Below are 55,997 nucleotides of genomic sequence, written 5' to 3'. Positions count from 1 at the left end.
GATACAGGTTGCCCCCCGAAATGGCCGCCAGCAGGTGGCTGAACAGCCCACCGGCCAGCTCGGCAGCGAACAGCACCGGTACTTCGCAGGTCGGCACCGGGCGCGCACCCAGACGGCTGACCGCACGCTCGGCGGCGCGCTGGCCGATACCCTTGGCATCGGCCAGCAGTTCACCCTGGCGATTGACGTCGTACCAGTAGTCGCGCTGCATCTGCCCCTCACCCTCGGCGATCATCACGCAGCTCAGGCTGTGGCGGGTGCTGGCATAGCCGCCGACGAACCCGTGGCTGTTGCCATACACGCGACAACCCTGATGGGTATTGAGGCTGGTGCCATCGGCGTTCCTGATCCGCGCGTCAGCCGCAAAAGCCGCAGCTTCACAGGCCAGCGCCTGCTCCACCGCCTGCTCCGGGGTGATCGACCAGGGGTGATAGAGGTCCAGCTCAGGCAGCTCACGGGCCATCAGCGCGGCATCGGCCAGACCGGCACACTCGTCTTCGCTGGTATGTTTGGCAATCGCCAGGGCCGCCGCCACGGTCTCACGAATGGCCTCGATACCGGTGGCCGAGGTGCTGGCCGAGCCCTTGCGCTGGCCAACGTACAGCGTGATGCCAAAACCCTGGTCGCGATTGAACTCGACGGTTTCCACCTCGCCCTGGCGCACCGTGGTGGACAGCCCCTGACCAGCCGAGACCGCGACCTCGCAGGCGCTGGCACCCTGGCGCCTGGCCTCGGCGAGAATTGCCTCCACCTGCTCTTGCAACGCTGGCAAGGCCTGCGGCCCGATGCGTTCTACTTCACTCATAACCACTCCCGATTATCTTGGCGCAGGCACTTTCCGTACGAAATCCAAGGCCTGCTCTCGACTGCCCGCTGCGGGCCGGCAGTCACGGTTACTGCTATCATGGCGGCGTTTCCCTCTGGACCCACCCCATGTCTGATTCCTACGACGACTTCTCCCTGGAGAAGAGCAAATCCCAGGTCAAACGCGAACTGCATGCCCTGCAGGATCTTGGCGAGCGACTGACCACGCTCAAGGCGGATCTGCTGGCCAAGATGCCACTGACCGATGCCTTACGCCGCGCGCTCGCCGAAGCGCCGAAACATACCGCCAATGCCGCGCGCAAACGCCACATCCAGTTCATCGGCAAGCTGATGCGCGAACAGGATGTCGACGCGATCGTCGCCATGCTCGACCAGGTGGACAGCTCCACCCGCGAGTACAACGAACGCTTCCACGCTCTCGAGCGCTGGCGCGACCGCCTGATCGCCGAAGGCGACAGCGCGCTGGAGAGCTTCGTCGAGCTCTACCCCGACGCTGACGTCCAGCACCTGCGCGGCCTGGTCCGTCATGCCCAGCACGAAGCCGCGCGCAACAAGCCGCCGGCTGCGGCGCGCAAGGTGTTCAAGTACATCCGCGAGCTCGACGAAATCCACCGCGGATTGCGCTGACCTTAGGGTGCGCCATGCGCACCGACTCTTCGCCAGCCGCTGGTGCGCACGGCGCCCCCGGCTATTGTCGGCTCTACGCACCAGTGCCGCCAACGGTGATCGCGTCGATCTTCAGCGTCGGCTGACCGACACCGACCGGCACCGACTGGCCATCCTTGCCGCACGTGCCGACACCACTGTCCAGCGCCAGATCGTTGCCGACCATGGACACGCGACTCATGGCCTCCGGGCCATTGCCGATCAGGGTGGCGCCTTTGACCGGCGCCGTGATCTTGCCGTCCTCGATCAGGTAGGCCTCACTGGTGGAGAACACGAACTTGCCGCTGGTGATGTCCACCTGGCCGCCGCCAAGGTTGGCGCAGTAGATGCCCTTCTTTACCGAACGGATGATTTCCTCAGGATCGCTCTCGCCAGCCAGCATGTAGGTGTTGGTCATGCGCGGCATCGGCAGGTGCGCGTAGGACTCGCGACGCCCGTTGCCGGTGGCGGCCACGCCCATCAGGCGGGCATTGAGCTTGTCCTGCATGTAGCCCTTGAGCACACCGTTCTCGATCAGCGTGGTGCACTGGGTCGGCGTGCCTTCGTCGTCGACACTCAGCGAGCCGCGACGGCCAGCCAGGGTGCCGTCGTCGACGATGGTGCACAGGCTGGAAGCGACCTTCTGGCCGACCTGGCCGCTGTAGGCCGAACTGCCCTTGCGGTTGAAGTCGCCTTCCAGGCCATGGCCGACCGCTTCGTGCAGCAGCACGCCGGACCAGCCAGCGCCCATCACCACCGGCATGCTGCCTGCGGGGGCGGCGATGGCCTCCAGATTGACCAGCGCCTGGCGCAGTGCCTCGCGGGCGTAGCCCATGGCACGGTCTTCATCGAGAAAGTAGCGGTAGTCGGTACGCCCGCCGCCGCCATGACCACCACGCTCGCGGCGGCCGTTCTGCTCGACGATGACGCTGACGTTGAAGCGCACCAGCGGACGGATATCGGCGCTGAGGCTGCCGTCATGGGCAGCGACCAGAATGCGATCCCAGACGCCGGCCAGGCTCACGGTGACCTGCTTGATGCGCGGGTCGAGCGCGCGCGTGGCGCGGTCGATGCGTTGCAGCAGTTCGACCTTCTCGGCGCGGCTCATGACATCCAGCGGGTTGCCCTCGGCATACAGCTGAGTCACTTGCGGGCTGACGAAAGCCTGCACGCAGCCCTGCTGGCCGGCACGCGAGATCGAACGCGCGGCCTGGGCAGCTTGCGTCAGCGCATCGAGGCTGATGGCGTTGCTGTAGGCGAAACCGGTTTTCTCACCGGACTGGGCGCGTACACCAACGCCCTGATCGAGGTTGAAACTGCCTTCCTTGACGATGCCATCTTCCAGCACCCAGGTTTCCGAAACCTGGCTTTGAAAGTACAGGTCGGCGGCATCGATACCTGGGCCTGCGACTTCACCCAGCACACTGCCGAGGCTGTCGAACGTCAGGTTACCGGGCGCAAGCAGATGCTCGCTGACGGATTGCAACATCGTATTCATGGTCACTCCACAACGATCGGACGGGGTACGTCCGATGAAAAGATTCGGCGGTGCTGCTGCACCGGCATGCGTTGGCGAATGTTCGCCTGCTCGGCGGCATCGCGGGGAGCCAGCAAGGCCCCTTCCCCCTGATCCTGTTCGGCCAGCACCTGCCCCCATGGGTCGATGATCGCCGAGTGGCCGAACGTCAGACGCTGACCGGGATGCTCGCCGCCCTGGCCGGCCGCCAGCACATAGCACTGGGTTTCGATGGCGCGGGCACGGGTCAGGACCTGCCAGTGCGCCGCACCGGTCACGGCAGTGAACGCTGCCGGCACGCTGATCAGCTCGGCGCCGGCTTCGCGCAGCGCACCGAACAGCTCGGGGAAGCGCAGGTCGTAGCACACCGTCATGCCCAGGCGCCCCACCGGTGTATCGACCACCACGACGCGCTGGCCATGGGCGAAATCGTCGGACTCGCGATAACGGCCGCGGTTGTCGGCCACCTCGACATCGAACAGGTGCAGCTTGTCATAACGGGCCACACGCTCCCCCTGATCATCGATCAGCAGTGAGCAGGCGTGCGGTTTGCCGTCGGCATCATCGTCCGCAGGCAGCGGCAAGGTGCCGGCCACTATCCATAAGCTGAGGTCACGCGCAGCGCGTTTCAACCAGGGCAGGATCGGCCCCTCGCCCAACGCCTCGGCGCGGCCGATGGCAGCCAGGTCGCGACGGCCCATGGCAGCGAAGTTCTCGGGCAGCACGGCGAGGCGCGCACCGCCCTGCGCGGCACGCTCCAGCATACGGCGAGCCAGACGCAGGTTGGTTTGCACGTCGTCCTGACTGACCATCTGGATTACAGCGAGATTCATGGCGACACTCTTTGCGGCTTGGTGTAACAGCGTACGCCAAGAGAGCAGGTCATTGCGGTTTTTCGAAGGGCTTGTCGAAGCTGATCTGCGGGTCCTGCATCGGCCCCTTGACGTCGTACTGCACGCTGGCGAAGCGGGCGACCTTGTCGCCGAGCAACTTGTCCACCACGAACAGCGCCCCACCAATCGCCGGGGCGCCGACGATCAGCGCCGCCAGCGGCAGGTTGTTGGTCACCGGCAGGGTCACCAGCAGCTTGGCGTCGATGCGCTCGTTGTTCATGTCGAGATTGCCATTGAGTTCCAGATTGCTCGAAGGTCCGCTCAGGGTGATCGGTTCATGCGTCACGAACAGGCCATTGGTCGCCTGCAGGTTGCCCTTGACCCGGTCGTAACTCAGCCCCTTGCCCAGCAGGTCGGAGAAGTCCAGACGCAGGCGGCGACCAATGGAGTTGAAGTTGAGCAGGCCGAACACGCGCAGCGCCTGGGCCGAGCCCTGCACTTCGACGAACTGACCTTTGCGCAGCGAGGCGTCGAGATTGCCGGAGAAGCGCTTGAGCGAGAACCAGGCCGGCGAACCGAGCCAGCTGCCGTCGGCGTCCACACGGAAACTCTCGCTGGTGACGCTCGGGGCGAAGTTCCAGGCCAGCAATACCTTGCTCAGGTCTTCGCCCTGCAGGCGCCCCTTGTACCAACTGCTGGTGTTGCCCGGCGTACCACGCCAACCGGCGCTGCCCCCGATCTTCAACCCCTGCAGGTCGAGGTCGAGCTCCTCGAAGCGAACGCCCTGTGCTTCGGGCCTGACCTTGAGCGACCAGGCGCCCAGCACCTTGTCACCGCGCTGCACGCGCTCAATGGCGATATCCAGCGGCGGAATCTGCCTGGGGTCGATATCGGCCAGAGGATCGGGCGCATCGCTGACTTTCGTCGCCTCAGGATCTGGCGCCGGCAACCGCACGTGCTGCAGATCGATACGAATAGGCACCCCCTCGGCATCGGCCAGCAGCACACGCCCGGCTGCCAACTCGCTGTCGAGTTGCAAGACCCAGCCCCGGCCCTCTCGTGCCAGGCCAAGCGTCAGCTGCTCGACCTCTTGACCAAAACCACGAAACCGCCCGACATCCAGTCGCGCGCTGCGAAACAGGCGCTGGCTGTCGGCATCCACCTTCACCGGATGTTGGCTGCCGAGCTGCTTCCAGGCATCCAGGTCCAGTTCATCCAGGCGCCCACGCACTCGCAGCCCCTGATCGGGAGGCAGACCGGCCGCGCCACCACCGAGCACCACTTCTCCGCGGCCGTCAGCCAGCGCCCCCGGGGGAGCGGCCAGGCTCAGGCTGGCCAGCTCGCCATAGTTCGCCCAGTAACGACGCTCGCGCCCGGAAAGGGTCATGCGCCAGTCGGCATCACGCTCCTGCTGCGCCGTCTTGCCGAAGGGCGCAGGCAGATCGATCGCCACACCGCGCAGATTGGAATCGACGCGCAGCTTGCTGTCATCGCCATCCAGGGTCAGGCGCAGGCGATAAGGCAGCAGTCCGCTGGCCGGCAACTTCTGCGGCCCGCCCAGCCACTGACTGAGGGCATCGACCTGGACCTGTCCACGCAGATCGAACAACGTACGCGCCTGCCCACGCGCGCCCTCGGCGCGGATAGTGCCGCGCACCTGACGCCCGAGGACCTCGGCGCGCACGTCCGGCGCGCTCAATCCGGCTGCGCTATTGAAGCGAAACGCACCCTGCACCTTGCTCAGTTGCAGGGCGGGATTGGCCAGTTTGAGGCTCGCGCCCTCGGTGGCGAAGTCCACCACCACACCGGGCGGCTGCCCCTTCTGCAACGGAATATCCAGCTTCAGACGCCCAGCCAGAGGCCCTTCACCTTGCCAACCGGCAAAGATTCCCGCTGTGCCCAGAGGCGCTTCCTGCAACAGTTTGATGGCGTCACCCAGGCTGCTCTGCACCTCGCCATCGAGCGCCAGGCGCGGTGGCTTGCCATCATGGCGCAAGGGGATATTGGCTGTGACGTCATTGACCTGACTGTCCAGCAAACGCCCGCTCTGCAGGCGCACGCGCACTGCATCATCCTCGATCAACACCTCGCCCACGCCCTCACGCAGCGACGGCCAGCCGGGCTGGAACGCCAGTTCGGCATCCTTGACCTTGAAGAACAGGCTGAGGCTGCGCGCGCCCAATGCTGCGCCCTTGTTCAGCGAGCCCTGATACTGGAAGTAGCCCTCTTCGACATGGCCCGCGCGGATCGCCGTCTTCAACCAATGATCGAGCTCGGCGCTCATGCCGGGCGCGCGGCTCGGCAGGTACTTCTCGGTGTAGGCCGCATCACCGTCACGCATGCCGACGCGCAGGTCCATGTAGTCTTCGGCCTCGGGATCGCGCAGCAGGCGGATCAGCATGTCACCGGCGACCTGTCCTTCCTCGCCATCCACGCGCATGTAAGGGCTGTACAGGGTCAGGCCGGTTTCACTCCAGTCCCAGCTCAACCGCGCCTGGGCATGGCGATAGCGCCAGGGTTCGGGAAACAGTTGATCAAGATGCAGAGCGAAATTCTCGCTGTTCAGACGCAGTTCGCCCTTGAACAGGTTGCCCGAGGCACTGCCGCTGACATTCTCGGCAGCCGGCGCACCGCGATAGGCCTGAATGCCCACCTTGTCCAGATTGGTGGCGAACTGCAGGCGCTCGGCACCTTCACGCTGCGGGTAATAGTCGAGCAACAGGTTGTTGAGCGCACCCACCGGAGCCAGCGCGACCAAACCATCGCGCGCGGCATCGGGCATCGGCACCAGCGCCTGCACCAATGGCGCCCAGGCCGCCAGATCGAGGCGGTCGGCCGTCAGCGCCCAGCGCTCGTCACTTTCGCCCACATCCCTCTGCTTCAGGTTCAGGTGCAACTCGCCGATGCGCTGCTCGCCATGGGTCAGCGCCAGGGAGTCGATCTGCGCCCGCACGCCCTGCTTGTCTTGCGTGAAGAAGGCGTTGAAGGCCAGGTCCTTGAGCGTCACGGCCTTGTGCTTGGCCTGACCGCCGACCAACTCGGGGGCATGCAGGCGCATGGCGCCCTTGTCCAGGGTCAGGCCACGGCCCTCCAGCCACAGCTCGCCGCCGGCTTGCAGGTGCTGCACCTGCCAGTCGCCGAACAGCGACTTGGGCAGCCAGGTCGCCCAGTCGCTCTGCGGCAGGCTCAGATAAAGCTCGGACTGCGCCTCGCGCCAGGTCTTGGGCTGCATGCGCGTGCGCAAACGCAGCGCCACCGGCTGACCATCGGGCAGCAGCAAGCGGCCGTCGAGGCGTTGACTGTTGCTGCCATAGCGCAGGCTAAGGTTGACGTAGCTGAGCAGCAGCGGCTCCTGATCGAGCGGCTGCAGCACCACACGACTGTCGAGCAGACTGATGCGGTGCACGACCTGCAACTGTTCCAGTAGCTGTTCGACATTCAGCTCGGGCCCGCTGCGCTGTGGCAAACCTTGCAACTGCCAGCCACCTTCGGCGTTCTGCTGCACGTTCAGTTGCAGGCCATCGAATTGCAGGTGGGCGATACGCGGCTGGCGTGCCAGCAGGCTAGCGCCCACATCCGGCACCAGCTGCACGCGTTCCAGGCTCAGGCCCTGCTCTTCGTCCCCCAGATGCACGTCATGCGCCACCAGCACCGGGGCAAAACCCTGCCAATGACCTTCGAGGCGACCGATACGCACCGGTACACCCAACTGCGCCGTGGCACGATCCTCCAGTTCGAGCCGGTATTCGGCCACCAGCGGCACCAGCTCACGGCCCAGGCTGACGTACAGCGCAGCCAGCACCAGCAAGGCGGCGCAAAGACCCAGGCCCCAGCGCAGCAGCGCCGAAAACAGGCGCGCCAGGGCGTTCACCTCGACAGCCGCCGTGCTCAGAGCAGCACCACGTCGTACTGTTCCTGGGAATACATGGTTTCCACCTGGAACTTGATGGTACGTCCGATGAAGGCTTCCAGATCGGCGACGTTGCCCGACTCTTCATCGAGCAGGCGATCGACCACCTTCTGATTGGCCAGCACGCGGTAGCTTTCCGCCTGGTAGGCACGAGCCTCGCGCAGAATCTCGCGGAAGATCTCGTAGCAGATGGTCTCCGGCGTCTTCAACTTGCCGCGTCCCTGACAGGCCGTGCAGGGCTCGCAGAGAATCTGCTCGAGGCTTTCGCGGGTACGCTTGCGGGTCATCTGCACCAGGCCGAGCTCGGTGATGCCGATGATGTTGGTCTTGGCGTGATCACGCTCGAGCTGCTTCTCCAGGGTACGCAGCACCTGGCGCTGATGCTCCTCGTCCTCCATGTCGATGAAGTCGATGATGATGATGCCGCCCAGGTTGCGCAGACGCAGCTGGCGGGCAATGGCCGTGGCCGCCTCGAGGTTGGTCTTGAAGATGGTTTCTTCGAGGGTGCGATGGCCGACGAAGGCGCCGGTGTTGACGTCGATGGTGCTCATCGCCTCGGCGGGGTCGACCACCAGATAGCCGCCGGACTTCAGCGGCACCTTGCGCTCCAGTGCACGCTGGATTTCGTCCTCGACACCGTACAGGTCGAAGATCGGCCGTTCGCCAGGGTAATGCTCGAGACGATCGGCAATTTCCGGCATCAGCTCGGCGACGAACTGGGTGATTTTCTGGAAGGTTTCCCGCGAGTCCACGCGAATCTTCTCGGTGCGCGGGCTGACCAGGTCACGCAGGGTACGCAGCGCCAGGGACAGGTCCTCGTAGATCACCGTGGGCGCCTTGCAGTTCTGGATCTGCGCACCGATCTGGTCCCAGAGGCGCCGCAGATAACGGATGTCGATCAGAATTTCGTCAGCGCCGGCCCCTTCGGCCGCCGTGCGCAGGATGAAGCCACCGGCTTCCTCGATGCCTTCGGCGGCAACGCAATCGGCGACCACCTGCTTGAGGCGCTCGCGCTCGGCTTCGTCTTCGATCTTCAGGGAAATACCGACATGACTGGTGCGTGGCATGTACACCAGATAACGCGAAGGAATCGACAGTTGCGTGGTCAGACGCGCGCCCTTGCTGCCGATGGGGTCCTTGGTGACCTGCACCACCAGGCTCTGCCCTTCGTGAACCAGCGCGCTGATCGGCTCCACCGCAGTCCCCTCGCGGGTGGAAATCTCGGAAGCATGGATGAAGGCCGCACGCTCCAGGCCGATATCGACGAAGGCCGCCTGCATGCCAGGCAGCACGCGCACCACCTTGCCCTTGTAGATGTTGCCGACGATGCCGCGCTTCTGCGTGCGCTCGACGTGCACTTCCTGCAGCACGCCGTTTTCCACCACCGCCACGCGCGACTCCATCGGCGTGATATTGATCAGAATCTCTTCGCTCATGCATCCATCCTGGTGATCATGCCGGCCGGGCTACTGCACCGCCCCGCGGACTCAAGCTTTCGGGCACGCCAAAAAACTACCTGTGCAGCCACCGCCGGGGCTCTCAGCGCCGCCCTTGCGCCGGCAACTGCCAGCAGGCGATACCGAATTCGCCAAGCAGCTCGGCAGTTTCGCACAGCGGCAGACCGACCACTGCCGAATAGCTGCCCTGCAATTGGCTGACGAACACGGCTGCCAACCCCTGGATACCATAACTGCCCGCTTTGTCACATGGTTCGCCGCTGGCCCAGTACGCCTCGATTTCCGCCTCGCTGATGGGACGAAAGCTCACCTCGCTGCTGACCACTCGCGCCGCTTCGCGGCCGTCACCGACCAGCGCCACAGCCGTCAGCACCTGATGGCTGCGCCCCGACAAGGCCTGAAGCATGACACGCGACTCATTGAGGTCCGCCGGTTTGCCAAGAATGCGTCCATCGAGCACCACAGCGGTATCGGCGCCCAACACCACGGCATCGTCACGCCCGCCCAGGGCGAGCAGACCGGCGCGCGCTTTCTCACGCGCCAGGCGCTCTACATAGGCTGCCGCGGGTTCGGCTGGCAAAGGATTTTCATCTATCGAGGCGATTTGCGTGACGCAAGGCACAGCGATCTGAGCCAGCAATTCACGGCGGCGGGGCGAGGCGGAGGCCAGAAACAGCTCGGCCATGCGGGTATCTCCCTTGGCGAACCGCAGCCAGCCGCACGGCAGGCTGCGTTCAGTTGACGTTGAGGCGCAGATGCAGACCGCGCAGGATGGCGCAGATCCAGGGCCACAGCAGGGCACTGACCAGTGCCGGCAAGACGAAGGCCAGGGTTGGCGGGCGGCTACCCGTCAGCGCATTGAGCCACAGCTGAACCAGCTGGGCGAGGCCGAACACCACCATCAACACCATGCTCTGTTGCCACATGGGGAACATGCGCAGGCGCTGATGCAGGCTCAGCACCAGAAAGGTGATCAGCGTCAGGATCAAGGCGTTCTGCCCGAGCAGGGTGCCGAACAGCACATCCTGCGCCAGGCCAAGAATCCAGGCGGAGGTCATGCCGACGCGATGCGGCAGGGCCAGGACCCAGTAGGTGAGGATCAGGGCGACCCACAGCGGACGGCCGACCTGCATGAAATCGGGCAGCGGCGAAACGCTGAGCAACAAACCGAGCGCCAGACTCAGCCAGATCACCCAGCCATTGCGAGGCAGTACACCAGCCATCAGTTCGTCTCCTGTGCAGGGGCGTCTTCGGCCGGTGCGTCATTCTGCGCTGGCACCTGCTCGCCATTGCGTGCCTGCTCGGCTTCGCGGTCGGCGGCTTCCTGGGCCTCGGCGGAATCGTTGGCACGCTGCTCGGGCGTGCGCCGGTCGGAGAACACCAGCAACAGGTAGCGGCTGCGATTGAGCGCGGCAGTGGGTACGGCGCGGACGATGGCGAAGGGCTGGCCGGAGTCGTGAATCACTTCCTTGACCGTGGCCACCGGGTAACCGGCCGGGAAGCGCTGACCCATGCCGGAGCTGACCAGCAGATCGCCCTCCTTGATATCGGCGGTGTCGGCGACGTGGCGCAGCTCCAGGCGCTCCGGATTGCCGGTGCCGACGGCGATGGCACGCAGCCCGTTGCGGTTGACCTGCACCGGGATGCTGTGGGTGTTGTCGGTGAGCAACAGCACGCGCGAGGTGTAGGGCATGATCTCGACCACCTGGCCCATCAGGCCACGCGCATCGAGCACCGGCTGACCGAGGAACACGCCATCCTTCTCGCCCTTGTCGATGAGGATGCGGTGGGTATAGGGGTTGGGATCGACGCCGATCAGTTCGCCGACCAACACTTCCTCGTCCACCAGCGCGGCGGAGTTGAGCAGTTCGCGCAAACGCACGTTCTGCTCGGTCAGCGCTGCCAGCTTCTGCAGGCGACGCTGCAGCAGCAGAGCCTCGGCCTTGAGCTTCTCGTTCTCGGCCATCAGCTCGCTGCGCGAGGAAATCTGCTGAGTCGCCCCATCCCAGACGCGAACGGGCACATCGGCCAGCCAGTAGAAGGGCGTGAGCACCAGCCCCATCTGGCTGCGCATCGGCTTGAGGGTCTCGAAGCGGGCATCGACCACCATCAGCACCGCCGACAGCACGGCAAATACCAACAGACGAATGCCCAGCGAGGGACCTTTGGCGAAGAGCGGCTTAATGACCTGCTCCTCGTGCGCCACAGGGGCGGAAAGCGCGCGAATTCATGCGAAAGGCAAACCGGTCAGGCGAAGGTTGGGCCGAGTGTACTGCAATGCTCGAATATGCGCGTGCCGCCCGGAGGCGGCACGACAGCGAGCCACTAGCGAACCCCTTACTCGGTGGAGAGCAGGTCCATGGCGTGGCGGTCCATCATTTCCAGGGCCTTGCCGCCGCCACGGGCGACGCAGGTCAGCGGGTCTTCGGCAACGATCACCGGCAGACCGGTTTCCTGGCTCAGCAGCTTGTCCAGATCACGCAGCAGTGCGCCACCACCAGTCAGCACCAGGCCGCGCTCGGCGATGTCCGAGGCCAGCTCGGGCGGCGACTGCTCCAGCGCGCTCTTGACCGCCTGGACGATGGTCGCCAGGGATTCCTGCAGCGCTTCGAGCACTTCGTTGGAGTTCAGGGTGAAGCTGCGCGGTACGCCCTCGGCCAGGTTGCGGCCGCGTACGTCGACTTCACGAATCTCGCCGCCCGGATAGGCGGTGCCGATTTCCTGCTTGATGCGTTCAGCGGTGCCTTCACCGATCAGCGAACCGTAGTTGCGGCGCACGTAGGTGATGATGGCTTCATCGAAACGGTCGCCGCCGACACGGACGGATTCGGCATAGACCACGCCATTCAGGGAAATCAGGGCGATCTCGGTGGTACCGCCGCCGATATCGACGACCATCGAACCGCGCGCCTCCTCGACCGGCAGGCCGGCACCGATGGCAGCGGCCATCGGCTCTTCGATCAGGAACACTTCGCGGGCACCGGCGCCGAGGGCCGATTCACGAATGGCGCGGCGCTCGACCTGGGTCGATTTGCACGGCACGCAGATCAGCACGCGCGGCGACGGCTGCAGGAAGCTGTTCTCGTGAACCTTGTTGATGAAGTACTGCAGCATCTTCTCGCAGACGCTGAAGTCGGCGATCACGCCGTCTTTCATCGGGCGAATCGCGGAGATGTTGCCAGGCGTACGGCCGAGCATGCGCTTGGCCTCGGTGCCGACGGCCACGACGCTCTTCTGGTTGCCGTGGGTACGGATGGCGACCACGGACGGTTCATTCAGGACGATACCGCGCTCGCGCACATAAATAAGGGTATTGGCAGTGCCCAGGTCGATCGACAGATCGCTGGAAAACATGCCACGCAGTTTCTTGAACATTAGGAAGGGACCCTAGGCAACGCGTGGGTGAAGGCCAGGCGCGGAAAACGCGCAGGTAAAAAGTGCGGCAAACTCTAACAACGGCAGGGATTTTGAGCAAGGCGGCAATATGGTAGATTGCCTGTTTTTCCGGGCCTTGTAGCTGCACATCGCGGCCTTTGACCGCTGGCTCGCGACATACGTTCCCTGCAGCCGCCCAGCGATGCCCCCTCTGTCACACTTCCACTGGAGAACCCCCGATGGCGCTTGAACGCTCCGAGGTGGAAAAAATCGCCCACCTGGCCCGCCTGGGTCTGAATGAAGGCGATATTCCGCAAACCACCGAGACCCTGAACAGCATTCTCGGCCTGATCGACCAGATGCAGGCCGTCGACACCCAGGGTATCGAACCCCTGGCCCACCCGCTGGAAGCCACCCAGCGCCTGCGTGCCGACGTGGTCAACGAGAGCAACCAGCGCGACGCCTACCAGGCCATCGCTCCGGCTGTGGAAAGCGGCTTGTACCTCGTGCCGAAAGTCATCGAATAAAGGAAAGGGCTCGACATGCATCAACTGACCCTGGCCGAGATCGCCCGTGGCCTCGCCGCCAAGCAATTCTCCGCCGAAGAGCTGAGCCGCAGCCTGCTGGCGCGCATCGCGCAGCTCGACACGCAGCTCAACAGCTTCATCACCGTCACCGAAGACCTGGCCATCGACCAGGCCAAGGCCGCCGACGCTCGTCGCGCTGCCGGCGAAAACAGCCCGCTGCTCGGCGCGCCGATCGCTCACAAGGACCTGTTCTGCACCAACGGCGTGCTGACCTCCTGCGGCTCGAAGATCCTCACCGGCTTCAAGGCGCCCTATGACGCCACCGTGGTGGAGAAACTCAAGGCCGCCGGCACCGTCACCCTGGGCAAGCTGAACATGGACGAATTCGCCATGGGCTCGGCCAACGAATCCAGCCACTACGGCCCGGTGAAGAACCCTTGGGACACCAGCCGCGTACCGGGCGGTTCTTCGGGCGGCTCGGCTGCCGCCGTTGCTGCACGCCTGCTGCCGGCTGCCACCGGCACCGATACCGGCGGCTCGATCCGCCAGCCGGCGGCGCTGACCAACCTCACCGGCATCAAGCCCACCTACGGCCGCGTCTCGCGCTGGGGCATGATCGCCTACGCCTCCAGCCTCGACCAAGGCGGCCCGCTGGCCCGCACTGCCGAAGACTGCGCCCTGCTGCTCGGCGCCATGGCCGGTTTCGATGCCAAGGATTCCACCAGCGTCGATCAGCCGGTCGATGACTACCTCGCGGCGCTGACCCAACCGCTGACCGGCCTGCGTATCGGCCTGCCGAAGGAATACTTCGGCACCGGCCTCGACGCGCGCATCGGCGAGAAGGTGATGGCCGTGGTCGAGACGCTGAAAAAGCTCGGCGCCACGGTCAAGGACATCAGCCTGCCGAACATGCAGCACGCGATCCCCGCCTATTACGTGATCGCACCGGCCGAGGCCAGCTCCAACCTGTCGCGTTTCGACGGCGTGCGCTTCGGCTACCGCTGCGAGAACCCGGTCAACCTCGAAGACCTGTACAAGCGCTCGCGCGGCGAAGGCTTCGGCGCCGAGGTCAAGCGGCGCATCATGGTCGGCACCTACGCGCTGTCCGCCGGCTACTACGACGCCTACTACATCAAGGCCCAGCAGATTCGTCGACTGATCAAGAACGACTTCGTCGCCGCCTTCAAGGACGTCGACGTGATCCTCGGCCCGACCACGCCGAACCTGGCCTGGAAACTCGGCGAGAAGAACGCCGATCCGGTGTCCGCCTACCTGGAAGACATCTACACCATCACCGCCAACCTGGCCGGCATCCCCGGCCTGTCGATGCCGGCTGGTTTCGTCGATGGTCTGCCGGTGGGCGTGCAGTTGCTCGGCAACTACTTCCAGGAAGGTCGTCTGCTGAATGTCGCGCACCAGTACCAGCAGGTCAGCGACTGGCATAAAGCGACGCCCGCAGGATTCTGAGACAGCCCTCCCCTCTTCCCTTCTCGTTCATGACGAGTGGGAGAGGGGCCGGGGGAAAGGGCATGGCCCGCCACCCTCTCCCCAACCCTCTCCCGCAAGCGGGAGAGGGGGCAGACCGCAAAACATTTGAGGGATATTGAACATGCAATGGGAAACCGTGATCGGGCTCGAGATCCACGCTCAGCTCAGCACCCAGTCGAAGATTTTCTCGGCCAGCGCCACCACCTTTGGCGCCGAGCCCAACACCCAGGCCAGCCTGGTCGACCTCGGCATGCCCGGCACCCTGCCGGTCCTGAACGCCGAAGCCGTGCGCATGGCCTGCCAGTTCGGCCTGGCCATCGACGCCGAGATCGCCGAACGTAACGTCTTCGCGCGCAAGAACTACTTCTACCCGGACCTGCCGAAGGGTTACCAGACCAGCCAGATGGACCAGCCCATCGTCGGCAAGGGCTTCCTCGACATCACCCTGGAAGACGGCAGCGTCAAGCGCATCGGCATCACCCGCGCGCACCTGGAAGAAGACGCCGGCAAGAGCCTGCACGAAGACTTCCACGGCATGAGCGGCATCGACCTGAACCGCGCCGGCACACCGCTGCTGGAGATCGTCTCCGAACCGGACATTCGTTCGGCCAAGGAAGCCGTGGCCTACGTGAAGGCGATCCATGCGCTGGTGCGTTACCTCGGCATCTGCGACGGCAACATGGCCGAAGGGTCGCTGCGCTGCGACTGCAACGTCTCCGTGCGCCCAGTCGGCCAAGCGGAATTCGGCACCCGCGCCGAGATCAAGAACGTCAACTCCTTCCGCTTCATCGAAAAAGCCATCAACCATGAAGTGCAGCGCCAGATCGAGCTGATCGAGGACGGTGGCAAGGTGGTGCAGGAAACCCGCCTGTACGATCCCAACAAGGATCAGACCCGCTCCATGCGCAGCAAGGAAGAAGCCAACGACTACCGTTACTTTCCCTGCCCGGACCTGCTGCCGGTGGTGATCGAACGCAGCTTCCTCGACGAACTGCGCGCCGGCCTGCCCGAACTGCCGCCGCAGAAACGCGAGCGTTTCGAAAGCCAGTTCGGCCTGTCCACCTACGACGCCAGCGTGCTGAGTGCCAGCCGCGAGCTGGCCGACTACTTCGAAGTGGTCGAGAAGACCTGCGGCGATGCCAAGCTGTCGGCCAACTGGGTGATGGGCGAGCTGTCCAGCCTGCTCAACAAGGAAGGCCTGGAGATCGAGCAGTCGCCGGTATCCGCCGAGCAACTGGGCGGCCTGATCCTGCGCATCAAGGACAACACCATCAGCGGCAAGATCGCCAAGATGGTCTTCGAGGCCCTGGCCGCCGGCGAAGGCGCCAGCGCTGACGAGATCATCGAGAAGAAGGGCCTCAAACAGGTCACCGACTCCGGCGCCATCGAAGCCATGCTCGACGAAGTGCTGGCTGCCAACGCCGAGCAGGTCGAACAGTACCGCGCCAGCGATGAAGCCAAGCGCGGCAAGATGTTCGGCTTCTTCGTCGGTCAGGCCATGAAAGCCTCCAAGGGCAAGGCCAACCCCGGGCAAGTGAACGAACTGCTGAAGAAGAAGCTCGAAGGCTGAGCCAGGCCGGCTCGCTTGCACTCACTGCAATGACGCCGGGCTCGCCCGGCGTTTTTCATGGAGACCACGAACATGACGATGCGCAGCCCGGATGCAATCCGGGAATCTTCACTGCCCCGGATTGCATCCGGGCTACAGACATGGGCACTGCTCGGTGCACTCGCCCTGCTCGGCGGCTGCTCCACCTTCGGCGGCGGCTCAGGCAGCAGCGAAACCGGCAAGGCCTCCTATTACGGTGACCGTCACCACGGCCAGCGCACCGCCAGCGGCGAGCGCTTCGATCAGAATGCGCTGACCGCCGCTCATCGCACCCTGCCCTTCGGCACCCGGGTACGGGTCACCAACCTGGACAACGAGCGCAGCGTGGTGCTGCGCATCAACGACCGCGGCCCCTTCGTGCGCGGTCGCGTCATCGACGTTTCCCGCGCCGCCGCCGTGCGCCTCGACATGCTGCGCGCAGGCGTGGTGCCGGTCAGGGTCGAGACGCTGGACTGAGGAACAATTGGCAACAAAATCTTTCTGCCACCCCTGGCGGCCAAAAACGCCATCGCTACACTAGCCGCACTTTTTTCGGAGCTACTCTGCAATGACCCTGATGACCTATGTCTACCTGATCGCTGGCCTGGTGCTGCTGGTTGCTGGCGCCGAGGTGCTGGTACGCGGCGCCGCCAAGCTGGCCGCACAGTTCGGCATTCCACCACTGGTAATCGGCCTGACCGTGGTGGCCTTCGGCACCAGTGCGCCGGAAACCGCAGTCAGCGTGCAATCGGCGCTCAATGGCAGCGGCGACCTGGCCATCGGTAACGTGGTCGGCAGCAATATCGCCAACGTCCTGCTGATTCTGGGCGTGACCGCTCTGGTCGCACCGCTGGTCGTCTCGCGCCAGCTCATTCGCCTCGACGTGCCCATCATGATCGGCGCCAGCCTGGTGGTCTACGCCCTGGCCTGGGACGGCGCGCTGAGTCGCATCGACGGCGCCCTGCTGTTCAGCGCCGTGCTGGCCTATACCGGTTTCCTGATCTACAGCGCGCGCAAGGACAAGGGCGGCGACGATGACGAATTCGCCAAGGAGTTCGGCCTCGACGAGGCCCCCAAGCCCTACGCCTGGGCAATCAACCTGGGCCTGATCATCGCCGGCCTGGTGCTGCTGGTGGTGGGTTCCAACTTCCTGGTCGAAGGCGCCGTGCAACTGGCGCGCGCACTGGGTCTGTCCGAGTTGGTGATCGGCCTGACCGTGATCGCCATCGGCACTTCACTGCCAGAGCTGGCCACCTCGATCATCGCGGCCTTCAAGGGCGAGCGCGACATCGCCGTGGGCAATATCGTCGGCAGTAACATCTTCAACCTGCTCTGCGTACTGGGCCTGGCCTCGCTGGTTTCGCCGGCAGCCATCGCAGTATCGCCCAACGCCCTGGCCTTCGATTTCCCGGTGATGATCGCCGTGGCCGTCGCCTGCCTGCCGATCTTCTTCAGCGGCTATCGCATCAATCGCTGGGAAGGCCTGCTGTTCCTGGGCTACTACGTGGCCTACACCCTGTATCTGGTGATGTTCAGCACGGGCCGCCCGCTGGCTCAGACCTTCGGTGACGCGATGATCGGCTACGCACTGCCGCTTACCGCCATCACCCTGGTGATCATCGCCGGACGTGCCTGGCACAGACAGCGCGGCGAGCAGGTGTGAGCATGAGCGACAACCATGACCGTGGCGTGCAGGTGCGCCGTGAGGTGATGGGCGACGCGTTCGTCGACCGCGCCCTGGGCAACGCCAGCGAGTTCACCCAGCCGCTGCAGGATTTCGTCAACGAGCATGCCTGGGGCGGTGTGTGGACGCGCAGCGGCCTACCGCGCGCGACCCGCAGCCTGATCACCCTGGCTGCGTTGACCGCGCTGAAATGCCCGCAGGAACTCAAGGGCCATGTGCGCGGCGCACTGAACAACGGCTGCACCGTCGAGGAAATTCGCGAAACCCTGCTGCACTGCGCGGTGTATGCCGGCGTGCCGGCCAGCATCGATGCCTTCCGAGCTGCACAGGAAGTGATCGACGAGTGGCAGAACAACACCCGTTCGTAGGCTGTGCCGTGCGCACCAACCCTCACCGCCATCGGTGCGCACGCATCCTACACAGGCCGCCCGCCCCTAGATCCACCCCCCCCATTGCAGCAGCAATAAACCGATATTGGTGGTGACCACCGCCGCCAGGGTGGTGATGACAATGATGGCGGCCGCCAGCTCATGGTTGGCGCCCACCGCGCGGGCCATGACGAAACTGGCCGCCGCCGTCGGGCTGGCGAAGTAGAGAAACAGGATCGCCAGATCCGCCCCGCGAAAGCCGAGCAGCCAGGCGCCTGAGGTGCTCAGCAGCGGCAGCCAGACCATCTTCATCATGCCCGAGCCGATGGCCGTGCCGCTGCTGCGGCGCAACGACGCCAGACTCAGGGTGCCGCCAATGCAGATCAGCGCCAGCGGCAGGGTCATCTGCGCGAAGTACTCGGCCGAGGTCAGAAACCACTGCGGCAGCGGGAGTTGCCAGTAGGCAATCGGCACCGCCAACAGCACGCCGATGATCATCGGGTTGGTCACGATGCTGCGCGCGATGGCCTTGGCACCGGGTTTCACGCCTGGGCTGTAGATGGCCAGAACCACCGCCGAGAGCGCGTTGTAGCAAAGGATCACCAGTGCGGCGAGCAGCGAACCGACCGACAGGCCATAGTCGCCGTACATGCTGGTGGCCAGCGCCAGACCGACGATACCGTTGTTGCCACGGAAGGCGCCCTGGGTGTAGATGCCACGATCCTCGAACGGCACCCGCCAGATCGCCCAGGCCCAGGCGATGAAGAACGACGCACTAGTGGCCAGAAAGAAATAGCTCAGCAACTGCGGCTGCATGGCCGTATCCAGGTCGGCCTTGACTACACCAAGAAACAGCAGGGTCGGCATGGTGCCGCGAAACACCAGGCTCGAAGCGGTGTCGATGAAGGGCGTATCGATCCAGCGCAGGCGTTTGAGTGCCACGCCGAGAAACAGCATGGCGAACACGGGCGCGGTGATGGCGAGGGTTTGTGCAGCAACGGCGAGCATGACGACACCAGCAGGTTGTCTGACGACCTATGTTAGCTGGCTAAGCATCTTCCTGCCATGGGCAAAAGCCGCGCAGTTGTAGGGCGGGCCGGGCGGCGATCCGCTTTGGCCCACGCGAACCTGCGTCGATGAGCTCAGGCCCATCTTGCGGCCTGCCCCCCTGGTGGGCTGAAGCCCACCCTACGATACTGGTGGGCTAAAGCCCACCCTACGCCCTACGGGTCTGGGTGTGCGAAGGCTTAGCGGCGAACCGGACGTTTCTGCAACTTGCGCTGCAGGGTGCGGCGATGCATGCCCAGGGCACGGGCGGTGGCGGAGATGTTGCCTTCATGCTCGGCCAGCACGCGCTGGATATGTTCCCACTGCAGACGGTCCACCGACATCGGGTTTTCCGGCACCAGGCTGTCGAGGTCGGCATGCTCGGAAAGCAGAGCAGTGAGGACGTCGTCGGCATCGGCCGGCTTGCACAGGTAGTTGGCCGCGCCGCGCTTGATCGCCTCGACGGCGGTGGCGATGCTCGAATAACCGGTGAGGATCACCACGCGCATCTCGGCGTCCAGCTCCAGCAGCTTGGGCAGCAGCACCAGGCCGGAGTCGCCTTCCATCTTCAGGTCGACCACGGCGTAATCCGGCAGGTCATCCTTGGCCAGGGCCAGGCCTTCTTCGGCACTGGAGGCGGTGGACACGCGCAGGCCGCGGCGGCTCATGGCGCGCGCCATCACGCGGGTAAAGGTGGGGTCGTCGTCGACCAGCAGCAGATGGGGCTGCTCCTCGCCTTCGAACAGGGATTCGTCGCTCATGCTGGGTTTTCCTTGTCAGGCCACGCCATAGGCTCGCGGCAACTTCAATTCGGTGAGGGTGCCGCCTTCTTCATGGTTATACAGCTTAACCGTGCCACCAGCACGGGTCACGCTGGCCTGGCTGAGGAACAGCCCCAGACCGAAACCCTTGCCCTTGGTGGTGAAGAAGGGGCGCCCAAGCTGCTCGGCGATGGCCAGCGGCACACCGGCGCCGTGATCGCGGATGCTCAGGCGCAGCCACTGGTGGTCCCAGTCCAGGCGAATGTCGAGTTTGTCCGGGCAGGCGTCGGCAGCGTTGTTGAGCAGATTGAGCAGGGCCTGGGTGAGATCGGCCGGCGGCATGATGCGCGGCGGCGTGCCGCGGCCCAGGCATTGATAGCGGTAGCTGGCCTCAGGACGCATCAGGTGCCAGCGATTGAGGGTCGTTTCCAACCATTCGACACAGGACTGCTCCACCACCGCCTGCCGCCGATCATTCTCGGCGGCGCGCACCAACTGCTGCAGGGTGTACTTGCACAGTTTGACCTGCTCCTGCAGCAGGGCCAGGTCGTCCTGCAGCGCCGGCTTGTCGCGATACTCCTGGCGCAGCTCCTTGAGCAGCACGCTCATGGTGCCCAGCGGCGTCCCCAGTTCATGGGCGGCGCCCGCGGCCTGGGTGGCCACGGCCAGCAGTTGCTGGTCACGCAGGCTTTCCTCACGACGTTCGGCGCGCAGCTCGTCCTGGCGGCGCAGCTCCTCGGCCATCTTGGCAACGAAGAAGGTGATCAGCGCAGCAGACAGGGCAAAACTCAGCCACATGCCGTAGACCAACAGGCTCTCGCGCGCCGCGGGCAGCTCGAGCGGATGGGTCCACACCAGCAGCAGGGTGTAACCGGCCAACGCCAGGCCGGCCAGGACGATGGTGAACATCCACGGCAGCGTTGCCGCAGCGATGGTCAGCGGCACCAGATAATAGGACACGAAGGGGTTGGTCGAACCACCCGAGTAATACAGCAGCACGCTGTGGATGATCAGGTCGCAGCCCAGTTGCACGGCGTACTCGACCTCGGTCACCGGCCAGGGGCCACGCAGGCGCACGGCCGTACCCAGGCACAACAGCAGAGAAACGCCAAGGGTGACCGATAATTGCAACCAGGGTAGCGGTAGCATGCCCGACTTGTAGGCGAGACCGACCGAGCCAGCCTGAGCGGCCAGCACCAGAATACGGATCAGGGTCAGGCGCCAGAGATTCTGGCGACTGGCGGAGAGTAATTGCACGGGTTCGAGCATGGCGACTCCATTGGTTGCGCCGAGTATAACCAAGCCTGACGCGGCCTTCCGCCGCTGCGGCAACCGGACGCACACTTCGCCGCAGCCGATCTGCGGGCAAGATGAGGAAAGTTGCAGCGGCATTAACCCGGATCGCGACTCGCCTTCGTCTAACCTCGGGAAACGGCCACAAGGCCATCGAAAAAGGAACCGCACCATGCGCACCATGACCCGTATCGCCACTGCCCTCGCCCTCACCGCCACCAGCCTGGCCAGCACCGGCCTGCTGGCCGCCGAGGCGCGTTACAACCAGATCGCCCTGCGCGCCGAGGTCAATCAGGAAGTGGCGCACGATCTGATGCACGTCACCCTCTACACCGAAACGCAGCACAGCGACCCGGCCAAACTGGCCGCCGAGATCACCAACACCCTCAACAAGACACTGGAACAGGTACGCCAGGTCAAGGGCGTGGCAGTCAAACTCGGCAGCCGCAACAGCTACCCGGTGTATGACGACAAGGGCCAGAAGATCACCGCCTGGCGCGAGCGCGCCGAGGTGCGCCTGGAAAGTGCCGACTTCGCCCGCTTGTCCACCCTCACCGGTGAATTGCTGCAATCGATGAAGATGGCCGGCATGGACTTCAGCATCGCCACCGACACCCGCAAGACCCGTGAAGATGCCATGCTCAAGGACGCCGTGAATGCCTTCAAGGCGCGCGCGCAACTGGCCACCGAAGCGCTTGGCGGCAAGGGCTACAAGCTGGTCAGCCTGAACCTCAACACCGGTGGCTTCCAGCCGCCAATGGCCATGCGCAACTTCGAAGCCAAGGGCATGGCGATGATGGACTCAGCCCCCACACCGCAGATCGAAGCTGGCACCAGCCAGGTCACGGTCAGTGCTGACGGCGTCATCGAAGTGCAGATGCCCTGAACCTCGCTCCGCAACAAAGCAGCGCCGTTATCGTCAGATAACGGCGTTTCGCCATCTTTTCCCTGCAACATTTTCATAAATGCGACAGCAAATTACAGCGCTGTAGCGCTAACCATCTTCCGCGCGGCAACCCCCTTGCCTCGGGCACAAGGCCTGCATAGTTTCGGCGGTGGTCTCCACAAGAGGCTCCTCAAGGACCACAACCACAACAACGATGAGGTCAAGATGCGCACGAACGCCATTCTCCAGGCTTTACTCACCGCTGGGCTGATCGCCAGCGCCCCCCTCGCCAGCGCCGCCAACCTGGTGTTCTGCTCCGAAGGCAGCCCCGCCGGTTTCGACCCAGGCCTGTACACCACCGGCACCGACTTCGACGCCGCCGCAGAAACCATCTTCAACCGCCTGACCCAGTTCGAGCGCGGCGGTACCAAGGTCGAGCCCGGCCTGGCAGAAAGCTGGGAGGTGTCCGACGACGGTCTGACCTACACCTTCAAGCTGCGCCCCGGGGTGAAGTTCCACACCACCGAATACTTCAAGCCCAGCCGCGAGTTCACCGCCGACGACGTGCTGTTCACCTTCGGCCGCATGCTCGACAAGGAGCACCCGTTCCGCAAGGCGTACCCCACCGAGTTCCCCTACTTCACCGACATGGGCATGGACAGCAACATCGCCAAGCTGGAGAAACTCGATGACATGACCGTGCGCTTCACCCTCAACGACGTGGACGCCGCCTTCGTGCAGAACCTGGCGATGAGCTTCGCTTCGATCCAGTCCGCCGAGTACGCCGACCAGTTGCTCAAGGCCGGCAAGGCCGCCGACATCAATCAGAAACCCGTCGGCACCGGCCCATTCGTGTTCAGCCGCTACCAGAAGGACGCGGTGATCCGCTACAAGGGCAACCAGGACTACTGGAAGCCCGATGACGTGAAGATCGACAACCTGATTTTCGCCATCAACACCGACTCGTCCGTGCGCATGCAGAAGCTCAAGGCCGGCGAATGCCACGTCACCCTGTTCCCGCGTCCGGCCGACATCGAGGCACTGCAGAAGGACCCCAAACTGCAGATGCCCGAACAGGCCGGCTTCAACGTCGGCTACATCGCCTACAACGTCACCCATCCGCCGTTCGACAAGCTGGAGGTGCGTCAGGCGCTGGACATGGCGGTGAACAAGCAGGCCATCCTCAACGCGGTCTACCAGAACGCCGGGCAACTGGCGGTCAACGGCATGCCGCCGACCCAATGGTCGTATAACGAGGACATCAAGGACCCGGCCTTCGACCCGGAAAAGGCCAAGGAGCTACTCAAGGCCGCTGGCGTCAAGGAAGGTAGCGAGATCACCTTGTGGGCCATGCCGGTGCAGCGCCCGTATAACCCCAATGCCAAGCAGATCGCCGAAATGCTGCAGGCCGACTGGGCCAAGATCGGCATCAAGGCACGCATCGTCAGCTACGAATGGGGCGAGTACCTCAAGCGCGCCAAGGCCGGCGAACACGACGCCATGCTGATCGGCTGGAGTGGCGACAACGGTGACCCGGACAACTGGCTCGGCACCCTCTACGGCTGCGACGCGGTCGACGGCAACAACTTCTCCAAGTGGTGCTTCGAGGACTACGACAAGCTGGTCAAGGCCGCCAAGCGCACCACCGACGTGGCCGAACGCACCGAGTTGTACAAGCAGGCGCAGGTGATCCTCAAACAAGAGGTGCCGATCACCCCGCTGGCCCACTCCACCGTGTACCAGCCGATGCGCAAGGAAGTGCAGGACTTCCGCATCAGCCCGTTCGGCATCAACTCGTTCTATGGTGTGAGTATCGGCAAGTAAGGGCGCTGCCTCGGGCGGCTAGCTTGCGTAGGGTGCGCTGTGCGCACCGCGTACTCGGGGAGTCTGAACCTGGTGCGCACGGCGCACCCTACACATGACCGCCGCACACGAGTGCCCGACGGCCTTCCAGGCCAAGGAGTTGCCATGTCAGCCCCGTTCTTTCTGCGCGGCAGCCTGCTGCTGGCCACGCTGCTTGCTGCTCAGGTCCAGGCGGCCAGCCTGGTGGTGTGCAGCGAAGCCAGCCCGGAAGGGTTCGACCTCGTTCAATACACCGCAGCCACCACCGCCGACGCCACGGCGGAAACCCTGTTCGAACGCCTGGTGGCCTTCGCCCCCGGCAGCACCGAGATCGTGCCGGCATTGGCAGCAAGCTGGGAAATAGCCGATGACGGCCTGAGCTACACCTTCACCCTGCGCCAGGGCGTGACATTTCACGCCAACCAGGATTTCAGCCCCAGCCGCGAATTCAATGCCGACGACGTGCTGTGGAGCTTCCAGCGCCAGCTCGACCCGGCGCATCCCTGGCACGAGCTGTCGCTGCGCGGCTTCCCCTACGCAGAGGCCATGGGCCTGGCGCAGTTGATCGAGCGCATCGACAAGCTCGACGAGCACCGCGTGCGCTTCGTCCTCAAACACCCGGAGGCGCCTTTCCTGGCCAACCTGGCCATGGGCTTCGCCTCGATCTACTCGGCCGAGTATGCCGACCATCTGCTCGCAACGAACCAACCCGAGCGCCTGAACAATGCGCCCATCGGCACCGGGCCTTTCGTTTTCGAGCGCTACGCCAAGGACGCCCAGATACGCTTTCGCGGCAACCCCGATTACTGGAATGGCGCACCCAAGGTCGAGCGCCTGGTGCTGGCCATCACCCCCGAGCCCAACGTGCGCCAGCAAAGGCTCAAGGCCGGCGACTGCCAGATCGCCCTCTACCCGCGCCCGGTGGACATCCCGGCGCTGAAGGCCGACCCGAAACTGCAGGTGCTGGAGCTGGATTCGCTGCTGACCGCCTATATCGGCATCAACACCCGTCACCCGCCACTGGACGACGTGCGCGTGCGCCAGGCGTTGAATCTGGCGTTCGACAAGGCCACCTACATTCGCGCGCAGTATGGCGAAGGCAACGCCACACCGGCCGTGGCGCCTTACCCGGCTACCCTGTGGGGCCACGACGAAACGCTGCAGGACTGGCCACACGACCCCGAGCGGGCCCGCCAACTGTTGGCCGAGGCTGGTCACGCCGATGGCTTCGCCCTGTCGATCTGGACCCGCCCGGGCGGGGGACCGACCAATCCCAACCCCGGGATCGGCGCGCAGATGCTGCAGGCCGATCTCGCCGCCGTCGGCATTCGCAGCGACATTCGCGTGTTCGAGTGGGGCGAGCTGATCAAGCGCGCCAAGAATGGCGAGCACGACCTGGTATTCATGGGCTGGGCCGGGGACAACGGCGATCCGGACAACTTCCTCACCCCCAACCTCTCCTGCGCGGCGGCCGAAAGCGGCGAGAACCAGGCGGGCTGGTGCGACAAGGCCTTCGACGCCCTGATCAGCCAGGCACGCCGCGAGCCCGATCCGAGCAGACGCGCCGCGCTGTATCGCCAGGCGCTGGCGATCTTCCATGAGCAGGCGCCGTGGATCGCCCTGGCTCATCCGAAACAGTTCGCAGCGCTGCACAAGGGCGTCGAAGGCTATGTGCTCAGCCCGATGGGCTCGAACAACTTTTCCAGGGTGAGCGTGCCCTGAGCGGCCATGGCTCGGTCCTGATGGCAAGAGCTTCCGAGTCAGGCGTGGGCGTGGTTAGACGCCCAGACCGAAGGGGTCGTCCACCGAATGGCTGGGCTGGGTAAACCAGCGCGGGCCGTCGGCGGTCATGTAGAAGTGGTCTTCGAGACGGATACCAAACTCGCCCGGCACGCAGATCATCGGCTCGTTGCTGAAGCACATGCCCTCGCCCAGCGGGGTGTCATCGCCGCCGACCAGATACGGCCCCTCGTGAATGTCCAGGCCAATGCCGTGCCCCGTACGGTGCGGCAGGCCAGGCAAGCTGTAACCAGGCCCCAGCCCTGCCGCCTCCAGGCTACGCCGGGCCGCCGCGTCCACCGACGAACAGGGTGCTCCCAGGGTGGCCGCCTCGAACGCCGCCTGCTGAGCGGCTTTCTCCTTGTTCCACAATTCGCGCTGACGCGCGCTGGGCGTGCCGAAAACGTAGCTGCGGGTGATGTCCGACAGGTAACTGTGAACCTTGCAGCCGGTGTCGATCAGCACCATGTCGCCGTCCTTGAGCCGCTGCGCATGCTTGACCCCATGCGGAAAGGCACTGGCAGCACCGAACAGCACGATGCAGAAGATCGAGCCAGGCGCCCCGACACGGCGGTGCGCCTGGTGGATGAACTCGGCAACTTCGGTGGTGCTGATACCTTCATGGAGAATGCTCGCAGCTGCCTTGTGCACTTCCAGGGTCATGTCCTTGGCGCGCTGCATCAGGGCGATTTCGGCTGGCGATTTGGCTTGGCGACAGGCCGTGGTGATGCCGCCGGCATCGACGAAGCGATAACCGCTGGTCAGTTGGCGAATGCCTTCGAACATGAAAAAAGGCAAGGAGGAACAAAGACCTACCTTCGGCTGCGCACCATCATTGGGCAATATCCCCAGACGCTTCAGGCAATCCAGAAGCAACACGTAGGGGCTTTGGTGCTCCTGCCAGGTATTGATCGCGCCGGGCACCACCTGAAAGTCGCGCACCGTGCCTTCCTCGAACGCCGGCGCCAGGTACTCCAGTGCGCCGCTGGCCGGCAGAATCGCACCGACCATGCGTTCGCTGGCATGCCACTGCACGCCGGTGAAGTACTGCAGGTTGCTGCCGGCAGCCAGGAACAGCGCGGCGACGTCCTGCTCGCGCATCAATGCCTGAGCGCGGGCGATGCGTGTCTGGTATTCCGCTTCGCTGATCGGCTGCGCGCCGGCCATCATGTTCTGCAGGCGCGCCAAGGCCTGCTCCGGCGTGCTGCCGCCCACTCCCAGTGTCATCTGCGCATCCTCGTCTGGCGCCCACGACGAACATCGTCACCGGGCAATTGGTTGCGGCAAAATTTAAGTGGAACTTAAATTCTGGTCAAAGCTTTTTTCAGCCTGACTTAAAAAGCCCCCGGTATCCGGCTGAAGTCCCTGCGGCTCATGGCTATACTGCGCTGACCCGAACAGCGAGCCTCCTTCATGACCGCAGATCGCATTGGCGAACGCTTGCGCCGCTACCGGCGGGCCGCCGGCAAGACTCTCAATCAGGTAGCGGCAGACGCCGGTCTGACCGCCAGCTTCCTGTCCCAGGCAGAACGCAACCTGACCGGCGTATCGCTGTCGTCGCTGGCAAGCATCGCCAAGTCACTCGATGTACCGCTCAACGTGCTGTTCGACCAGCCCACCCAGGTCCAGCCGGATTCTCACGTCAACGAACGGGTACGCTACACCGTCGGCGGTCAGTTGCTGGCCTACGAGCGCCTGTCCAGCTCATTTCCCGGTAACTCGCTCAATGCGGTGAAGGTGAACATTCCGGTGGGCTACCAGTCGGAACTGATCGCGCATGAAGGCGTGGAATTCTCCTACGTGCTCAGCGGGCAGATCGTCTACACCATCGAGGGTCGCGACTACCCCCTGGGGCCCGGCGACTCGGTGCATTTCGATGCCGGCAAGCTGCATCGCCTGGCCAATATCGCCGATGCCCCGGCCGAGGTGCTGACCCTGACCACCATGGCGCTTTTCGGCGATCACCCCGCCAACGACTGACCTTTTGCACCAATTCGGGGCCAATATGCGCAATGTTAGTGCTGCTTAATTTTTGTTGACCACAATTTCAGCATGACTTAATTTCGAACCTGATCCGGTGGGCTACCCGCCTTCACCGCATTCCGAGCTCGCGCCACACCCAGGCGCGAACAACAAGAAGAAGAGGTTCGCATGCGTATGTCTCCCCTGTGCAGGGCCCTGCTCACCGCAGGACTGCTCACCAGTGCTTCGTTCGCCCACGCCAGCAACCTGGTGTATTGCTCCGAAGGCAGCCCGGGTGGTTTCGACCCTGGCCAGTACACCACCGGCACCGACTTCGATGCAGCCTCGGAAACCATCTTCAACCGCCTCGCCGAATTCGAGCGCGGCGGCACCAAGGCCCAGCCGGCCCTCGCCAGCTCCTGGGACATCAGCGAAGACGGTCTGACCTACACCTTCCATCTACGCGAAGGGGTCAAGTTCCACAGCACCGCCTACTTCAAGCCGACACGCGACTTCAACGCCGACGATGTGCTGTTCACTTACCAGCGCATGCTCGATCGCAACCACCCGTTCCGCCAGGCATACCCCAGCGAGTTCCCCTACTTCACCGATATGGGCCTGGACAAGAACATCGCCAGCATCGAGAAGACCGACGACATGACCGTGGTCTTCACCCTCAATGCCGTGGATGCGGCCTTCGTGCAGAACCTGGCGATGAACTTCGCCGCCGTGCATTCGGCCGAGTACGCCGACCAGTTGCTCAAGGCCGGCAAGGCCGCCGAGATCAACCAGAAACCCATCGGTACTGGCCCGTTCGTGTTCAGCCGCTACCAGAAGGACGCGGTGATCCGCTTCAAGGGCAACCCGCAGTACTGGGCACCCGAACAGGTGAAGATCGACAACCTGATCTTCTCCATCAACACCGACGCCTCGGTGCGCGCCCAGAAGCTGCGCGCCGGTGAATGCCACGTCACCCTCAACCCGCGCCCCGCCGACCTGCAGGGTCTGCAGGCCGACAAGAACCTCGCGGTACCGACCGAGCCTGGCTACAACCTCGGCTACATCGCCTACAACGTCACCCGTGCGCCGTTCGACAGGCTCGAAGTGCGTCAGGCGCTGGACATGGCGGTGAACAAGGCAGCGATCATCGACGCCGTGTACCAGGGCGCCGGCCAGTTGGCCGTGAACGGCATGCCACCCACCCAGTGGTCCTACGACGAGTCGATCAAGGATGCCGCCTACGACCCGGAGAAAGCCAAGGAGCTGCTCAAGGCCGCCGGCGTGAAAGAAGGTACCGAGATCACCCTGTGGGCCATGCCTGTGCAGCGTCCCTACAACCCCAACGCGCGGCTGATGGCCGAGATGCTGCAAAACGACTGGGCCAAGATCGGCATCAAGGCGCGCATCGTCAGCTACGAGTGGGGCGAGTACATCAAGCGTGCCCATGCCGGAGAACACGACGCCATGCTGATCGGCTGGACCGGCGACAACGGTGACCCGGACAACTGGCTCGGCACCCTGTACGGCTGCGCCTCGGTGGACGGCAACAACTTCTCCAAGTGGTGCGACAGCGAATACGACAAGCTGGTGGTCGCCGCCAAGCGCATCACCGATCAGGAACAACGCAGCGAGCTGTATCGTCAGGCCCAGGTGGTTCTCAAGCGCGAAGTGCCAATCACGCCGATCGCTCACTCCACGGTCTACCAACCGATGCGCACCAGCGTCAAAGGCTTCCAGATCAGCCCCTTCGGGCGCAACAGCTTCGTCGGTGTCAGCAACGACTGACAGCCGGCTGTGCCAGCACCCTCGAACGACGCCCCGGGCAAACGCCCGGGTCACGTCATGGTCGAACAGCTAACCTGCAACGTGCACGAAGGAATCGTCAGAATTCCAGGCGGCTCGATACCGTTCTGATTAGGAGTTACCCACCGCCATGCTGAGCTTCATTGCACGCCGCCTGGGCTTGCTGATCCCCACCTTCTTCGGCGTCACCCTGCTGACCTTCGCGTTGATTCGCCTGATCCCCGGTGACCCGGTGGAAGTGATGATGGGCGAACGCCGCGTCGATCCGGAAATGCACGCTCAGGCCATGGAGCGCCTGGGGCTGAACAAGCCACTATATGCGCAATATTTCGACTACATCGGCCAGCTCGCCAGCGGCAACCTCGGCGAATCGCTGCGCTCGCGCGAAAGCGTATGGAAAGAGTTCCTCACTCTGTTTCCCGCCACCGTCGAACTGGCATTGGCCGCCCTGCTGTTCGCCGGCACGTTGGGCCTGATCGCCGGGGTCATCGCAGCACTCAAGCGCGGTTCGCTGTTCGACCATGGCGTGATGGGCATCTCGCTGACCGGCTATTCGATGCCGATCTTCTGGTGGGGCTTGCTGCTGATCATGTTCTTCTCGGTGGGGCTGGGCTGGACGCCGGTGTCCGGGCGCATCGACCTGCTCTACGACATCCCGCCGGTCACCGGCTTCATGCTGATCGACACGCTGCTGAGTGACGAACAAGGAGCCTTCGTCGACGCCCTGCACCACCTGATCCTGCCGGCCATCGTGCTCGGCACCATTCCGCTGGCGGTGATCGCACGGATGACCCGCTCGGCCATGCTCGAAGTGCTGCGCGAGGACTACGTCCGCACCGCGCGGGCCAAGGGCCTGTCGCCGACGCGCGTGGTCTTCGTGCACGGCCTGCGCAATGCGCTGATCCCGGTGCTGACCGTGTTCGGCCTGCAGGTCGGCGCCCTGCTCGCCGGCGCCGTGCTGACCGAAACCATCTTCTCCTGGCCAGGTATCGGCAAATGGCTGATCGAAGCCATCGGCGCCCGCGACTACCCGGTGGTGCAGAACGGCATCCTGCTGATCGCCTGCCTGGTGATCCTGGTCAACTTCACCGTGGACATCCTCTATGGCCTGGCCAATCCACGTATTCGCCATCAGAAATAGGGACGGCGCGATGAAGAACCATAAAGATTGCGTAGGGTGGACGACGCTTCACCCGTCCACCGCTGCCTCTGCACGGTGGATGAAAAAAGCGTCATCCACCCTACGCGAGGTACGCCCATGAGCACCTCCACCAGCCTCGACCAGAGCCTGCTCTACCCCTCGCCACTGAAAGAGTTCTGGCAAGCCTTCAGTCACAACAAGGGCGCCGTCGCGGGCCTGGCCTTCATGCTGCTGATGGTGTTCTGTGCGCTGTTCGCGCCCTGGGTCGCGCCGCATCATCCCAGCGAGCAGTACCGCGATTTCCTGCTCACCCCGCCGGTCTGGCTGGACGGGGGTCAGTGGCGCTTCCTGCTCGGCACCGACGAGCTGGGCCGCGACCTGCTCTCGCGTCTGATCCACGGAGCACGCCTGTCGCTGCTGATCGGCCTGGCTTCGGTGGTGCTGTCACTGATTCCCGGCATCCTGCTGGGTCTGGTCGCCGGTTTCTTCCCGCGCCTGCTCGGCCCCGGCATCATGCGCCTGATGGACATCATGCTGGCGCTGCCGTCGCTGCTACTGGCGGTGGCCATCGTCGCGATCCTCGGCCCAGGCCTGATCAACACCATTTTCGCCATCGCCATCGTCTCGCTGCCTTCCTACGTACGCCTGACTCGCGCGGCCGTGATGGGCGAGCTGAACCGCGACTACGTCACCGCTGCGCAACTGGCCGGCGCCAGCCTGCCACGGCTGATGTTCGTCACCGTGCTGCCCAACTGCATGGCGCCGCTGATCGTGCAGGCCACCCTGAGCTTTTCCTCGGCGATTCTCGACGCCGCCGCGCTGGGCTTTCTGGGGCTCGGCGTGCAACCGCCGACCCCCGAGTGGGGCACCATGCTGGCGTCGGCGCGCGACTACATCGAACGCGCCTGGTGGGTCGTGAGCCTGCCGGGTCTGGCGATTCTGCTCAGCGTGCTGGCGATCAACCTGATGGGCGACGGCCTGCGCGACGCCCTCGACCCGAAACTGAAGAACGCTATCTGAGGAGGCCCATATGCACAAGATGATCTCGGTGCGCATGGCGCACCCTACTGCACGGCCCGGTAGCTGCGTAGGGTGGATGACGCTCTTTTCATCCACCATCAACGCACGGCGGTGGACGGGAGAAGCGTCGCCCTCACTACACACGGAGGGCGCCCGATGAGCCTGCTGGATATCCGCAACCTGTCGGTGCGCTTTGGCGCGGCCGACGCCGTGCCGGTGGTCGACGGGCTCGACCTCAGCGTGGAAAAGGGTGAAGTGCTGGCCATCGTCGGCGAGTCCGGCTCCGGCAAGTCGGTGACCATGATGGCGCTGATGGGGCTGATCGACGCGCCCGGCATCGTCCAGGCCGATTGCATGCAGTTCGACAACGTCGACATGCTGCGCCTGAAGGGCCGGCAGCGTCGGCGTATCGTCGGCAAGGACCTGTCCATGGTCTTCCAGGACCCGATGACAGCGCTCAACCCCAGCTACACCGTGGGCTTCCAGATCGAGGAAGTGCTGAGCCAGCACCTCGGCCTGAAAGGCAAAGCGGCGCGTGCTCGCGCCCTGGAACTGCTCGAAAGGGTCGAGATACCCGGCGCCGCCAGTCGCCTCGATGCCTACCCGCATCAGCTCTCCGGCGGCATGAGCCAGCGCGTGGCAATCGCCATGGCGATTGCCGCCGAACCCAAGCTGCTGATCGCCGATGAACCCACCACTGCGCTGGACGTGACCATCCAGGCGCAGATCATGGAGCTGCTGCTGGATCTGCAGCGCGACCAGGGCATGGCCCTGGTGCTGATCACCCACGACCTCGCCGTGGTGGCCGAAACCGCCCAGCGCGTCTGCGTGATGTACGCCGGGCAAGCAGTGGAACTGGGCCAGGTGCCGGCCCTGTTCGACGCCCCCAGCCATCCCTACACCGAAGCGTTGCTCAAGGCCATTCCCGAACACAGCGCCGGCGCCCGTCGCCTGGCGACCCTGCCCGGCATCGTCCCCGGCCGCTATGACCGCCCACAGGGCTGCCTGCTGTCACCGCGCTGTCCCTACGTGCAGCCACGTTGCCGCGACGAGCGCCCGACGCTGGACGCACACGAGCGAGGCGCCGCGCGCTGCTTCTTTCCTCTCGTACCCACGACGGAGGTGGCCTGATGAGCACCGTACTGCAAGCCCGTGAGCTGACCCGTCACTACAGCGTGTCCCGTGGCCTGTTCAAACCGGCAGCCTTGGTGCAGGCGCTCAACGGCGTGTCCTTCAGCCTGCAGGCCGGCAAGACCCTGGCGGTGGTTGGCGAGTCCGGCTGCGGCAAGTCCACCCTGGCCCGCGCCCTGACCCTGATCGAAGAGCCCAGTTCCGGTAGCCTGCAGATCGCCGGGCACGAAGTGACCGGCGCCAGCCATGCCGAGCGCAAACAGCTGCGCCGCGACGTGCAGATGGTGTTCCAGAACCCCTACGCCTCGCTCAATCCGCGCCAGAAGATCGGTGATCAGTTGGCCGAGCCGCTGCTGATCAACACCCACCTGTCGCGCGCCGAGCGCCGTGAGAAGGTGCAGGCGATGATGCAGCAGGTGGGGCTGCGCCCGGAGCACTATCAACGCTACCCGCACATGTTCTCCGGCGGCCAGCGCCAGCGCATCGCCCTGGCCCGCGCCATGATGCTGCAGCCCAAGGTGCTGGTGGCGGACGAACCGACCTCGGCGCTGGACGTGTCGATCCAGGCCCAGGTGCTCAACCTGTTCATGGATCTGCAGGAGCAGTACCAGACCGGCTACGTGTTCATCTCGCACAACCTCGCCGTGGTGCGTCATGTCGCTGACGACGTGCTGGTGATGTACCTCGGCCGCCCGGTGGAGATGGGCCCGGCCGAAGCGCTCTACGCCCGCCCGCTGCATCCCTACACCCGCGCCCTGCTGTCGGCGACGCCGGCGATTAATCCGGCCCCGGACAAGCCAAGGATGAAGATCAGCGGTGAGTTGCCCAATCCGCTGAACCCGCCGTCCGGCTGCGCCTTCCACAAGCGCTGCCCACATGCCGACGAGCGCTGCCGTGGCGAGCGCCCGGAGCTGCGTCTGATCGATGCGCGGCAGGTGGCCTGCCATCATGTGGAGCGGATCGTCGACTAGCTCCCTACCATGTCGCGCCGCGCGGTAGACTCTCGCGGTGCGCACGGCGCACCCTACAAGTCAAATGCCGGCTGCCGGTCCCACCGGCGCCGCGTCATGGCGTCGGCGGCAGCGTCAACTCGATGTTTTCTGCCAGCGAGTCCTCCAGCCGCTGCAACTCCACGCCGACCGCAGCGGCGTCGTCAGCCAGGGTTTCGGCGATATGCAGGAACTCCGTCGTGGCTTCGACGAAGGCCAGCACCACCATGGGGTCGAAGCGCGTGCCGCTGGCCGCGCTGATCTGCGCCACCGCCTGCGCCGGGCTGATGGGCGGCAAGTAAGGATGCCGGCAGCTCAGCTCTTCGAAGTGGCCCACCAGTGCCATCAGACGCGCCGAAAGCGGAATCTGCTCGCCTGACAACCCCTGCGGATAGCCTTTGCCGTCCCAACGCTCATGCTGGCCGTAGACGATGTCTTTGGCATCGGAAAGAAAATCGGTGACGCTGCCCAGCTTGCGCTCGGCTCGCTGCAACGCATCCCGCCCGGCGATCACCCCCTCGCTCAGCAGGCGCAGGTCATTTTCATCCGGCTCGCCATGGCTGAGCAGTATGCGATCCGGCAGGGTCAGCCGGTCGATCACATGCAACATGGCCGACTTGCCCAGTTGGGCGATGCGCTCCTCGCTCAGAGACGCCGACAAGCCCGGCTGCTGCCGCGCGAGTGCAGCGGTCAGGCAGGTCATGTAGCGCTCGATACGTTCCAGGCGACGACTGCTCGGGTTGTCACGCATGACGGCAACGCTGGCCATGGCCTCGATAGTGACATCCTGCAGGTTCTGGATATCGCGCGTGCGACGCTTGACCTCGAGTTCCAGATACTCGCTCTTGTCACGCAGGTAATCGGTGGCCGCCTTGACCTGCAACTGCGCGCGAACGCGCGCGAGCACGATGGGCGCGCTGACCGGTTTGGTTATGTAGTCGGCGGCGCCAAGGTCGAAGCCCAACTGCTCGTCGGCGGCATCGCTGCGACCGGTGACCAGGATCAGCGGGATATGACAGGTCTGCGGATCGGTTCTGAGCCCGCGACAGAGCGCGTAATCGTCCTGCCAGCCCAGCAGAATCAGGTCTGGCTGCGGCCGCGACCTGGCGGCGTGGAGCGCCTCCTTGCTGCCAACCAGCCGCACCTGATAGCGGTCGACCAACAGCGCGCCGAGGCGCTGGCGCGCATCGACTGCATCGTCCACAACCAGAATCAGCTCTTGCTCCAGCCTGTCGAGCATCCCGCGCATGGCGATCTCCGTTGGCACCTGCCTTATCCATCATCATTAAAGGCGCTGAGCTGAAGTTGCGCTCACGCCGTCATACAAATGACCTCGGCAAGGCTTTGAAAGTGCAATGCGGATTGGCAGAGCGGCGAACGCAGTCGACAATCGTCAGCAAGATCGCTAGCACAAGGGCTGCGTCATGCTCGACCAGGAACGCTGTTGGCAGGCCGTTTGCGAACGTGATGAGACGTTCGACGGACGCTTCGTTTTCACCGTGCGCAGCACCGGTATCTATTGTCGGCCGAACTGCCCTGCGCGGCGGCCACGACGCGACAACGTCAGCTTCCATGCCGATGCCGCCAGTGCCGAGGCAGCCGGCTTTCGCCCGTGCAAGCGCTGCTCACCGCAGGGGCAGAGTCCGGCGCAGCAACTCGACACGCTGGTGGCGGCCGCCTGCGCGCTCCTGAATGGCGAGCAACGCCTGACGCTGCCGCAGCTGGCAGCCCGCATCGGCCTGTCGCCATCGCACCTGGCCCGTGCCTTCAAGGCGCGCACCGGGATGACGCCCAATGCCTGGGCGGCGGCCCAACGGCGCCAGCGCCTGGAGGCGCAACTGGGCGCAGCGGATAGCGTGCTCGATGCCGCCCTGGCTGCCGGCTATTCCGGGACCCGCGCGCTGTATGAACAGCCCCAGGCCATGAGTCCTGCGCAGCGCCGTCAGCGTGGCGCCGGTGAACGCCTGCGCTACAGCATCGCCCCCTGCCCGCTCGGGCAGGTGCTACTGGCCACCAGCGACAAGGGCGTTTGCGCCTTGTTGTTCGGCGACGAGCCGGCAGCGCTACGTGATGAGCTGCAACAGCGCTTCGCCGCTGCCCGGCTCGAAGAAGATGAACAGGGTCTGCGCCACTGGCTGCAGCAAGTGCTGGCGCAATTGCAGGAGCCGGAGCGTGCCGCTCATCTGCCTCTGGACATTCGTGGTACGGCCTTTCAACAGCGCGTCTGGCAGGCGCTGCAGAGCATCCCCAGAGGCGAGACCCGCAGCTATGCCGAGCTGGCCGGGCAGTTGCACAGTCACCCGCGGGCGATTGCCCGGGCCTGCGCCAGCAACGCCATCGGCCTGCTGCTGCCCTGTCATCGCGTGGTGGCCAGCAATGGCAGCCTCAGCGGCTACCGCTGGGGACTGCAGCGCAAACGGCGGTTGCTGGAACAGGAAAGCCGGGAGACGTAGCCCGTGCGGGCGCTTCAGCTCGGGTGGGTCGGGCGGCGATCCGCTTTAGCCCACGCGTCTTGGACGGCGCTTTGCGTAGCCCGGATGCAATCCGGGGAACATGATCCCCAGCGCCCCGGATTTCATCCGGGCTACAGATTCAGGGCCGCGCCCTCTACACCAGCATCGCCTTGGCCACCTCGGTGCGCGTGCCGCGCCCGACCAACTGCTCCACCAGGGTCAGGGCAAACGCCAATGCCGTTCCCGGCCCCTGGCTGGTGATGCAGTTGCCATCGACCACTACCGCCTCATCGACGAACGTGCAGCCGCTCAGTCGATCACTGAATGCCGGGTAGCAGGTCATGCGCCGCTGCCTGAGCACCCCGTAGCGCTGCAGCGCCAAGGCGGGCGCGGCGCAGATCGCGGCGAACAGCTCGCCCGCCCTGGCCTGCTTGCGTACGCGCTCGGCCAGTGGTTCGAAGTCAGCCAGATGCTGCGCACCCGGCATGCCACCGGGCAGGACGATCAGGTCGAAATCCTGCGCCAGCACGTCCACCAGCATGACGTCGGCGGTCAGGCGGGTGCCACGGGCGCAGGTGATCATCCTGCGTTCTTCGATACTCGCTACCAGTACCTCGATATCGGCGCGGCGCAGCACGTCGATCAAGGTCACGCATTCGAGATCTTCGACGCCGTCGGCGACTGCAATCAGTGCTCGCTTGCTCATCTCACCACTCCTTGAGGCAGAAAATGAAACTGTCCACCTGGTCATAAAAAGACACGGCAGACCATAAATTCACCCGGCAAAACCTTGCTGGTATGATGCGCGGCTTTTGCCAGATCGAGCAATTTTCCGGCCTGCACGGACGAATGTGCTTTGCTTTGTGCAGATCAATTTCGGCGCGCTCGCGCCTCGGGGAGCCACCATGCTGGAAAGACTGTTCCAACTCAAAGCCCACAACACCACGGTGCGCACCGAGATACTGGCCGGGATCACCACCTTCCTGACCATGGCCTACATTCTCTTCGTCAACCCGGAAATGCTGGCCAAGACCGGCATGGACCACGGCGCGGTGTTCGTCGCCACCTGCCTGGCTGGCGCCATCGGCTCGCTGATCATGGGCCTGCTGGCCAACTACCCGATCGCCCTGGCGCCCGGCATGGGCCTCAACGCCTTCTTCACCTACACCGTGGTGATGACCATGGGCTACAGCTGGCAGACCGCTCTGGGCGCGGTGTTCCTCTCCGGCGCGATCTTCTTCCTGCTGTCGATCTTCAAGATCCGCGAGTGGATCATCAACAGCATCCCGTTGGCGCTGCGCGCCGGCATTGCCGCCGGTATCGGCCTGTTCCTGGCGATCATCGCACTGAAGAACGCCGGTATCGTGGTCGATCATCCGGCCACTCTGGTCGGCCTCGGCGACATGAGCAAGGGTGGCGCACTGCTGGCCTGCCTGGGCTTCTTCGTCATCGCCGCACTGGCCTATCGCAAGGTTACCGGTGCAGTGATGATCGGCATCCTGCTGGTCACCGGGCTGTCCATTGCCCTCGGCCTGTCCGAGCTGCAAGGCGTGGTGTCGATGCCACCGTCGCTGCTGCCGACCCTGCTGCAACTGGACATTGCCGGTGCGCTGGATATTGGCCTGATCAGCGTGATCTTCGCCTTCCTCTTCGTCGACCTGTTCGACACCTCCGGCACGCTGGTCGGCGTCGCGCAGAAGGCCAACCTGCTGGACAAGGACGGCAAGATGCCGCGCCTTGGCCGTGCCCTGCTGGCCGACAGCACCGCGACCATGGCCGGCGCCGCGCTGGGCACCAGCACCACCACCAGCTACATCGAATCCGCCGCCGGCATCAGCGCCGGCGGGCGTACCGGCCTGACCGCCTGCGTGGTGGCTGCGCTGTTCCTCCTGGCCCTGTTCTTCGCCCCGCTGGCTGGCGCCGTTCCGGCCTACGCCACCGCGCCAGCGCTGCTGTTCGTCGCCGTACTGATGATGAGCAGCCTGGCCCAGATCGACTGGGACGACCTGACCGTCGCCGCGCCGGTGGTGGTCGCCGCCCTGGCCATGCCGCTGACCTTCTCCATCGCCAACGGCATCGCCTTCGGCTTCATCGCCTGGACCGCAGTCAAGGTACTGGCCGGGCGCTGGCGCGAGCTGAGCCCGGCGATGTGGGTGCTCTCGGCCCTGTTCGTCATCAAGCTGGCTTACTTCGCCTGATCAGCGCACAAGCTGGATGATCATGATCGTTCCCACGCTCCGCGTGGGAACGCCTCCCCTGGACGCTCTGCGTCCCGAGCCACCAGTGGTGGGCTGAAGCCCACCCTACGCGGCCGCTTTGCAAGTACGTCCTACGCCGTGCCCTGGATACTCTCATGATCGTTCCCACGCTCCGCGTGGGAACGCCTCCCCCGGACGCTCTGCGTCCCGCGCCACCAATGATCGACGACAACGGCACATCGGCAACGGAGTCGCTACAATGGCGCCCCGTTTTCCTGCCCCATGAGTGACCGATGAGCCGCCCCGCATTCGACCCCGCCACCTACGACGCCCAACTCGCCGAGAAGAAGGCCCGCCTGGTCGAACTGCTGGCGCCCTTCGGCGCGCCGGAGCCTGCGGTATTCGACTCGCCGCGCGAGCACTACCGCATGCGCGCCGAGTTCCGCCTGTGGCGTGAAGACGGCCAGCGCCACTACGCGATGTTCGCACCGGGCGACAAGCACACGCCGATCCTGCTCGACGATTTCCCCATCGCCAGCCTGCGCATCAACGCACTGATGCCGCGCCTGCGCGCCGCCTGGCAGGCCAGCGAGGCGCTGTCGTTCAAACTGTTCCAGGTGGAATTTCTCACCACCCTGGCCGGCGATGCGCTGATCACCCTGGCCTACCACCGCCCGCTGGACGACGCCTGGCAAGCCGAGGCCGAACGCCTGGCCGCCGAGCTGAATGTCAGCCTGGTCGGTCGCTCCCGTGGCCAGCGTCTGGTGATCGGCCGCGACTACGTCGAAGAAGAACTGAGCGTGGCCGGACGCCATTTCCGCTATCGCCAGCCCGAAGGCGCCTTCACCCAGCCCAATGGCCGAGTCTGCGAGAAGATGCTGGGCTGGGCCTATGACGTGCTCGGCGAGCGTAACGACGATCTGCTGGAGCTTTACTGCGGCAACGGCAACTTCACCCTGCCGCTGGCCACCCGTGTGCGCAAGGTGCTGGCGACCGAGATCAGCAAGACCTCGGTGGGCGCCGCCCTGGCCAACCTGCAAGGCAATGGCGTGGACAACGTCGAGCTGGTGCGCCTGTCCGCCGAGGAGCTGACCCAGGCGTTGAACGAGGTGCGCCCGTTCCGCCGCCTGGCCGGCATCGACCTCAAGAGTTATGAGTTTGGCAGTGTCTTCGTCGACCCGCCGCGCGCCGGCATGGACCCGGACACCTGCGAGCTGACCCGGCGCTTCGAGCGCATCCTGTACATCTCCTGCAACCCGGAGACCCTGGCGGCCAACATCGCCCAGCTGAGCGACACCCACCGGGTGACGCGCAGCGCGCTGTTCGACCAGTTCCCCTACACACACCATATGGAAGCGGGTGTGTTGCTGGAAAGGCGCTGAAATTCAGGTTGCTGGTTGCGTGCTATCCACCAGGGCAATGGCGTAGCCATTGAGCGATAGCACCAGCGCGTGACCTTTGGCGAGCACCACCTCTGCCTCGTTATCCTGAGCCAGCAGAACCTCGCGCAGCGTGTAGGGAATCTCGACGGGAACCCCATCGATCGTGGTGGTTTCAGAATTGGCGCCGCTCATGCTGTAGCGAACGACTTTGCCCTCGCCTTTCAAACGATAAACATCGTCAGTCAGCGGTTCGTATGAAGGCGCCATGCTGCCCAGATAGCCAAGCCCTTTGGCGAACTCGGCCAGGCTGTCACGCTCGGTCTGCTGCAAGGTACGATGGGATTTGCCATGCAGGCGCAGATCCTGAAGATTCATGCGCCCCGAGAGATGCCCGCCAAAGAAGCGGGTGGCGTTGAATGCAAAGAAGGCAATCAGGCCAAGGCCGATCAGGCCCATAACGATGTCCATATCAAATGTCCTTGTTCACGGAATGTTGCACCGCGCATTCTCTTGCCAAGTGTCCCCTACAGCAAGCGTGCCGTGCCGTATCGTGACCCACGTCTCTCGCACTAGAGACCGCGCAACGCCCACCAGGCCAGCCCGGCCGACACCACTTCGAGCAGCAGCGCATAGAGGTTGAAGGTCTGCTGCGCACCACCGTCCAGCCACAGCCCGGCAGCACGCGCCAGCGCCAGCACGCTGTACAGCAGCACCAGCAGAAGCAGCGCCGGGCGCAGCAGATCCAGGCGCAGCAGCGCCATCGCCAGGTAAGCCGCCAGCCCCAGTTGCAGCCCGCCGTAATAGGCGCGCACTTCGGTCAACGCCGCATTGCCCATCAGCAGTGCGCCGCTGAAACTGGCCATTTCCTCGGGACGGATGAAGTAGGCCAGCCCCAGCACGAGCAAGGCAGCGATCTGGATCAACAGGACGATTCGGGCGAACAGCATCGGCAGGTTCCAGGCAATGGGTGACTGCCGCCAGCATAGGCCGCCACGGGTCGCGACGCATAGTCGCAATGGCTTGGGCAGTCGTCATGCCGGCGCTATGCTCAACACTCGATTATCTGGAGCCTTGCCATGCGTCGTTCCCTGCTCGCCCTCTGCCTCTTCACCAGCCTCGCTCACGCCAGCGAGCCACTGACCATCGATGTGCACCGCGATGCCAATTGTGGCTGCTGCAAGGCCTGGATCAGCCATCTGCAGGACAATGGTTTCACCGTCAACGACCATGTCGAGGCCGACATGGTCGCCGTCAAACAGCGACTCGGCGTTCCGCCTCGCCTGGCTTCCTGCCACACCGGCGTGATCGACGGCAAATTCGTCGAAGGCCACGTGCCGGCAGCCGACATTCTCAAACTGCGTGAGCGCGTGGACCTGATCGGCGCTGCCGTACCTGGCATGCCCGTGGGCTCACCGGGCATGGAATATGGTGATCGTGTCGACGCCTATCAGGTCATCGGCCTGGATCGCGCGCGCCAGGATCAGCTGCTGAGCGACTATCCCGCCAACTGAGTCGGCGCGCGCAGCTACACTGCTGCGATAACCAACCTGGGAGTGCGGCCATGCGCTGGCAACGCGGTAGACGTAGTGACAACGTGGTGGATGCGCGCGGCCGTTCCGGCAGGCGACTCGGCGGCGGCCTGAGCCTCGGCGGTGTGGCGGTGATCGTCATCGTCGGCCTGCTGATGGGCCAGGACCCGCTGCAGATTCTCGGTCAGATTGCCGGCCAGGCGACCCAACCACAGGTCGCCCAGACGCAGAGCGCACCACCGGCAAACGACGAGCAGAGCGAGTTCGTCCGCGCGATTCTCGGCGATACCGAAGACACCTGGCGCGAGCTGTTCCAGCAGGCCGGCCAGCAGTATCGCGATCCGCAACTGGTGCTGTTCTCCGACGGCGTCAATTCCGCCTGTGGTTTCGCCAGCTCGGCAGTCGGTCCCTTCTACTGCCCGGGTGATCAGCGCGTGTATCTGGACATGGCGTTTTTCCGCGAGATGGAGCAACGCTTCTCTGCAGCCGGCGATTTCGCCCAGGCCTACGTGATCGCCCATGAGGTCGGCCATCACGTGCAGACCCTGCTCGGCGTCTCGGCCAAGGTCAACGCAGCGCGCCAGCGTGGCGAACGCGTCGAGGGCGACGGCGGCCTGCTGGTGCGTCAGGAACTGCAGGCCGACTGCCTGGCCGGGGTCTGGGCGCATCACGCGCAACGCCGGCATGTCTGGCTGGAGGCCGGCGACCTGGAAGAAGCACTGAACGCAGCCAGCGCCATCGGTGATGACCGCCTGCAGAAGCAGTCGCGCGGTCAGGTGGTGCCGGATGCCTTCACCCATGGCACCTCGCAGCAGCGCGTGCGCTGGTTCAGCAGCGGTTTCGAGAGCGGTCAGCCGGGGCGTTGCGACACCTTCAAGGCGGCGCGCCTGTAACGCGCCGGATCAGACCACGAAGCGCTTGCTCCACCAGGCGAAGCCGCAGGCGCCAGCGCCGCACAGGGCGATCACCAGCGCCATGGGCATGGCCGAACCATCGTGCAGGAAGGCCACCAACGCCGAAGCGCTGGCCGCCACGCTGAACTGCATGCTGCCCAGCAACCCGGATGCGCTGCCGGCATGACGGCCCTGCCCGGCCATGGCGCAGGCCGTGGCATTGGGCAGCACGCAACCGAGGCTGGCCACGCAGATGAACAGCGGAATCAGCAACGGCCACAGCTCGGCCGGTTGCCACAGCGCCAACGCCAGCAGGCACATGCCACTGGCCAGGTACACCAGCACCATGCGCCGCAGCCACAGCGCCGGGCCGCCATTGCGTACCAGCCGCGCGTTGACCTGCGCCATGATCACGAAGCCCGCCGCGTTGCTGCCGAACAGCCAGCCATAGTGCTCGGCCGGCACGGCGTACAGTTCGATGAAGACGAAGGGCGAGCCGGCGATGTAGGCGAACATGCCGGCCATCGCCACACCACCGGCCAGGCTGTAGCCCATGAACGGGGCATTGCCCAGCAGCGCGCGGTATTGGCCGAAGGCACCGCTCAGCGGCGCCGGTTGCAGATGCTGCGGGCGCGTCTCCGGCAACCACAGCAGCACGGCCAGCAGGCACAGCCCGGCAAAGATCGCCAGGCAGTGGAAGATCCACGGCCAGCCCAGCGTGTTGAGCAGCAGCCCGCCACCCAGGGGCGCGAGAATCGGTGCCAGGCCCATCACCAGCACCAGTTGCGAGAACACCTTGGCCGAGGCCAGCGGATCGCACAGGTCGCGCACTACCGCGCGGGTGATCACCATGCCGGCGCAGCCGCCGAGGGCCTGGACGAAGCGCGCCGTCACCAGCCACTCCAGATTCGGCGCCAGGGCGCAAGCCAGCGACGCCACGGTGAACAACGCCACCCCGACCAGCAGCGGCACGCGGCGACCGAAGCGATCCGCCAATGGTCCGTAGAACAGCTGGCCGGTGGCAATACCGATGAAATAGGCCGCCAGCGACAGCTGAATATGTTCGACATCCGTGCCGAACTGCTGCGCCAGGGTAGGGAAACTCGGCAGATAGAAATCGATGGCCAGGGGGCCGAAGGCGCTCAGCGCACCCAGGATCAGCAAGGTTCGCAGGTTCATGAATAATCCGGACTATTGTTAGCCGGCTAATCATCTCATCGACCAGGCCGCAGATGAAAGCGCGGATCGCCGAACGACGCTTCGCGCTGATCAATGCGGCGGCTGTTCTTCCCTGGCCTTGCCGCGCTGGCTCACCCGTTGCGCCGCCGACTCCACCAGCAGGTAGAACATCGGGATGAGGAAGGTGGCCAGCAGCGTCGCCGCGAGCATGCCGCCGATCACCCCGGTGCCGATGGAGTGGCGGCTGGCCGAGCCCGCACCGGAGCTGATGGCCAGCGGCACGCAACCGAGAATGAACGCCAGCGAGGTCATCACGATGGGGCGGAAACGCAGCTTGGCCGCCTCCAGCGCCGAGTCGAAGATGCCCTTGCCTTCGGCGCGCAGCAGCACGGCGAACTCGACGATGAGGATGGCGTTCTTCGCCGCCAGACCGATCAGGGTGACCAGGCCGACCTGGAAGTACACGTCATTCTGAATACCGCGCAGCCACACCGCGAGGATCGCCCCGAATACCGCGAACGGCACGGCGGTGACCACCGCCAACGGCAGCGTCCAGCGCTCGTACTGCGCGGCGAGGATCAGGAAGACCAGAATCAGGCCGAAGACGAAGGCCTGGGTTCCCGAGCCCTGGGTTGCCAGTTCTTGATAGGCCGAGCCGATCCAGCCCAGGCTGTAGTCCTCGCCCAGCACCTCGTCGGCCACTTCCTGCATCGCCGCCAGCGCCTGCCCGGAGCTGTAGCCCGGCGCCGGGCCACCGAGGACCTTGGCCGAGGGATAGACGTTGAAGCGATCATAGGAATCCGGCCCGAGGATGCGCCGCACCCGCAGCAGGGTCGACAGCGGCACCAGATCGCCGCTGCTGGAGCGTACGTAGACCTGGCCAAGATCTTCCGGCTTGCGGCGGAACTCCGACTCTGACTGCAGGCTGACCTGCCAGGTGCGCCCGTAGAGGGTGAAGTCGTTGACGTAGTAACTGCCGAAGGTGGCCTGCATGGCGGTGAACACATCGCTGACGCTGACGCCAAGGGCGCGCGTCTTGGTGCGATCCAGGTCGATGTAATACTGCGGCACGTTGGCGCTGAAGGTGCTCTGGATGCCGGCCAGCTCCGGCCGCTTGCTGGCGGCCTCGACGAAGGCCTGGACCTTCTCGCCGAGCTGCTCGACGCTGCCGCCGGAGCGATCCTGGATGAAGGATTCGAAACCGCCGGTGGTGCTCATGCCGGTGATCGGCGGTGGGTTGAACGACAACACCAGGCCATCCTTCTGCGCGGCGCCCATGCCCATGAACTCGCGCGTCAGGTTGCGCGCATCGAGTTCAGGCGTCGTACGTTCGCTCCAGTCCTTGAGCGGCACGAAGGACACCCCGGCGTTGCTGCGCACGCCGAAGGTGAGCACGTCGAAACCGGCGAAGGTCACCACGTCCTGCACCGCCGGATGCTCCATCAGCTGCTGGCTCACCGCACCACTCAGCGCCTCGGTGCGATTGAGCGAAGCGGCTGGCGGCAGGTAGTAGGCGTTGATCACATAGCCCTGATCCTCATCGGGCACCAGCGAGCCGGGCACCCGCGAGAACAGCAGCATGATCAGCGCGATCATGCCGCCGAACAGCAGCAAGCCGACCAGCGAACGCTTGAGGAAGAAGCGCACCCCGGCGCCGTAGCCCTCGGTGGCCTTGTCGAAGAAGCGGTTGAAGGCGCGAAACGGCGCTGCCGGTTCATGGTGGCCGGGTTTGAGCAGCAGCGCGCACAGCGCGGGGGAAAGGGTCAGCGCAACGATGCCGGAAATCACCACCGACACCGCGATGGTGATCGCGAACTGCTTGTACATCTGCCCCGCCAGGCCGCCGAGGAAGCCCACCGGCACGAACACCGCGCAGAGCACCAGGACGATGGCGATGATCGGCCCGGTGACCTCCTCCATCGCCTTGATCGAGGCCTCGCGCGCGTTCAGGTTTTCGGTTCGCATTACCCGTTCGACGTTCTCGATCACCACGATGGCATCGTCCACCACGATGCCGATGGCCAGCACCATGCCGAACAGCGTCAGCAGGTTGATGGAGAAGCCCAGCATGTACATGCCGGCGAACGTGCCCACCAGCGACACCGGAATGGCCAGCACCGGAATCAGCGTGGCGCGCCAGTTCTGCAGGAAGATGAACACCACCAGCACCACCAGCACCAGCGCCTCGAAGAAGGTGTGGATCACCTCGGTGATCGAGACCTGGACGAACTTGGTGGTGTCGTAGGGGATCTTGTAGGCGATGCCTTCGGGGAAGCGCTTGGACAGGCGCTGCATGGTGCGCTCGACCGCCTCGGCGGTGTCCAGGGCGTTGGCGCCGGGCTGCAGATAGATACCGAAGGCGGCGTTCTGCTGGCCATTGAGGGTGGTGACCAGCGAGTAGTCCTGCGCCCCCAGCTCGACCCGCGCCACGTCCTTGAGCAGCAAGCTGGCACCGGTGTCGTCGGTACGCAGGATGACGCTCTCGAACTCCTGCGGGTCGGTGAAACGTCCTTGCGTGGTGACGGTATAAGTGAAGTCCTGCGGTTCCTTCAGCGGCTGCTGGCCGAAGCTGCCGGCAGCGAACTGCGAGTTCTGCTCGCGGATGGCGTTGACCACATCGGTGGGCGTGAGGTTGTACTGCGCCAGCTTGTCCGGGCGCAGCCAGATGCGCATGGAATAGTCCTTGGAGCCGAACTGGCTGGCGTCGCCAACGCCCTTGAGGCGCTTGAGTTCGTCGATGACGTTGATCAGCGCGTAGTTGCTGATGAAGATCGGGTCACGCGAATCATCCGGCGAGTAGAGGGTGATCACCTGGAGGATGTCGGAGGACTTCTTCTCCACCTTCACGCCCTGGCGGCGCACCTCTTCCGGCAGCTTGGCCAGTGCCGCCTGCACCTTGTTGTTGACGTTGATGGTGGCCTGGTCCGGGTCGGTGCCAACCTCGAAGTACACCGTCAGGCTCATCGCCCCGCTGCTGGAGGAGTTGGACAGCTGGTAGATCATGTTCTCGACGCCATTGATCTGCTGTTCCAGCGGCGCCGCCACGGTTTCGGCGATGACCTGCGAACTGGCACCAGGGTAAGAGGCGCTGACCGACACCTGCGGCGGCAGGATTTCCGGGTACTGGGCAATGGGCAACGCGCGCATCGCAGCCAGGCCGGCGAGCACGATGACGATGGAGATGACGGTGGCGAATACCGGACGGTCGATGAAGAAGCGCGAGATCATGGCCGTTACTCCTGCGCCGGGCTGGCTGGCGTGGCTGCCTTCGCCTCCTCGACCTTGACCGGGCTGTCCGGTCGCACCTTGGCCAGGCCGTCGACTATCACCCGCTGACCATCGCTGACGCCGGCCAGAATCACCCAGCGGCCGCCGGCCGTATCGCCCATGGTGACCTGGCGCATGCGCGCGACGCTCTGTTCGTCCACCACGTAGACGAAGGTGCCACGCGGCCCCTGAGCGACGGCACGCTCCGGTACGGTGATGGCGTTGGGGCGGGTCAGCCCCATGACCTGCACGCGCACGAACTGCCCGGGCAACAGCTTCTGCTCGGGGTTCGGCACCACGCCACGGGCGCTGACGGTGCCGGTGCCGCGGTCGATCAGGCTGTCGGTGAAATCCACCTCGCCCGCCGTCGGGTAGACCGAGCCGTCACCGAAATGCACTTCCACGCTGAGTTTGCCGCTGGTCGGCGGCACCAGACTGCCTTCGGACAGTTCGCGGCGCAGGCGCTCGGCCTCGGCGTCCGGGTAGGCGAAGTTGACGAAGATCGGGTCGAGCTGGGTGATCTGCGTCAGCAGGCTGGCACTGGGATCGCCGGCGACGATCAGGCTGCCTTCGGAGACGCTTTCCTTGCTGGTGATGCCGGTGATCGGCGCCTTGACCGTGGTGTAGTCGAGGTCGATCTGACGCGACTGCACCTCGGCCTGGGCCGCCTCGATATTGGCCTTGCTCTGCTCGAAGTTGGAGATGGCGTTGTCCAGCTCGCTCTCGCTGGCGAAGCCTTTCTTCTGCAGTTCACGGATGCGCTTGAGGTCGCGATCGGTCTGCCGGAAACGCGCCTGCTCCTGCGCCAGGGCACCCTTGGCACGGGCCAGGGCAGCTTCATAGGGGCGCGGATCGATGCGAAACAGCACCTGATCCTTCTGCACCCGACTACCCTCCTGATAGGTGCGCTCCTGCAGGATGCCGCCGACCTGGGCCCTGACCTGCACCTCGCGGTAACCGGCGGTTCGCGCCGGATACTCCAGCACGATGGGCAGTTCGCCGGCCTTGACCTGCTCGACCGTCACCGCAGTCGGTGGCGCATCGGCGGCCTGCACGCTCGGGGCCAGCAGGACCAGGCTGAAGGGCAGGCAGATACCGACCAGACGAACGAAGGGCATGAGGCATTCCTCTCCTTGGCTAGACACGGGGCGAAAGCAGGACATCCAAGCCCGCCACCAGCAGGCGGGGCAAAATCGGTAAACTCGGCACAATCTGAGCCTAGTTCCAATTAACCGGATCGCCATGCGTAGAACCAAAGAAGATGCGGAGAAAACCCGCTGCGCCATCCTCGCTGCCGCGGAACAGTTGTTCCTCGAGCGCGGGGTCGCCCATACCAGCCTCGAGCATATCGCCAGACATGCCGGAGTTACGCGCGGCGCGGTTTATTGGCACTTCCAGAACAAGGCGCACCTGTTCCACGAGATGCTCAACCAGGTTCGCCTGCCGCTGGAGCCACTGGCCCAGCAACTGGCGGCGGTCGATGGCCTGTCATCGCTGCAGTTGCTGCGCGATCTGTGCATAGAAGCCATGGCCAATCTGGTGCTCGACGAACAGCGTCGGCGCATCCTCACCGTGCTGTTGCGCCGCTGCGAGTTCACCGAGGAACTGCGCGAGGCCGAGGAGCGTCACGAGACCTTCGTCAATCAGTTCATCGACCTGTGCGAACAGCAGTTCGCGCTGTCGACCGTGCAACCGTACCTGCAGCCAGGCATCACCCCGCGCCTGGCCTCGCGCACGCTGCACGCGCTGCTCGTCGGCCTGTTCAGTGACTGGCTGCGCGATCCCAACCTGTTCGACGCCCAGACCGATACCCCGGCGATGATCGACAGCTGCTTTCGCGGCCTGCTGCGGCAGTGGCCCTAGCAGGCGCGAGGACTACGCGGGCACAACCTCGTAGCCCTCGTCGCGAATCGCTGTCTGTATCTGTGCGGCATCCAGGCTGGCCTCGACCCGCACCAGGCCCGCAGCCAGATCGACCTCGACCCTGGCCGTCTGCTCCAGCGCCTGGATCGCCTGGGTGACGGCCCGCACGCAGTGCCCACAGGACATTCCGCTAACCTTGAATTGCTGCATGACTGACTCCTTGAATCGGTGGTTGATGGGTGTAGTCTCGACCTTGCCACGGTGGCAAGGTCAAGCCCTTGCTGCATGTCACCCGCTCCGCTTTCTGCATGAGGACCCTCGCCATGCGCCTGCTCTGCTCTGCCCTTGCCCTGCTGATGGCGCCTCTGGCTCAGGCCGAACCCCTGGCACCGCTGCCCTCGACCACTCAGGGCGAAGGCTACGCGGTGCTGATCGTCTCGCGCGAACGCCTTGAAGTGGCCACCACCTGTGAGGTCGCGCTGTATCTGCATGACCAGATGGCCGCACGCCTGCATCAGGGCCAGTCGGTGTCCTTCAACCTGCCGCCCGGCAAGGTCTCGTTGCGCCTCGGCCTGACCGGCACCGGCCCCTGTCAGGACGGTATCAACCAGCTCGCCGGTCAGTCGCTGCAACTGCAGGCCGGCGAAGTGCGCCGCTACCGCATCGCCATGGGCAGCGATGGCCTGCGACTGCATGCCGCGCCGACGCTGAACTGAAGACTTGACCTTGCCATGGGGGCAAGGTTGATCCTGTAGCCACGACGTTACAGGGAGCATCACCATGACCACCTTCGACCTGCCCATCCAGGGCATGACCTGCGCCAGTTGTGCCGGCCGTGTCGAGCGCGCCCTGCGCAAGCTGCCGCAGGTAAGCCGCGTCAGCGTCAACCTGGCCAGCGAGCAGGCGCGCATCGAAGCGCCTGCCGATAGCCTGTCGCAGCTGATCACCACCATCGAGGGCGCCGGTTACAGCGTGCCCAGCCAGCCTCTGGAGCTGAGCATCGAAGGCATGACCTGCGCCAGTTGCGTCGGCCGCATCGAGCGCGCCCTGGGCAAACTGCCGGGCATCAGCCAGGTCGCCGTCAATCTCGCCGACGAGAAGGCGCGCCTGCAGGTGCTCGCCGGCTTCGATCCGCAGCAGGCGTTGAAGGCCCTAGCCGCCGCCGGCTACAAGGCCAGCCTGTTGGACGAGCGCCCGGCTGCGGATCAGGCGCAGCGCCGCTTGCAGCGGGAACGCCTGACCTTGCTGGCGGCCATCGCCCTGACCCTGCCACTGCTAGTGCCGATGCTGGTCGAACCCTTCGGTCTGCACTGGATGCTGCCAGCCTGGGCGCAGTTCCTGCTCGCCACGCCCGTGCAGTTCATCTTCGGTGCGCGTTTTTACCGCGCCGCCTGGCAGGCGCTGAAAGCCCGTGCCGGCAACATGGATCAACTGGTGGCCATCGGCACCAGCGCCGGTTATGGCCTGAGCCTGTACCAATGGGCCGTGACGCCAGCCGGGCAGATGCCGCACCTGTACTTCGAGGCCTCGGCGGTGATCATCAGCCTGATCCTGCTCGGCAAGTACCTGGAAAGCCGCGCCAAGCGCCAGACCGCCGGTGCCATTCGCGCCTTGCAGGCATTGCGCCCGGATCACGCGGTGCGCCTGATCGATGGACGTGAAGAGCGTGTCGGCATCGACGCGCTGGCACTGGGTGACCGGATTCTGGTCAAGCCCGGCGAACGCTTCCCGGTCGACGGCCAGGTGCTGGAGGGCAACAGCCATGCCGACGAAGCGCTGATCAGTGGTGAAAGCCTGCCGGTGGCCAAGCAGCCGGGCGACAAGGTGACGGCCGGTGCCATCAACGGTGAAGGTCGCCTGCTGGTGGAAACCACTGCCCTCGGTGCCGAAACCGTGCTGTCACGGATCATCCGCCTGGTGGAAGACGCCCAGGCTGCCAAGGCGCCGATTCAGAAGCTGGTGGACAAGGTCAGCCAGGTATTCGTCCCTTCGGTACTGCTGATCGCCCTGGCCACGCTGCTGGGCTGGCTGGCGTTTGGCGCAGCGCTGGAAAACGCCCTGCTCAACGCCGTCGCCGTGCTGGTGATTGCCTGCCCCTGCGCGCTGGGCTTGGCCACGCCGACCGCGATCATGGCCGGCACCGGCGTCGCCGCGCGCCACGGCATCCTGATCAAGGACGCCGAAGCGCTGGAAGTGGCCCATGCCGTGCAGCACATCGCCTTCGACAAGACCGGCACCCTCACCGAAGGCAAGCCGCGCATCGTCCATATCGGTCTGGGCGAAGCCAGCGGAGAAGAACTGCTGCGCCTGGCCGGCGCTCTGCAACAGGGCAGCGAACACCCGCTTGCCAAGGCCGTGCTGCAGCGCTGCGCAGAGCAGCACATCGCCCTGCCGGCACTGAGCGACAGCCGAGCGCTGGCAGGCCGCGGCATCGCCGGTGATGTCGAGGGTCGCAGCCTGCAACTGGGCAGCAGCCGCCTGCTGGAGGAAAACCAGTTACAGGCCGGCGCGCTGGGCACATCGGCGCAAAGCTGGGAAGCCGAAGGCCGCACGCTGTCCTGGCTGATCGAAACCGGCAGCAGGCCACGCCTGCTCGGCCTGCTGGCCTTCGGTGATCAACTCAAGGAAGGCGCCGCCGACGCCATCGCCGAGCTGCGCGAACAGGGCATCACCAGCCACCTGATCAGTGGCGATAATCAAGGCAGCGTGGCGGCGGTGGCCAGCGTGCTGGGCATCGACGAACCGCACGCCCAGGTGCTGCCGGCGGACAAGGCACGGCTGATCGGTGAACTGCGCCAGCATGGCACCGTGGCCATGGTCGGCGACGGCATCAACGACGCACCGGCGCTGGCCGCAGCGGACGTCGGCATCGCCATGGGTGGTGGCACCGATGCCGCCATGCATGCCGCCGGCATCACCCTGATGCGCGGCGACCCGCGCCTGGTGCCAGCCGCGCTGGATATCAGCCGGCGCACCTACGCCAAGATCCGCCAGAACCTGTTCTGGGCCTTCATCTATAACCTGATCGGCATTCCCCTGGCTGCGGCCGGCCTGCTCAACCCGATGTTCGCCGGCGCCGCCATGGCCCTGTCCAGCGTCAGCGTGGTGAGCAACGCGCTGCTGCTCAATCGATGGAAGCCGAAGGGAGATCAAATGCGATGAACATCGGCCAAGCCGCCAGGCACACCGGCCTGAGCGCCAAGATGATTCGCTACTACGAGTCCATCGACCTGCTGCCCCATGCAGGGCGCTCGGAGAGTGGCTATCGGCAGTACAGCCCGACCGACCTGCACCGCCTAGCGTTCATCAAGCGGGCGCGGGATCTGGGCTTTTCTCTGGAGGAAGTCGGCAAGCTGCTGGCCCTGTGGCAGGACAAGCAGCGCGCCAGTGCCGATGTGAAGGCGCTGGCCGAGGAACATATCGCCACGCTGTCGCGCAAGATCGCCGAGATGAGCGCGTTGCGCGATACGCTGGTGGAGTTGGCGAACGGTTGCCAGGGTAACGACCGGCCGGACTGCCCGATATTGAAGGGGATCGAGGAGGGCGTGAGCTGCGGCGCATCGAAATGCGCGCACGGAGGGACCTTGTAGCCCGGATGCAATCCGGGGGAGGCTGCGAAAACGCCCCGGATTTCATCCGGGCTACGGTTCTGTAGGAGCCCGCTTGCGGGCGATTGCTAAGCGTAAACACCATCGCCAGCAAGCCGGCTCCTGCACCCGCAGCAGATTGCGCCTCGAACATTGCCTCAGCGCATCCAGGGCGGTATGGGTTCGGCGTCCTTGGGTTCGTCGTCAGCGTTGAGCAGGGCCTGCTTCTTCGCTTCCTCAGCCAACGCGGCCTTGATCTCGCGCATCACTGCATCGATATCGGCGGCGTCTTCCGGTTCGGCGAACTCGCCGGTCAGCTGCGTATCGGGCTGCAGTTTTCCGGCCTCGTAAAGCGCCCACATTTCCTTGGCGTACTTGGTGTACCTGAGCTCGGGGGCGAACTGGCCGAAGTACTCGGCCATGTTGCGCACATCGCGCTCGAGCATGCTGAAGGCATGGTTGTTGGCGGCAGCGTCCACGGCCTGCGGCAGATCGATGATCACCGGTCCCTCGGGGCCGAGCAGCACATTGAACTCCGACAGGTCGCCATGCACCAGGCCCGCGCAGAGCATCTTGACGATTTCCTGGATCATGAAAGCGTGAAATTCACGCGCATCATCCGGATGCAGATCGACGTCATTGAGCCGCGGCGCAACATCACCCTCGCCGTCGCCCACCAGCTCCATCAGCAGCACACCATCGAGAAAGTCATAAGGCTTGGGCACCCGCACACCGGCACTGGCCAGGCGAAACAGCGCCGCCACCTCGGCGTTCTGCCAGGCCTGCTCCTGCTCCTTGCGCCCGTACTTGCTGCCCTTGGCCATGGCCCGCGCCTGCCGGCTGCCACGTACCTTACGGCCCTCCTGATACTCGGAAGCCTGGCGAAAACTGCGTTTGTTGGCTTCCTTGTAGACCTTGGCGCAGCGCAGCTCATCGCCGCAGCGCACCACATAAACCGCTGCTTCCTTGCCGCTCATCAGCGGTCGCAGCACCTCGTCCACCAGGCCATCTTCGACCAGGGGTTCAATACGTTTGGGCGTCTTCATCGGTGTGGATCACGGGTCCTTTTTGGCCAGGGGCGGGACGTTCAGAGGCCATCCTCTCACAGCGCGGGGCAGATGCCGACTCCCAGCGCTCAGGCACTGACCAGATGACGCCTGAGCGCCTCGATGGCATAGCGTACCTTGGCCGGTTGGGCATCGCGTCGTGGCGTGACGATATACAGGCCGATGGGTTCGAGTTGCCAATCCGGCAGCAGCGGCAACAGCTCGCCGCGAGCCAGCAGTTCACGGACTTCCGGCTCCGGCTGCAGCGACACGCCCATACCTGCCAGAGTGAACTGACGCGCAGCCAGGATGTTATTGCAGCAGATGCGCGTCTCCAGCCGCAGGCGCCGCTGCACTTCAGCGGGGCCATGCAAGGTCAGGTGATGGCTGCGCTCCAGATGCAGGCCGATCCAGTCGAGCTTGAGCAATTGCGTCGGCTCGACTGGTAAACCGGCGCGAGCCAGGTAGGCCGGAGCGGCGCACAGGATCATGCGCCAGTCGGTCACGTGACGGGCCACCAGGCTGGAGTCCTCCTGGCGGCCGACACGGATGGCGAGATCGATACGCGACTCGATCAGGTCGATCTGCTCATCATGAAAGAACAGGCTCAGGCTCAACCCCGGATGAGCGCTGAGCAACGGCGCCAGCGCTTCGCTCAGCAGCGGCCCGGAAAACCCGGCCGGAGCAGCCACACGCAACTCGCCCACCGGCGCATCACGCTGCTCGGCCAGGCGCTGCCCGGCTTGCTCGGCCAGTTCGACTATCTGTCGGCAGCTTTCATAGAACTGCGCGCCCGCCTCGGTCAGGGTCAGCTTGCGCGTGGTGCGGTGCAGCAGCGTGACGCCAGTGGCTTCCTCCAGCCGGCGAATCTGCTGACTGACCGCCGAAGCCGTCATGCCCATGGCTTCGGCAGCCGCCACCATCGATCCCCGTTCCACCACCATGGCGAACAACGCCATGCGTTTGAGCTGCTGCATTGTGAAGCCCTGCTTAATTATCCAAGTGCATCAGGCCACTTTTTCCGGTGTTTATCCAGCAGCGATCATGTGTTCACCTTCACTGCTCGAGATTACCCCCATGAAAATCGCACTGATTGGCGCCACGGGTTATACCGGCGCACCGCTGCTGCAAGAGGCACTGGGCCGCGGTCATCAGGTCACCGCGCTGGTACGCCATCCGCAAAAACTGAGCGCACACCCGCAACTCACCGTCGTTCAGGCGGACGTCCACGACAACGCCGCGCTGGCTCAGCAGCTACAGGGCCACGACGCGGTGATCAGCGCATTCAACCCGGGCTGGGGCGTGGCGGACATTCGCGAACAATTCATCGCCGGCAGCCGCTCGATCGTCGCGGCGAGCAAGCAGGCCGGCGTCAAACGCCTGCTGATGGTCGGCGGTGCCGGCAGTCTGTACGTCGCCCCCGGCATGCAACTGATCGACACCCCGGACTTTCCGGCCGAGTACAGGGAAGGCGCCGAAGGTGCACGCCAGGCGCTGAACATGCTGTGTGAAGAGTCGGAGCTGGAGTGGACCTTTCTCTCGCCAGCCGCCCTGCTCGTCCCAGGCCCACGCACCGGCAAGTTCCGCCTGGGTCGTGACGAGTTGCTGATGAACGGCGAAGAGCCGGGTAGCATTTCGGTGGCCGACCTGGCCGTAGCACTGCTGGACGAAGTCGAGCAACCGCAGCACATCCGTCAGCGCTTCACCCTGGCGTACTGAGCCTCGCCGACGCCTGCCGCAATGCGGCAGGCGCCAGGACACACGTAGCCCAAGAGGATTTTGCATGACCCTATTCAGCAGCAGCGCCTTCGTCGCGACCGACACCCCCGCGCGCTATATCAGCCGTCTGTGCAAGCACTTCGCACACAAGATTCCGGTCAGCTTCGACGAGCAGCAGGGCAATATCGAGTTCGGCGCCGGCCTGGCGACCTTGCAGGCAGAACACCAGGGCTTGCGTCTGCGGGTTGAAAGCGCCAGCAGTGAAGACCTGCAACGCCTGGAGGGCGTCGTCGGCAGCCACTTCGAGCGCTTTGCCTGGCAGGAGGCGCTGACCCTGGACTGGCAGCCCAACTGATCCCTCACAGCGCATCCAGCCGGGCGCGCAAACGGCGCAGCACCGCCAGCGACTGGGGGTTGTCGCCATGCACGCACAGACTGTCAGCCCGCAACCGCAGCGGTTTGCCGTCGATATCGGCGAAAGAATCGCCGCTGGCGATGGCCAGCGCCTGGCCGAGGATGCGCTCTGGATCCTGATGCACCGCGTCACTGAGCCGGCGTGGCGCCAGTTGGCCATCTGACAAGTAGGCGCGGTCGGCGAATGCCTCGAACATGAGCGGTACATCGGCTTCGTCGGCCAGGCGCAGCTCCCGATCATTGTCTGCCAGCGCCAGCACCATCAGCGGCAGGCCCTTGCGATAGCTGGCACAGGCATCGAGTACCGCCGTCAGCAACGCATCATCACGCACCAGATCGTTGTACAGCGCGCCATGTGGCTTGACGTAGGCCAACTGGCAACCAGCCGCTCGGCAAAAGCCATCCAGTGCCCCCACCTGATACAGCACCAGTGCGCGGACTTCCTCCGGCGAGCACTGCAGATGACGCCGACCAAAGCCTTGCAGATCCGGATAGGAAGGATGCGCGCCAATGCTCACGCCATGCGCCACGGCCAGCTCGACGCTGCGCGCCATGATCAGCGGATCGCCGGCATGGAAGCCGCAAGCCAGATTGGCC

51 protein-coding genes (2 of these 51 cut by a window edge) are annotated in these 55,997 nt (G+C 64.8%); 27 read left to right on the top strand and 24 right to left on the bottom strand.

Annotated elements, in window-relative coordinates:
- Positions 1-805, bottom strand: the 5' portion of a protein-coding gene (gene pmbA, locus ACN0X6_RS14735) for a metalloprotease PmbA (RefSeq protein WP_417705000.1). 542 nt of this gene lie to the left of the window's left edge; the window shows 805 of its 1,347 coding nt (coding positions 1-805); the start codon lies at positions 803-805; its stop codon lies beyond the left edge, outside the window.
- Between the two features lie 128 nt (positions 806-933).
- On the opposite strand from pmbA, the gene yjgA reads away from it, so the two are divergent.
- Positions 934-1,452 carry a ribosome biogenesis factor YjgA gene (gene yjgA, locus ACN0X6_RS14730; protein WP_055983985.1) on the top strand — a complete coding sequence of 173 codons (519 nt, stop codon included), beginning with the start codon at positions 934-936 and terminating at the stop codon, positions 1,450-1,452.
- A 73-nt stretch (positions 1,453-1,525) separates the two neighbouring features.
- Here yjgA and tldD read toward each other — a convergent pair whose 3' ends face one another.
- The 8 genes from tldD to mreB form a co-directional block, all read right to left on the bottom strand.
- Positions 1,526-2,968 carry a metalloprotease TldD gene (tldD, locus tag ACN0X6_RS14725; RefSeq protein WP_417704998.1) on the bottom strand — a complete coding sequence of 481 codons (1,443 nt, stop codon included), beginning with the start codon at positions 2,966-2,968 and terminating at the stop codon, positions 1,526-1,528.
- A gap of 2 nt (positions 2,969-2,970) precedes the next feature.
- The gene (locus tag ACN0X6_RS14720) at positions 2,971-3,819 is read right to left on the bottom strand and encodes a carbon-nitrogen hydrolase family protein (RefSeq protein ID WP_417704997.1); all 849 of its coding nucleotides are present in this window, start codon (positions 3,817-3,819) and stop codon (positions 2,971-2,973) included.
- A gap of 49 nt (positions 3,820-3,868) precedes the next feature.
- Positions 3,869-7,690, bottom strand: a complete 3,822-nt coding sequence (locus ACN0X6_RS14715) for a YhdP family protein (RefSeq protein ID WP_417704995.1) — start codon at positions 7,688-7,690, stop codon at positions 3,869-3,871.
- Between the two features lie 17 nt (positions 7,691-7,707).
- Positions 7,708-9,165: a ribonuclease G gene (gene rng, locus ACN0X6_RS14710; protein ID WP_055983995.1), complete on the bottom strand. Its 1,458-nt coding sequence runs from the start codon at positions 9,163-9,165 to the stop codon at positions 7,708-7,710.
- 103 nt (positions 9,166-9,268) lie between these two features.
- Positions 9,269-9,871 carry a Maf family protein gene (locus tag ACN0X6_RS14705; protein ID WP_417704993.1) on the bottom strand — a complete coding sequence of 201 codons (603 nt, stop codon included), beginning with the start codon at positions 9,869-9,871 and terminating at the stop codon, positions 9,269-9,271.
- A 49-nt stretch (positions 9,872-9,920) separates the two neighbouring features.
- A complete protein-coding gene (mreD, locus tag ACN0X6_RS14700) occupies positions 9,921-10,409 on the bottom strand; it encodes a rod shape-determining protein MreD (RefSeq protein ID WP_417704991.1) in 489 nt (162 codons plus the stop codon).
- Positions 10,409-11,371, bottom strand: a complete 963-nt coding sequence (gene mreC, locus ACN0X6_RS14695; protein WP_417705023.1) for a rod shape-determining protein MreC — start codon at positions 11,369-11,371, stop codon at positions 10,409-10,411. Before mreC ends, mreD begins: the two co-directional genes overlap by 1 nt.
- A 152-nt stretch (positions 11,372-11,523) precedes the next feature.
- Positions 11,524-12,561 carry a rod shape-determining protein MreB gene (gene mreB / locus ACN0X6_RS14690; RefSeq protein WP_013714086.1) on the bottom strand — a complete coding sequence of 346 codons (1,038 nt, stop codon included), beginning with the start codon at positions 12,559-12,561 and terminating at the stop codon, positions 11,524-11,526.
- Between the two features lie 239 nt (positions 12,562-12,800).
- Between mreB and gatC the strand changes: the two genes are divergently transcribed.
- The 6 genes from gatC (at position 12,801) to ACN0X6_RS14660 (ending at position 18,216) form a co-directional block, all read left to right on the top strand.
- Positions 12,801-13,088, top strand: coding sequence for an Asp-tRNA(Asn)/Glu-tRNA(Gln) amidotransferase subunit GatC (gatC, locus tag ACN0X6_RS14685; protein ID WP_417704990.1), 288 nt, complete (start codon positions 12,801-12,803; stop codon positions 13,086-13,088).
- Between the two features lie 15 nt (positions 13,089-13,103).
- Positions 13,104-14,555, top strand: a complete 1,452-nt coding sequence (gene gatA / locus ACN0X6_RS14680) for an Asp-tRNA(Asn)/Glu-tRNA(Gln) amidotransferase subunit GatA (protein ID WP_417704988.1) — start codon at positions 13,104-13,106, stop codon at positions 14,553-14,555.
- 142 nt (positions 14,556-14,697) lie between these two features.
- Positions 14,698-16,146, top strand: a complete 1,449-nt coding sequence (gene gatB, locus ACN0X6_RS14675; RefSeq protein WP_417704986.1) for an Asp-tRNA(Asn)/Glu-tRNA(Gln) amidotransferase subunit GatB — start codon at positions 14,698-14,700, stop codon at positions 16,144-16,146.
- Positions 16,147-16,218: 72 nt separating this feature from the next.
- Positions 16,219-16,641, top strand: coding sequence for a septal ring lytic transglycosylase RlpA family protein (locus ACN0X6_RS14670; RefSeq protein WP_417704985.1), 423 nt, complete (start codon positions 16,219-16,221; stop codon positions 16,639-16,641).
- Positions 16,642-16,732: 91 nt separating this feature from the next.
- Positions 16,733-17,827 carry a calcium/sodium antiporter gene (locus ACN0X6_RS14665; RefSeq protein WP_417704984.1) on the top strand — a complete coding sequence of 365 codons (1,095 nt, stop codon included), beginning with the start codon at positions 16,733-16,735 and terminating at the stop codon, positions 17,825-17,827.
- Positions 17,828-17,829: 2 nt separating this feature from the next.
- The gene (locus ACN0X6_RS14660) at positions 17,830-18,216 is read left to right on the top strand and encodes a carboxymuconolactone decarboxylase family protein (protein ID WP_417704982.1); all 387 of its coding nucleotides are present in this window, start codon (positions 17,830-17,832) and stop codon (positions 18,214-18,216) included.
- Between the two features lie 66 nt (positions 18,217-18,282).
- On the opposite strand, the gene ACN0X6_RS14655 is transcribed toward ACN0X6_RS14660, so the two are convergent.
- From ACN0X6_RS14655 to ACN0X6_RS14645, 3 genes are all read right to left on the bottom strand, one after another.
- Positions 18,283-19,224 carry an AEC family transporter gene (locus ACN0X6_RS14655; protein WP_417704980.1) on the bottom strand — a complete coding sequence of 314 codons (942 nt, stop codon included), beginning with the start codon at positions 19,222-19,224 and terminating at the stop codon, positions 18,283-18,285.
- A gap of 239 nt (positions 19,225-19,463) precedes the next feature.
- A complete protein-coding gene (locus ACN0X6_RS14650) occupies positions 19,464-20,024 on the bottom strand; it encodes a response regulator transcription factor (RefSeq protein WP_004424835.1) in 561 nt (186 codons plus the stop codon).
- A 15-nt stretch (positions 20,025-20,039) separates the two neighbouring features.
- Positions 20,040-21,293, bottom strand: a complete 1,254-nt coding sequence (locus tag ACN0X6_RS14645; protein WP_074675904.1) for an ATP-binding protein — start codon at positions 21,291-21,293, stop codon at positions 20,040-20,042.
- A gap of 196 nt (positions 21,294-21,489) precedes the next feature.
- On the opposite strand from ACN0X6_RS14645, the gene ACN0X6_RS14640 reads away from it, so the two are divergent.
- The 3 genes from ACN0X6_RS14640 to ACN0X6_RS14630 all read left to right on the top strand — a co-directional run bounded on the left by ACN0X6_RS14640 (position 21,490) and on the right by ACN0X6_RS14630 (position 25,767).
- Positions 21,490-22,203, top strand: coding sequence for an SIMPL domain-containing protein (locus ACN0X6_RS14640; RefSeq protein WP_417704978.1), 714 nt, complete (start codon positions 21,490-21,492; stop codon positions 22,201-22,203).
- A 225-nt stretch (positions 22,204-22,428) separates the two neighbouring features.
- Positions 22,429-24,027 (top strand): ABC transporter substrate-binding protein, encoded by a 1,599-nt coding sequence (locus ACN0X6_RS14635; RefSeq protein ID WP_417704976.1) that lies wholly within the window; start codon positions 22,429-22,431, stop codon positions 24,025-24,027.
- Positions 24,028-24,171: 144 nt separating this feature from the next.
- On the top strand, positions 24,172-25,767 hold the full coding sequence (locus ACN0X6_RS14630; protein WP_417704974.1) for an ABC transporter substrate-binding protein: 1,596 nt from the start codon (positions 24,172-24,174) through the stop codon (positions 25,765-25,767).
- A gap of 54 nt (positions 25,768-25,821) precedes the next feature.
- On the opposite strand, the gene ACN0X6_RS14625 is transcribed toward ACN0X6_RS14630, so the two are convergent.
- Positions 25,822-27,051: a M24 family metallopeptidase gene (locus ACN0X6_RS14625; RefSeq protein WP_417704972.1), complete on the bottom strand. Its 1,230-nt coding sequence runs from the start codon at positions 27,049-27,051 to the stop codon at positions 25,822-25,824.
- Between the two features lie 186 nt (positions 27,052-27,237).
- Here ACN0X6_RS14625 and ACN0X6_RS14620 point away from each other — a divergent pair, with 186 nt between their 5' ends.
- From ACN0X6_RS14620 to ACN0X6_RS14595, 6 genes are all read left to right on the top strand, one after another.
- Positions 27,238-27,804, top strand: a complete 567-nt coding sequence (locus ACN0X6_RS14620; RefSeq protein ID WP_417704970.1) for a cupin domain-containing protein — start codon at positions 27,238-27,240, stop codon at positions 27,802-27,804.
- Positions 27,805-27,975: 171 nt separating this feature from the next.
- On the top strand, positions 27,976-29,571 hold the full coding sequence (locus ACN0X6_RS14615; protein WP_417704968.1) for an ABC transporter substrate-binding protein: 1,596 nt from the start codon (positions 27,976-27,978) through the stop codon (positions 29,569-29,571).
- A 148-nt stretch (positions 29,572-29,719) separates the two neighbouring features.
- The gene (locus ACN0X6_RS14610; RefSeq protein ID WP_417704966.1) at positions 29,720-30,730 is read left to right on the top strand and encodes an ABC transporter permease subunit; all 1,011 of its coding nucleotides are present in this window, start codon (positions 29,720-29,722) and stop codon (positions 30,728-30,730) included.
- Between the two features lie 117 nt (positions 30,731-30,847).
- Positions 30,848-31,750: an ABC transporter permease subunit gene (locus ACN0X6_RS14605; RefSeq protein ID WP_417704964.1), complete on the top strand. Its 903-nt coding sequence runs from the start codon at positions 30,848-30,850 to the stop codon at positions 31,748-31,750.
- 156 nt (positions 31,751-31,906) lie between these two features.
- Positions 31,907-32,881, top strand: coding sequence for an ABC transporter ATP-binding protein (locus tag ACN0X6_RS14600; RefSeq protein ID WP_417704962.1), 975 nt, complete (start codon positions 31,907-31,909; stop codon positions 32,879-32,881).
- On the top strand, positions 32,881-33,852 hold the full coding sequence (locus tag ACN0X6_RS14595) for a peptide ABC transporter ATP-binding protein (protein ID WP_417704960.1): 972 nt from the start codon (positions 32,881-32,883) through the stop codon (positions 33,850-33,852). Before ACN0X6_RS14600 ends, ACN0X6_RS14595 begins: the two co-directional genes overlap by 1 nt.
- A gap of 94 nt (positions 33,853-33,946) precedes the next feature.
- Here ACN0X6_RS14595 and ACN0X6_RS14590 read toward each other — a convergent pair whose 3' ends face one another.
- The gene (locus tag ACN0X6_RS14590; RefSeq protein ID WP_417704959.1) at positions 33,947-35,119 is read right to left on the bottom strand and encodes an HD domain-containing phosphohydrolase; all 1,173 of its coding nucleotides are present in this window, start codon (positions 35,117-35,119) and stop codon (positions 33,947-33,949) included.
- A 175-nt stretch (positions 35,120-35,294) separates the two neighbouring features.
- On the opposite strand from ACN0X6_RS14590, the gene ada reads away from it, so the two are divergent.
- Positions 35,295-36,323, top strand: a complete 1,029-nt coding sequence (ada, locus tag ACN0X6_RS14585; protein WP_417704957.1) for a bifunctional DNA-binding transcriptional regulator/O6-methylguanine-DNA methyltransferase Ada — start codon at positions 35,295-35,297, stop codon at positions 36,321-36,323.
- A 154-nt stretch (positions 36,324-36,477) separates the two neighbouring features.
- On the opposite strand, the gene ACN0X6_RS14580 is transcribed toward ada, so the two are convergent.
- A complete protein-coding gene (locus ACN0X6_RS14580; RefSeq protein WP_417704955.1) occupies positions 36,478-37,029 on the bottom strand; it encodes a DJ-1 family glyoxalase III in 552 nt (183 codons plus the stop codon).
- A gap of 199 nt (positions 37,030-37,228) precedes the next feature.
- Between ACN0X6_RS14580 and ACN0X6_RS14575 the strand changes: the two genes are divergently transcribed.
- Complete coding sequence (locus tag ACN0X6_RS14575) at positions 37,229-38,521, top strand: NCS2 family permease (protein ID WP_417704953.1); 1,293 nt, start codon at positions 37,229-37,231, stop codon at positions 38,519-38,521.
- A gap of 293 nt (positions 38,522-38,814) precedes the next feature.
- Positions 38,815-39,903 (top strand): tRNA (uridine(54)-C5)-methyltransferase TrmA, encoded by a 1,089-nt coding sequence (trmA, locus tag ACN0X6_RS14570; RefSeq protein WP_417704951.1) that lies wholly within the window; start codon positions 38,815-38,817, stop codon positions 39,901-39,903.
- Positions 39,904-39,906: 3 nt separating this feature from the next.
- Here trmA and ACN0X6_RS14565 read toward each other — a convergent pair whose 3' ends face one another.
- The gene (locus ACN0X6_RS14565) at positions 39,907-40,371 is read right to left on the bottom strand and encodes a hypothetical protein (RefSeq protein WP_417704949.1); all 465 of its coding nucleotides are present in this window, start codon (positions 40,369-40,371) and stop codon (positions 39,907-39,909) included.
- 101 nt (positions 40,372-40,472) lie between these two features.
- Positions 40,473-40,850 carry a DUF4345 family protein gene (locus ACN0X6_RS14560; protein WP_417704947.1) on the bottom strand — a complete coding sequence of 126 codons (378 nt, stop codon included), beginning with the start codon at positions 40,848-40,850 and terminating at the stop codon, positions 40,473-40,475.
- A gap of 129 nt (positions 40,851-40,979) precedes the next feature.
- Between ACN0X6_RS14560 and ACN0X6_RS14555 the strand changes: the two genes are divergently transcribed.
- Entirely contained in the window at positions 40,980-41,414 is a 435-nt protein-coding gene (locus tag ACN0X6_RS14555; RefSeq protein ID WP_417704946.1) for a DUF411 domain-containing protein, read from the top strand.
- Positions 41,415-41,464: 50 nt separating this feature from the next.
- On the top strand, positions 41,465-42,325 hold the full coding sequence (locus ACN0X6_RS14550) for a neutral zinc metallopeptidase (RefSeq protein ID WP_417704944.1): 861 nt from the start codon (positions 41,465-41,467) through the stop codon (positions 42,323-42,325).
- A gap of 9 nt (positions 42,326-42,334) precedes the next feature.
- Here ACN0X6_RS14550 and ACN0X6_RS14545 read toward each other — a convergent pair whose 3' ends face one another.
- The 3 genes from ACN0X6_RS14545 to ACN0X6_RS14535 form a co-directional block, all read right to left on the bottom strand.
- On the bottom strand, positions 42,335-43,504 hold the full coding sequence (locus ACN0X6_RS14545) for a multidrug effflux MFS transporter (protein WP_417704942.1): 1,170 nt from the start codon (positions 43,502-43,504) through the stop codon (positions 42,335-42,337).
- Between the two features lie 90 nt (positions 43,505-43,594).
- A complete protein-coding gene (locus ACN0X6_RS14540; RefSeq protein ID WP_417704940.1) occupies positions 43,595-46,732 on the bottom strand; it encodes an efflux RND transporter permease subunit in 3,138 nt (1,045 codons plus the stop codon).
- A 5-nt stretch (positions 46,733-46,737) separates the two neighbouring features.
- Complete coding sequence (locus tag ACN0X6_RS14535) at positions 46,738-47,889, bottom strand: efflux RND transporter periplasmic adaptor subunit (protein ID WP_417704939.1); 1,152 nt, start codon at positions 47,887-47,889, stop codon at positions 46,738-46,740.
- 124 nt (positions 47,890-48,013) lie between these two features.
- Here ACN0X6_RS14535 and ACN0X6_RS14530 point away from each other — a divergent pair, with 124 nt between their 5' ends.
- Complete coding sequence (locus ACN0X6_RS14530) at positions 48,014-48,634, top strand: TetR family transcriptional regulator (RefSeq protein WP_072423103.1); 621 nt, start codon at positions 48,014-48,016, stop codon at positions 48,632-48,634.
- A 12-nt stretch (positions 48,635-48,646) separates the two neighbouring features.
- On the opposite strand, the gene ACN0X6_RS14525 is transcribed toward ACN0X6_RS14530, so the two are convergent.
- Positions 48,647-48,844, bottom strand: coding sequence for a heavy-metal-associated domain-containing protein (locus tag ACN0X6_RS14525; protein WP_417704937.1), 198 nt, complete (start codon positions 48,842-48,844; stop codon positions 48,647-48,649).
- A gap of 113 nt (positions 48,845-48,957) precedes the next feature.
- Here ACN0X6_RS14525 and ACN0X6_RS14520 point away from each other — a divergent pair, with 113 nt between their 5' ends.
- The 3 genes from ACN0X6_RS14520 (at position 48,958) to cueR (ending at position 52,224) form a co-directional block, all read left to right on the top strand.
- On the top strand, positions 48,958-49,350 hold the full coding sequence (locus ACN0X6_RS14520) for a hypothetical protein (protein WP_417704935.1): 393 nt from the start codon (positions 48,958-48,960) through the stop codon (positions 49,348-49,350).
- 64 nt (positions 49,351-49,414) lie between these two features.
- Positions 49,415-51,796 (top strand): heavy metal translocating P-type ATPase, encoded by a 2,382-nt coding sequence (locus ACN0X6_RS14515; RefSeq protein WP_417704933.1) that lies wholly within the window; start codon positions 49,415-49,417, stop codon positions 51,794-51,796.
- A complete protein-coding gene (gene cueR, locus ACN0X6_RS14510; RefSeq protein WP_417704932.1) occupies positions 51,793-52,224 on the top strand; it encodes a Cu(I)-responsive transcriptional regulator in 432 nt (143 codons plus the stop codon). Before ACN0X6_RS14515 ends, cueR begins: the two co-directional genes overlap by 4 nt.
- A 155-nt stretch (positions 52,225-52,379) precedes the next feature.
- On the opposite strand, the gene ACN0X6_RS14505 is transcribed toward cueR, so the two are convergent.
- Positions 52,380-53,267, bottom strand: coding sequence for a PA4780 family RIO1-like protein kinase (locus tag ACN0X6_RS14505; RefSeq protein WP_417704930.1), 888 nt, complete (start codon positions 53,265-53,267; stop codon positions 52,380-52,382).
- A gap of 89 nt (positions 53,268-53,356) precedes the next feature.
- Positions 53,357-54,244: a LysR family transcriptional regulator gene (locus ACN0X6_RS14500; protein ID WP_417704928.1), complete on the bottom strand. Its 888-nt coding sequence runs from the start codon at positions 54,242-54,244 to the stop codon at positions 53,357-53,359.
- A gap of 100 nt (positions 54,245-54,344) precedes the next feature.
- Here ACN0X6_RS14500 and ACN0X6_RS14495 point away from each other — a divergent pair, with 100 nt between their 5' ends.
- Complete coding sequence (locus tag ACN0X6_RS14495) at positions 54,345-54,986, top strand: NAD(P)-dependent oxidoreductase (RefSeq protein WP_417704927.1); 642 nt, start codon at positions 54,345-54,347, stop codon at positions 54,984-54,986.
- Positions 54,987-55,050: 64 nt separating this feature from the next.
- Positions 55,051-55,341: a DUF2218 domain-containing protein gene (locus ACN0X6_RS14490; RefSeq protein ID WP_417704925.1), complete on the top strand. Its 291-nt coding sequence runs from the start codon at positions 55,051-55,053 to the stop codon at positions 55,339-55,341.
- A gap of 4 nt (positions 55,342-55,345) precedes the next feature.
- Here ACN0X6_RS14490 and ACN0X6_RS14485 read toward each other — a convergent pair whose 3' ends face one another.
- Positions 55,346-55,997 carry the 3' portion of a 5-oxoprolinase subunit PxpA gene (locus ACN0X6_RS14485; protein WP_417704923.1) on the bottom strand. 92 nt of this gene lie beyond the right edge of the window, so the window shows 652 of its 744 coding nt (coding positions 93-744); its start codon lies beyond the right edge, outside the window; it ends in the stop codon at positions 55,346-55,348.

Source organism: Pseudomonas sp., from assembly GCF_048269965.1.
In the GTDB taxonomy this organism is placed as follows: domain Bacteria; phylum Pseudomonadota; class Gammaproteobacteria; order Pseudomonadales; family Pseudomonadaceae; genus Aquipseudomonas.
Note: the sequence above shows the minus strand (reverse complement) of the source record. Positions and strands in the feature narration are given on the sequence as shown.

Excerpts from the sequence above, each read along its gene's own strand:
- yjgA (WP_055983985.1), top strand. The coding sequence starts at position 934 with ATGTCTGATTCCTACGACGACTTCTCCCTGGAGAAGAGCAAATCCCAG.
- tldD (WP_417704998.1), bottom strand. The coding sequence starts at position 2,968 with ATGAATACGATGTTGCAATCCGTCAGCGAGCATCTGCTTGCGCCCGGT.
- ACN0X6_RS14720 (WP_417704997.1), bottom strand. The coding sequence starts at position 3,819 with ATGAATCTCGCTGTAATCCAGATGGTCAGTCAGGACGACGTGCAAACC.
- rng (WP_055983995.1), bottom strand. The coding sequence starts at position 9,165 with ATGAGCGAAGAGATTCTGATCAATATCACGCCGATGGAGTCGCGCGTG.
- ACN0X6_RS14705 (WP_417704993.1), bottom strand. The coding sequence starts at position 9,871 with ATGGCCGAGCTGTTTCTGGCCTCCGCCTCGCCCCGCCGCCGTGAATTG.
- mreD (WP_417704991.1), bottom strand. The coding sequence starts at position 10,409 with ATGGCTGGTGTACTGCCTCGCAATGGCTGGGTGATCTGGCTGAGTCTG.
- mreB (WP_013714086.1), bottom strand. The coding sequence starts at position 12,561 with ATGTTCAAGAAACTGCGTGGCATGTTTTCCAGCGATCTGTCGATCGAC.
- gatC (WP_417704990.1), top strand. The coding sequence starts at position 12,801 with ATGGCGCTTGAACGCTCCGAGGTGGAAAAAATCGCCCACCTGGCCCGC.
- gatA (WP_417704988.1), top strand. The coding sequence starts at position 13,104 with ATGCATCAACTGACCCTGGCCGAGATCGCCCGTGGCCTCGCCGCCAAG.
- gatB (WP_417704986.1), top strand. The coding sequence starts at position 14,698 with ATGCAATGGGAAACCGTGATCGGGCTCGAGATCCACGCTCAGCTCAGC.
- ACN0X6_RS14670 (WP_417704985.1), top strand. The coding sequence starts at position 16,219 with ATGACGATGCGCAGCCCGGATGCAATCCGGGAATCTTCACTGCCCCGG.
- ACN0X6_RS14665 (WP_417704984.1), top strand. The coding sequence starts at position 16,733 with ATGACCCTGATGACCTATGTCTACCTGATCGCTGGCCTGGTGCTGCTG.
- ACN0X6_RS14660 (WP_417704982.1), top strand. The coding sequence starts at position 17,830 with ATGAGCGACAACCATGACCGTGGCGTGCAGGTGCGCCGTGAGGTGATG.
- ACN0X6_RS14655 (WP_417704980.1), bottom strand. The coding sequence starts at position 19,224 with ATGCTCGCCGTTGCTGCACAAACCCTCGCCATCACCGCGCCCGTGTTC.
- ACN0X6_RS14650 (WP_004424835.1), bottom strand. The coding sequence starts at position 20,024 with ATGAGCGACGAATCCCTGTTCGAAGGCGAGGAGCAGCCCCATCTGCTG.
- ACN0X6_RS14645 (WP_074675904.1), bottom strand. The coding sequence starts at position 21,293 with ATGCTCGAACCCGTGCAATTACTCTCCGCCAGTCGCCAGAATCTCTGG.
- ACN0X6_RS14640 (WP_417704978.1), top strand. The coding sequence starts at position 21,490 with ATGCGCACCATGACCCGTATCGCCACTGCCCTCGCCCTCACCGCCACC.
- ACN0X6_RS14635 (WP_417704976.1), top strand. The coding sequence starts at position 22,429 with ATGCGCACGAACGCCATTCTCCAGGCTTTACTCACCGCTGGGCTGATC.
- ACN0X6_RS14630 (WP_417704974.1), top strand. The coding sequence starts at position 24,172 with ATGTCAGCCCCGTTCTTTCTGCGCGGCAGCCTGCTGCTGGCCACGCTG.
- ACN0X6_RS14625 (WP_417704972.1), bottom strand. The coding sequence starts at position 27,051 with ATGACACTGGGAGTGGGCGGCAGCACGCCGGAGCAGGCCTTGGCGCGC.
- ACN0X6_RS14620 (WP_417704970.1), top strand. The coding sequence starts at position 27,238 with ATGACCGCAGATCGCATTGGCGAACGCTTGCGCCGCTACCGGCGGGCC.
- ACN0X6_RS14615 (WP_417704968.1), top strand. The coding sequence starts at position 27,976 with ATGCGTATGTCTCCCCTGTGCAGGGCCCTGCTCACCGCAGGACTGCTC.
- ACN0X6_RS14610 (WP_417704966.1), top strand. The coding sequence starts at position 29,720 with ATGCTGAGCTTCATTGCACGCCGCCTGGGCTTGCTGATCCCCACCTTC.
- ACN0X6_RS14605 (WP_417704964.1), top strand. The coding sequence starts at position 30,848 with ATGAGCACCTCCACCAGCCTCGACCAGAGCCTGCTCTACCCCTCGCCA.
- ACN0X6_RS14600 (WP_417704962.1), top strand. The coding sequence starts at position 31,907 with ATGAGCCTGCTGGATATCCGCAACCTGTCGGTGCGCTTTGGCGCGGCC.
- ACN0X6_RS14595 (WP_417704960.1), top strand. The coding sequence starts at position 32,881 with ATGAGCACCGTACTGCAAGCCCGTGAGCTGACCCGTCACTACAGCGTG.
- ACN0X6_RS14590 (WP_417704959.1), bottom strand. The coding sequence starts at position 35,119 with ATGCGCGGGATGCTCGACAGGCTGGAGCAAGAGCTGATTCTGGTTGTG.
- ada (WP_417704957.1), top strand. The coding sequence starts at position 35,295 with ATGCTCGACCAGGAACGCTGTTGGCAGGCCGTTTGCGAACGTGATGAG.
- ACN0X6_RS14580 (WP_417704955.1), bottom strand. The coding sequence starts at position 37,029 with ATGAGCAAGCGAGCACTGATTGCAGTCGCCGACGGCGTCGAAGATCTC.
- ACN0X6_RS14575 (WP_417704953.1), top strand. The coding sequence starts at position 37,229 with ATGCTGGAAAGACTGTTCCAACTCAAAGCCCACAACACCACGGTGCGC.
- trmA (WP_417704951.1), top strand. The coding sequence starts at position 38,815 with ATGAGCCGCCCCGCATTCGACCCCGCCACCTACGACGCCCAACTCGCC.
- ACN0X6_RS14565 (WP_417704949.1), bottom strand. The coding sequence starts at position 40,371 with ATGGACATCGTTATGGGCCTGATCGGCCTTGGCCTGATTGCCTTCTTT.
- ACN0X6_RS14560 (WP_417704947.1), bottom strand. The coding sequence starts at position 40,850 with ATGCTGTTCGCCCGAATCGTCCTGTTGATCCAGATCGCTGCCTTGCTC.
- ACN0X6_RS14555 (WP_417704946.1), top strand. The coding sequence starts at position 40,980 with ATGCGTCGTTCCCTGCTCGCCCTCTGCCTCTTCACCAGCCTCGCTCAC.
- ACN0X6_RS14550 (WP_417704944.1), top strand. The coding sequence starts at position 41,465 with ATGCGCTGGCAACGCGGTAGACGTAGTGACAACGTGGTGGATGCGCGC.
- ACN0X6_RS14545 (WP_417704942.1), bottom strand. The coding sequence starts at position 43,504 with ATGAACCTGCGAACCTTGCTGATCCTGGGTGCGCTGAGCGCCTTCGGC.
- ACN0X6_RS14540 (WP_417704940.1), bottom strand. The coding sequence starts at position 46,732 with ATGATCTCGCGCTTCTTCATCGACCGTCCGGTATTCGCCACCGTCATC.
- ACN0X6_RS14535 (WP_417704939.1), bottom strand. The coding sequence starts at position 47,889 with ATGCCCTTCGTTCGTCTGGTCGGTATCTGCCTGCCCTTCAGCCTGGTC.
- ACN0X6_RS14530 (WP_072423103.1), top strand. The coding sequence starts at position 48,014 with ATGCGTAGAACCAAAGAAGATGCGGAGAAAACCCGCTGCGCCATCCTC.
- ACN0X6_RS14525 (WP_417704937.1), bottom strand. The coding sequence starts at position 48,844 with ATGCAGCAATTCAAGGTTAGCGGAATGTCCTGTGGGCACTGCGTGCGG.
- ACN0X6_RS14520 (WP_417704935.1), top strand. The coding sequence starts at position 48,958 with ATGCGCCTGCTCTGCTCTGCCCTTGCCCTGCTGATGGCGCCTCTGGCT.
- ACN0X6_RS14515 (WP_417704933.1), top strand. The coding sequence starts at position 49,415 with ATGACCACCTTCGACCTGCCCATCCAGGGCATGACCTGCGCCAGTTGT.
- cueR (WP_417704932.1), top strand. The coding sequence starts at position 51,793 with ATGAACATCGGCCAAGCCGCCAGGCACACCGGCCTGAGCGCCAAGATG.
- ACN0X6_RS14505 (WP_417704930.1), bottom strand. The coding sequence starts at position 53,267 with ATGAAGACGCCCAAACGTATTGAACCCCTGGTCGAAGATGGCCTGGTG.
- ACN0X6_RS14500 (WP_417704928.1), bottom strand. The coding sequence starts at position 54,244 with ATGCAGCAGCTCAAACGCATGGCGTTGTTCGCCATGGTGGTGGAACGG.
- ACN0X6_RS14495 (WP_417704927.1), top strand. The coding sequence starts at position 54,345 with ATGAAAATCGCACTGATTGGCGCCACGGGTTATACCGGCGCACCGCTG.
- ACN0X6_RS14490 (WP_417704925.1), top strand. The coding sequence starts at position 55,051 with ATGACCCTATTCAGCAGCAGCGCCTTCGTCGCGACCGACACCCCCGCG.